This is a genomic window from Amycolatopsis sp. NPDC059027 (assembly GCF_042739735.1).
GTDB lineage: Bacteria > Actinomycetota > Actinomycetes > Mycobacteriales > Pseudonocardiaceae > Amycolatopsis.
The window spans coordinates 24300-80647 of record NZ_JBHYIK010000017.1 but is presented as its reverse complement, the minus strand read 5'-3'; the positions used below and the strand labels follow the sequence as shown (position 1 = coordinate 80647).

General features: G+C 70.4%; 52 protein-coding genes (1 of these 52 only partly in view). 25 read left to right on the top strand and 27 right to left on the bottom strand.

Annotation, left to right across the window (positions count from 1 at the left end; genetic code table 11):
- Nucleotides 1–1115: the 3' portion of a rifampin monooxygenase gene (gene rox, locus ACFWY9_RS14335; protein WP_378323240.1), read on the top strand. It extends 376 nt beyond the left edge of the window; only the last 1115 of its 1491 coding nucleotides appear in the window; its start codon lies off the left edge, out of view; its stop codon occupies nt 1113–1115.
- A gap of 88 nt (nt 1116–1203) precedes the next feature.
- Here rox and ACFWY9_RS14330 read toward each other — a convergent pair whose 3' ends face one another.
- On the bottom strand, nt 1204–1908 hold the full coding sequence (locus ACFWY9_RS14330; protein ID WP_378339049.1) for a GntR family transcriptional regulator: 705 nt from the start codon (nt 1906–1908) through the stop codon (nt 1204–1206).
- Between the two features lie 98 nt (nt 1909–2006).
- Between ACFWY9_RS14330 and ACFWY9_RS14325 the strand changes: the two genes are divergently transcribed.
- Both ACFWY9_RS14325 and ACFWY9_RS14320 read left to right on the top strand, forming a co-directional pair.
- Complete coding sequence (locus ACFWY9_RS14325; RefSeq protein WP_378339048.1) at nt 2007–2546, top strand: YbhB/YbcL family Raf kinase inhibitor-like protein; 540 nt, start codon at nt 2007–2009, stop codon at nt 2544–2546.
- Between the two features lie 29 nt (nt 2547–2575).
- Nucleotides 2576–3481, top strand: coding sequence for an MBL fold metallo-hydrolase (locus tag ACFWY9_RS14320; protein ID WP_378339047.1), 906 nt, complete (start codon nt 2576–2578; stop codon nt 3479–3481).
- Between the two features lie 21 nt (nt 3482–3502).
- Here the strand turns inward: ACFWY9_RS14320 and ACFWY9_RS14315 are convergent, their stop codons facing one another.
- Together ACFWY9_RS14315 and ACFWY9_RS14310 are read right to left on the bottom strand one after the other, a co-directional pair.
- Nucleotides 3503–4162 (bottom strand): class I SAM-dependent methyltransferase, encoded by a 660-nt coding sequence (locus tag ACFWY9_RS14315; RefSeq protein WP_378323245.1) that lies wholly within the window; start codon nt 4160–4162, stop codon nt 3503–3505.
- Between the two features lie 11 nt (nt 4163–4173).
- Nucleotides 4174–4998, bottom strand: coding sequence for a putative protein N(5)-glutamine methyltransferase (locus tag ACFWY9_RS14310; protein ID WP_378323434.1), 825 nt, complete (start codon nt 4996–4998; stop codon nt 4174–4176).
- Nucleotides 4999–5081: 83 nt separating this feature from the next.
- Between ACFWY9_RS14310 and ACFWY9_RS14305 the strand changes: the two genes are divergently transcribed.
- Both ACFWY9_RS14305 and ACFWY9_RS14300 read left to right on the top strand, forming a co-directional pair.
- A complete protein-coding gene (locus tag ACFWY9_RS14305; RefSeq protein WP_378323246.1) occupies nt 5082–5684 on the top strand; it encodes a TetR/AcrR family transcriptional regulator in 603 nt (200 codons plus the stop codon).
- Nucleotides 5668–7287, top strand: a complete 1620-nt coding sequence (locus tag ACFWY9_RS14300; RefSeq protein WP_378323247.1) for an acyl-CoA dehydrogenase family protein — start codon at nt 5668–5670, stop codon at nt 7285–7287. The genes ACFWY9_RS14305 and ACFWY9_RS14300 overlap by 17 nt, the downstream gene beginning before the upstream one ends.
- On the opposite strand, the gene ACFWY9_RS14295 is transcribed toward ACFWY9_RS14300, so the two are convergent.
- Together ACFWY9_RS14295 and ACFWY9_RS14290 are read right to left on the bottom strand one after the other, a co-directional pair.
- On the bottom strand, nt 7284–7901 hold the full coding sequence (locus tag ACFWY9_RS14295; protein ID WP_378323248.1) for an AAA family ATPase: 618 nt from the start codon (nt 7899–7901) through the stop codon (nt 7284–7286). The two genes, ACFWY9_RS14300 and ACFWY9_RS14295, sit on opposite strands and share 4 nt — an antisense overlap.
- A 40-nt stretch (nt 7902–7941) precedes the next feature.
- Nucleotides 7942–8589 carry a DUF6461 domain-containing protein gene (locus ACFWY9_RS14290; protein ID WP_378323249.1) on the bottom strand — a complete coding sequence of 216 codons (648 nt, stop codon included), beginning with the start codon at nt 8587–8589 and terminating at the stop codon, nt 7942–7944.
- A gap of 173 nt (nt 8590–8762) precedes the next feature.
- Between ACFWY9_RS14290 and ACFWY9_RS14285 the strand changes: the two genes are divergently transcribed.
- Nucleotides 8763–9347, top strand: a complete 585-nt coding sequence (locus ACFWY9_RS14285) for a DUF4865 family protein (protein ID WP_378323250.1) — start codon at nt 8763–8765, stop codon at nt 9345–9347.
- A 4-nt stretch (nt 9348–9351) separates the two neighbouring features.
- On the opposite strand, the gene ACFWY9_RS14280 is transcribed toward ACFWY9_RS14285, so the two are convergent.
- The 3 genes from ACFWY9_RS14280 to ACFWY9_RS14270 form a co-directional block, all read right to left on the bottom strand.
- Nucleotides 9352–12468, bottom strand: a complete 3117-nt coding sequence (locus ACFWY9_RS14280; protein WP_378323251.1) for an amidohydrolase family protein — start codon at nt 12466–12468, stop codon at nt 9352–9354.
- A gap of 91 nt (nt 12469–12559) precedes the next feature.
- Complete coding sequence (locus ACFWY9_RS14275; protein ID WP_378323253.1) at nt 12560–13735, bottom strand: SWIM zinc finger family protein; 1176 nt, start codon at nt 13733–13735, stop codon at nt 12560–12562.
- A complete protein-coding gene (locus ACFWY9_RS14270) occupies nt 13732–16461 on the bottom strand; it encodes a DEAD/DEAH box helicase (RefSeq protein WP_378323255.1) in 2730 nt (909 codons plus the stop codon). The genes ACFWY9_RS14275 and ACFWY9_RS14270 overlap by 4 nt, the downstream gene beginning before the upstream one ends.
- A 78-nt stretch (nt 16462–16539) precedes the next feature.
- Here ACFWY9_RS14270 and ACFWY9_RS14265 point away from each other — a divergent pair, with 78 nt between their 5' ends.
- The 5 genes from ACFWY9_RS14265 (at nt 16540) to ACFWY9_RS14245 (ending at nt 20772) form a co-directional block, all read left to right on the top strand.
- Nucleotides 16540–17319, top strand: a complete 780-nt coding sequence (locus ACFWY9_RS14265; RefSeq protein ID WP_378323435.1) for a TetR/AcrR family transcriptional regulator — start codon at nt 16540–16542, stop codon at nt 17317–17319.
- Between the two features lie 9 nt (nt 17320–17328).
- Nucleotides 17329–18468: a glycosyltransferase gene (locus ACFWY9_RS14260; protein ID WP_378323257.1), complete on the top strand. Its 1140-nt coding sequence runs from the start codon at nt 17329–17331 to the stop codon at nt 18466–18468.
- Nucleotides 18469–18546: 78 nt separating this feature from the next.
- The gene (locus tag ACFWY9_RS14255; RefSeq protein WP_378323258.1) at nt 18547–19866 is read left to right on the top strand and encodes an RNA polymerase sigma factor; all 1320 of its coding nucleotides are present in this window, start codon (nt 18547–18549) and stop codon (nt 19864–19866) included.
- Between the two features lie 71 nt (nt 19867–19937).
- Nucleotides 19938–20270, top strand: a complete 333-nt coding sequence (locus tag ACFWY9_RS14250) for a YciI family protein (RefSeq protein WP_378323259.1) — start codon at nt 19938–19940, stop codon at nt 20268–20270.
- 16 nt (nt 20271–20286) lie between these two features.
- A complete protein-coding gene (locus ACFWY9_RS14245; RefSeq protein WP_378323261.1) occupies nt 20287–20772 on the top strand; it encodes an AraC family transcriptional regulator in 486 nt (161 codons plus the stop codon).
- Nucleotides 20773–20834: 62 nt separating this feature from the next.
- Here ACFWY9_RS14245 and ACFWY9_RS14240 read toward each other — a convergent pair whose 3' ends face one another.
- Nucleotides 20835–21320, bottom strand: coding sequence for a DUF1772 domain-containing protein (locus tag ACFWY9_RS14240; RefSeq protein WP_378339046.1), 486 nt, complete (start codon nt 21318–21320; stop codon nt 20835–20837).
- Between the two features lie 105 nt (nt 21321–21425).
- Between ACFWY9_RS14240 and ACFWY9_RS14235 the strand changes: the two genes are divergently transcribed.
- The 3 genes from ACFWY9_RS14235 (at nt 21426) to ACFWY9_RS14225 (ending at nt 24344) form a co-directional block, all read left to right on the top strand.
- The gene (locus tag ACFWY9_RS14235) at nt 21426–22358 is read left to right on the top strand and encodes an AraC family transcriptional regulator (protein ID WP_378339045.1); all 933 of its coding nucleotides are present in this window, start codon (nt 21426–21428) and stop codon (nt 22356–22358) included.
- Nucleotides 22359–22489: 131 nt separating this feature from the next.
- Nucleotides 22490–23365, top strand: coding sequence for a helix-turn-helix transcriptional regulator (locus ACFWY9_RS14230; protein ID WP_378339044.1), 876 nt, complete (start codon nt 22490–22492; stop codon nt 23363–23365).
- Between the two features lie 127 nt (nt 23366–23492).
- Entirely contained in the window at nt 23493–24344 is an 852-nt protein-coding gene (locus ACFWY9_RS14225; RefSeq protein ID WP_378339043.1) for an oxidoreductase, read from the top strand.
- 11 nt (nt 24345–24355) lie between these two features.
- On the opposite strand, the gene ACFWY9_RS14220 is transcribed toward ACFWY9_RS14225, so the two are convergent.
- Genes ACFWY9_RS14220 through ACFWY9_RS14210 form a run of 3 tightly spaced genes read right to left on the bottom strand, consistent with a single transcriptional unit; the run spans nt 24356 to nt 25743 of the window.
- Nucleotides 24356–24814 carry an SRPBCC family protein gene (locus tag ACFWY9_RS14220; RefSeq protein WP_378323267.1) on the bottom strand — a complete coding sequence of 153 codons (459 nt, stop codon included), beginning with the start codon at nt 24812–24814 and terminating at the stop codon, nt 24356–24358.
- Nucleotides 24811–25155: an ArsR/SmtB family transcription factor gene (locus ACFWY9_RS14215; RefSeq protein WP_378323268.1), complete on the bottom strand. Its 345-nt coding sequence runs from the start codon at nt 25153–25155 to the stop codon at nt 24811–24813. The genes ACFWY9_RS14220 and ACFWY9_RS14215 overlap by 4 nt, the downstream gene beginning before the upstream one ends.
- Before the next feature lie 54 nt (nt 25156–25209).
- On the bottom strand, nt 25210–25743 hold the full coding sequence (locus ACFWY9_RS14210; RefSeq protein WP_378339042.1) for a GNAT family N-acetyltransferase: 534 nt from the start codon (nt 25741–25743) through the stop codon (nt 25210–25212).
- 41 nt (nt 25744–25784) lie between these two features.
- Between ACFWY9_RS14210 and ACFWY9_RS14205 the strand changes: the two genes are divergently transcribed.
- Complete coding sequence (locus ACFWY9_RS14205) at nt 25785–26345, top strand: helix-turn-helix domain-containing protein (RefSeq protein ID WP_378339041.1); 561 nt, start codon at nt 25785–25787, stop codon at nt 26343–26345.
- Here ACFWY9_RS14205 and ACFWY9_RS14200 read toward each other — a convergent pair.
- The 3 genes from ACFWY9_RS14200 to ACFWY9_RS14190 all read right to left on the bottom strand — a co-directional run bounded on the left by ACFWY9_RS14200 (nt 26342) and on the right by ACFWY9_RS14190 (nt 30646).
- A complete protein-coding gene (locus tag ACFWY9_RS14200) occupies nt 26342–26695 on the bottom strand; it encodes a hypothetical protein (RefSeq protein WP_378323272.1) in 354 nt (117 codons plus the stop codon). The two genes, ACFWY9_RS14205 and ACFWY9_RS14200, sit on opposite strands and share 4 nt — an antisense overlap.
- Before the next feature lie 51 nt (nt 26696–26746).
- Nucleotides 26747–27910: a hypothetical protein gene (locus tag ACFWY9_RS14195; protein ID WP_378339040.1), complete on the bottom strand. Its 1164-nt coding sequence runs from the start codon at nt 27908–27910 to the stop codon at nt 26747–26749.
- A 192-nt stretch (nt 27911–28102) separates the two neighbouring features.
- Nucleotides 28103–30646, bottom strand: coding sequence for an ATP-binding protein (locus tag ACFWY9_RS14190; RefSeq protein WP_378339039.1), 2544 nt, complete (start codon nt 30644–30646; stop codon nt 28103–28105).
- Between the two features lie 648 nt (nt 30647–31294).
- On the opposite strand from ACFWY9_RS14190, the gene ACFWY9_RS14185 reads away from it, so the two are divergent.
- Nucleotides 31295–31483, top strand: a complete 189-nt coding sequence (locus tag ACFWY9_RS14185; RefSeq protein ID WP_378323276.1) for a hypothetical protein — start codon at nt 31295–31297, stop codon at nt 31481–31483.
- Between the two features lie 113 nt (nt 31484–31596).
- Here the strand turns inward: ACFWY9_RS14185 and ACFWY9_RS14180 are convergent, their stop codons facing one another.
- The 7 genes from ACFWY9_RS14180 to ACFWY9_RS14150 all read right to left on the bottom strand — a co-directional run bounded on the left by ACFWY9_RS14180 (nt 31597) and on the right by ACFWY9_RS14150 (nt 42196).
- A complete protein-coding gene (locus ACFWY9_RS14180) occupies nt 31597–32799 on the bottom strand; it encodes a cytochrome P450 (RefSeq protein WP_378339038.1) in 1203 nt (400 codons plus the stop codon).
- Entirely contained in the window at nt 32796–33989 is a 1194-nt protein-coding gene (locus ACFWY9_RS14175) for a cytochrome P450 (protein ID WP_378323278.1), read from the bottom strand. The genes ACFWY9_RS14180 and ACFWY9_RS14175 overlap by 4 nt, the downstream gene beginning before the upstream one ends.
- Nucleotides 33983–35551, bottom strand: coding sequence for an FAD-dependent monooxygenase (locus ACFWY9_RS14170; protein ID WP_378339037.1), 1569 nt, complete (start codon nt 35549–35551; stop codon nt 33983–33985). The genes ACFWY9_RS14175 and ACFWY9_RS14170 overlap by 7 nt, the downstream gene beginning before the upstream one ends.
- A 9-nt stretch (nt 35552–35560) precedes the next feature.
- Nucleotides 35561–38635: a ferritin-like domain-containing protein gene (locus tag ACFWY9_RS14165; RefSeq protein ID WP_378339036.1), complete on the bottom strand. Its 3075-nt coding sequence runs from the start codon at nt 38633–38635 to the stop codon at nt 35561–35563.
- Nucleotides 38632–40209 carry a flavin monoamine oxidase family protein gene (locus ACFWY9_RS14160; protein ID WP_378339035.1) on the bottom strand — a complete coding sequence of 526 codons (1578 nt, stop codon included), beginning with the start codon at nt 40207–40209 and terminating at the stop codon, nt 38632–38634. Before ACFWY9_RS14160 ends, ACFWY9_RS14165 begins: the two co-directional genes overlap by 4 nt.
- 64 nt (nt 40210–40273) lie before the next feature.
- On the bottom strand, nt 40274–40537 hold the full coding sequence (locus tag ACFWY9_RS14155) for a hypothetical protein (RefSeq protein ID WP_378323283.1): 264 nt from the start codon (nt 40535–40537) through the stop codon (nt 40274–40276).
- 120 nt (nt 40538–40657) lie between these two features.
- Entirely contained in the window at nt 40658–42196 is a 1539-nt protein-coding gene (locus ACFWY9_RS14150; RefSeq protein ID WP_378339034.1) for an MFS transporter, read from the bottom strand.
- Between the two features lie 181 nt (nt 42197–42377).
- Here ACFWY9_RS14150 and ACFWY9_RS14145 point away from each other — a divergent pair, with 181 nt between their 5' ends.
- Together ACFWY9_RS14145 and ACFWY9_RS14140 are read left to right on the top strand one after the other, a co-directional pair.
- On the top strand, nt 42378–42749 hold the full coding sequence (locus tag ACFWY9_RS14145; protein WP_378323285.1) for a YciI family protein: 372 nt from the start codon (nt 42378–42380) through the stop codon (nt 42747–42749).
- Nucleotides 42750–42994: 245 nt separating this feature from the next.
- Nucleotides 42995–44206: an MFS transporter gene (locus tag ACFWY9_RS14140; protein WP_378323286.1), complete on the top strand. Its 1212-nt coding sequence runs from the start codon at nt 42995–42997 to the stop codon at nt 44204–44206.
- 16 nt (nt 44207–44222) lie between these two features.
- Here ACFWY9_RS14140 and ACFWY9_RS14135 read toward each other — a convergent pair whose 3' ends face one another.
- Nucleotides 44223–44603, bottom strand: a complete 381-nt coding sequence (locus ACFWY9_RS14135) for a VOC family protein (protein ID WP_378323287.1) — start codon at nt 44601–44603, stop codon at nt 44223–44225.
- Nucleotides 44604–44782: 179 nt separating this feature from the next.
- Between ACFWY9_RS14135 and ACFWY9_RS14130 the strand changes: the two genes are divergently transcribed.
- From ACFWY9_RS14130 to ACFWY9_RS14100, 7 genes are all read left to right on the top strand, one after another.
- Nucleotides 44783–45955 (top strand): sensor histidine kinase, encoded by a 1173-nt coding sequence (locus ACFWY9_RS14130; RefSeq protein WP_378339033.1) that lies wholly within the window; start codon nt 44783–44785, stop codon nt 45953–45955.
- A gap of 32 nt (nt 45956–45987) precedes the next feature.
- A complete protein-coding gene (locus ACFWY9_RS14125; protein ID WP_378323290.1) occupies nt 45988–46659 on the top strand; it encodes a response regulator in 672 nt (223 codons plus the stop codon).
- 80 nt (nt 46660–46739) lie between these two features.
- Nucleotides 46740–47873: a phosphatidylserine/phosphatidylglycerophosphate/cardiolipin synthase family protein gene (locus tag ACFWY9_RS14120; RefSeq protein ID WP_378339032.1), complete on the top strand. Its 1134-nt coding sequence runs from the start codon at nt 46740–46742 to the stop codon at nt 47871–47873.
- A 78-nt stretch (nt 47874–47951) separates the two neighbouring features.
- Complete coding sequence (locus ACFWY9_RS14115) at nt 47952–49208, top strand: oxygenase MpaB family protein (RefSeq protein WP_378339031.1); 1257 nt, start codon at nt 47952–47954, stop codon at nt 49206–49208.
- An 89-nt stretch (nt 49209–49297) separates the two neighbouring features.
- On the top strand, nt 49298–50245 hold the full coding sequence (locus ACFWY9_RS14110) for an SAM-dependent methyltransferase (protein WP_378339030.1): 948 nt from the start codon (nt 49298–49300) through the stop codon (nt 50243–50245).
- Nucleotides 50246–50268: 23 nt separating this feature from the next.
- Nucleotides 50269–50592, top strand: a complete 324-nt coding sequence (locus ACFWY9_RS14105; RefSeq protein WP_378339029.1) for a YciI family protein — start codon at nt 50269–50271, stop codon at nt 50590–50592.
- Nucleotides 50589–51851 (top strand): RNA polymerase sigma factor, encoded by a 1263-nt coding sequence (locus tag ACFWY9_RS14100; RefSeq protein ID WP_378339028.1) that lies wholly within the window; start codon nt 50589–50591, stop codon nt 51849–51851. The genes ACFWY9_RS14105 and ACFWY9_RS14100 overlap by 4 nt, the downstream gene beginning before the upstream one ends.
- Before the next feature lie 60 nt (nt 51852–51911).
- On the opposite strand, the gene ACFWY9_RS14095 is transcribed toward ACFWY9_RS14100, so the two are convergent.
- The 4 genes from ACFWY9_RS14095 to ACFWY9_RS14080 form a co-directional block, all read right to left on the bottom strand.
- A complete protein-coding gene (locus ACFWY9_RS14095; protein WP_378339027.1) occupies nt 51912–53330 on the bottom strand; it encodes a S8 family serine peptidase in 1419 nt (472 codons plus the stop codon).
- A 125-nt stretch (nt 53331–53455) separates the two neighbouring features.
- Nucleotides 53456–54052 carry a hypothetical protein gene (locus ACFWY9_RS14090; protein WP_378323297.1) on the bottom strand — a complete coding sequence of 199 codons (597 nt, stop codon included), beginning with the start codon at nt 54050–54052 and terminating at the stop codon, nt 53456–53458.
- Complete coding sequence (locus tag ACFWY9_RS14085; RefSeq protein ID WP_378339026.1) at nt 54049–55392, bottom strand: hypothetical protein; 1344 nt, start codon at nt 55390–55392, stop codon at nt 54049–54051. The genes ACFWY9_RS14090 and ACFWY9_RS14085 overlap by 4 nt, the downstream gene beginning before the upstream one ends.
- The gene (locus ACFWY9_RS14080) at nt 55389–56189 is read right to left on the bottom strand and encodes an ABC transporter ATP-binding protein (protein WP_378323300.1); all 801 of its coding nucleotides are present in this window, start codon (nt 56187–56189) and stop codon (nt 55389–55391) included. The genes ACFWY9_RS14085 and ACFWY9_RS14080 overlap by 4 nt, the downstream gene beginning before the upstream one ends.
- Nucleotides 56190–56348 lie beyond the last annotated feature (159 nt).

Genomic DNA, 56348 nt, shown 5'->3' with positions numbered 1-56348 from the left:
TCGAAGAGCATGCGATCGGTCTGGGCACGCACGTCCGGCACGGTTGCGCGGTGGCCGATTTCGAGCAGGACGACGAGGGTGTGACCGTCGAGCTGGCCGATGGCGAACGGCTGCGTTCGCGCTATCTCGTCGGCTGTGACGGCGGGCGCAGCACGGTGCGCAAACTGCTCGGTGTCGGCTTCCCCGGCGAGCCCTCCCGGACCGAGACGCTGATGGGCGAAATGGAAATGGGCGCGTCACAGGAAGAAATCGTTGCCAAGGTGGCCGAAATCCGCGGGACCGATGACAGGGCTCTCGATCTCAGGCCGTTCGGCGAGGGCGTTTATCGCGTCGTGGTTCCCGCCGAGGGAGTCAGCGATCGTGCGGAACCACCCACTCTGGAGGATTTCAAACACCAGCTGCGCGCGATCGCCGGAACGGATTTCGGTGTGCACTCCCCTCGTTGGCTGTCCCGTTTCGGGGACGCCACCCGGCTGGCCGAACGGTATCGGGTCGGGCGGGTGCTGCTGGCCGGCGATGCGGCACATATTCATCCACCTTTGGGAGGGCAGGGCCTCAACCTGGGCGTTCAGGACGCGGTCAATCTCGGCTGGAAGCTGGCGGCGCAGCTCCGCGGGTGGGCGCCGGAACCGCTGCTGGACACCTACCAGGCCGAGCGTTATCCGGTCGCCGAGGACGTGCTGGACAACACCCGTGCCCAACAGGAGCTGCTGTCCACGGAACCGGGCGGGCGGGCCTTGCGGAGGCTGCTCACCGAACTGATGGATTTCGACGAGGTGAACCGCTATCTGATCGAGAAGATCACCGCGATCGGTGTCCGCTACGACCTCGGTGCCGGCCCCGACCTGCTCGGCCGCCGCCTGCGGGACATCGACGTGAAAGCCGGCCGCCTCTACGATCTGCTGCGTCGCGGCCGCGGCCTGGTGCTGGACCGCACCGAACGGCTGACCGTCGGCGGCTGGCCGGACCGGGTCGACTACCTCGCGGATCCCACTGCGGCACTGGATGTTCCGTGCGTCCTGCTACGGCCGGACGGACACGTCGCCTGGGTCGGCGACGATCAGCGGGACCTGGACGACCACCTTTTCCGCTGGTTCGGCAAACCCGCCACCTGATTTCGCCCGAAGTGGGTCAGGCCGCCTCCAGGGCGAAGAAGAGGAAGCACTGGAGGCGGCCCACTCCCCCTCGATGAGGTGGGCGCGGTCAGCGAGGTTGGCGAGACGCGTGGGGGTCGTCGTCGGGTGAGAGTGCCGCCGCGGTGAGGGTCAGGTGCTGATCGAGGATTTCGGCGGCGGAGTCGGCGTCTCGGGCCAACGCGGCTCGTTCGAGCTTTCCGTGCTCGCCGAGGTGGTCGCGAGCGGGTGTGCGTTGTCCGGACCACCTGCGTGCCAGTTCGCTCGCCGTCCACAGGCGGTCGAATGTTTCGAGCAGTACGGGGTTGCCGCAGCCGTCGAGCAGGGCGCGGTGGAATTCGTAGTGCGCGGCGGACCAGGCGGCGCTGACGTACGGTCCTTCGTCCTCCTGTCGCAGGGGTGTGCGGTGGAGGCGGTGGTGTGCGGCTCGGACCCGGGTCTCCCATTCGAGGTCGCCGCGTTCGATGGAGATCCGGAGCATGTTCGGCTCGATGGTGCGTCGTGCTTCGGCGATCTGTTGCCAGCGCTGGTCCGAGAAGGCGGGCACGGAGAAGCCCCGGTTCGGGTGGCGGTCGGCGAGGCCTTCGCCGATCAGTTGCTGGAGTGCCTCGCGGACGACCGACAGGCTCACCCCCATCGAGGTGGCCAGTTCCTGGGGTTTGAGCGGTTCGCTCGGGCCGAAGTCGCCACGGAGGATCTGGGCCTTCAGCTCGTCGTGGACCTGGGCGGAGCGGACCCGGGTGGGCGAGGTCACCGCGCGGGCTGTCTGTGCCATGTCTCGATGGTAGATCAAAACTCGAAAATCGACTAACATGAAAATGATCGATTATCATCCCGACCGACTGGGGTCGACTCAAGTAAGGAACCTGTCCCATGCACGAGAACAACCCGTTCGCGCGCCTGCCCGAAGCCGCGACGTTCACTTTGACCAGCGCGACCATCTCCGCGGGCGAGCCGTGGCCGGTCGCGCAGATGTCCGGCGCCGCCGTGCCCGGGGGCGCGGACGTCTCGCCGCACCTCGCGTGGGGCGGTGCGCCCGGGGGCACGAAGAGCTACGCCGTGACGGTCTACGACCCGGACGCGCCCACCGGGTCCGGGTTCTGGCACTGGGCCGTGGCGAACATCCCGGCGGACGTGACCGAGCTGGCCGAGGGGGCCGGAAGCGAGGACGGTGCTCTCCTGCCCGACGGTGCCGTTCAGCTGCCCAACGACGCTCGGGTGTCCCGTTTCTTCGGGGCGGCCCCGCCCGCCGGGCACGGAGCACACCGCTACTTCGTGGTCGTGCACGCCCTCGACGTCCCCCACCTCGACATCCCGGCCGAGGGCACGCCCGCTTATCTGGGCTTCCTGATGTTCGGGCACGTCCTGGGGCGGGCGGTACTGACGGTCACCGCGGAGACACCGGCCGGCTGAGGGGCGGCACCACAATCGCAAGGAGTGTCATGGAACAGTGGAACGTAGGCGACATCTCGATCACGAAGGTCGAGGAAACCGAAAGCTGGGCGCCGCTCGAATTCCTCCTCCGGGTCCTGCCGGCGTCGACCGTGGAGGAGATCGAGCGCATCGAGTGGCTGAAGCCGACCTACCTGAACGACGGCAAGGTGAACGTCCTTGTCCACTCGTTGCTGGTGGAGACGCCTACGCACAGGGTCGTGGTGGACACCGGCCTCGGCAACGGCAAGAAGCGCCTGGCGCCGGTCTTCGACGATCTCGACACGGATTTCCTGGAGAGGTTCGAGAAGGTGTGGCGCCGGGAGGAGGTCGACGGCGTGCTCTCGACCCACCTGCACATCGACCACGTCGGCTGGAACACGATGTTCGAGGACGGCCGGTGGCGGCCCACGTTCCCCAACGCTCGCTACCATTTCGTGCGTGAGGAGTACGCGCACTGGAAGGCGTTCGCGGAGGATCCGCGTGCTCGTGAGGCGTACACCGAATACGGCTACACCATGGTCGACGCGGTAGCGGTGTTCGAGGACTCGCTCAAACCGATCGAGGACGCCGGGCTGATCACCTGGGTCGAGCCGGGACAGGTCGTAGTCCCGGGAATCTCGCTCATCGCCACCGCGGGCCACACGCCTGGCCATGTTTCGGTTCTTGTCGAGGACGGCGGCGAAAGCGCCGTGATCACCGGCGATCTGTTCCACTGCCAGGCTCAGATCGCGCGGCCGGACTGGTCGGCGGAAATGGACAGTGACACCGAGGCGGCGACGCGGGCCAGGAGGGATTTCCTCGCGCGGTTCGCCGACTCGCCGACTCTGGTGCTCGGAACGCATTTCGGTACGCCAACGGCCGGTCGTGTCGTGCGCGACGGGGAAACGTACAAGCTGGTTCCCGAGCGCGGCTGAGCGTTCGGGAACCAGGCCGGGTCAGGCCGCGGCCGGTTTGCGGAGGATCAGGTGGGCCTGCGGGCTGTTCTCGTACTCCCCCTCCGGTTCGCGGACCAGCCGCGAAATCGGCTGGAACCCGACATCGGTGGCCAGCGTGGCGATGTGGTCCGGTTGCAGGCGGTAGGCGTTGTAGTCGAGGCCGTCGTGGCCGTAGGCGCTCGTGATGTGGCGAGGTTCGTCGCCGACCTGGAACGCGAGCAGGAGGTGGCCTCCCGGCGCCAGGACCCTGGCGAACTCTGCGAAGATCGGCGGGAGCAGTTCCGGCGGTGTGTGGATGATCGAGTAGTAGGCGACGACGCCGCCGAGTTCGCCGTCCTCGAGGTCCAGCGCGGACATCGAGCCGACCTCGAAGCGCAGCGCGGGGTAGGTCCGGCGGGCGACGGCGATCATCTCCGGGGAGAGGTCGATGCCGGAGACCGGTACCCCGAGCGAGTCCAGGTAGGCCGTGATGCGCCCGGGTCCGCAGCCGATGTCCGCGACGGGTCCGGCGTCGGCCGCGCGCACGTACTCCGCGAACACGCCGAGCATGGCGCGGTCGTAGGGCATCCGCGCGAGCGACTTGCGGAGCAGTTCGTGGTAGTCGGCGGCGACCTTGTCGTAGGCGGCGCGGGTGGCGCTCAGGTAGGCGGGTTCGGTCATGGTCGGTGACCTTAGCCGTCTGGCTGAGCGCTGTCCGGGGCTTCGGCGAATGTCGGGTCCGCTCCCCTGGTGCCGATGACGACGGTGGCGCCGAATTCGCCGGAGCTTGCCACGCGGGGGCGGAATCCGTTGTGTGTCAAGGCTTTCGCGAGTTCCGGGGCTTGCCGTTCGCTGCTTTCGACGAGGACTGCGCCCTCGCCGGTCAGCCAGGTCGACGCGCCCGCGATGACGCGTCGCAGGATGTCGAGGCCGTCGGCGCCGCCGTCGAGCGCGGTCTGCGGTTCGTGGACGCGGGCTTCCGGAGGCATCAGTTCGATCGCGTCGGTGGGCACGTACGGGGCGTTGGCGGTGAGGACGTCGACGCGTCCGCGCAGGGTGGCGGGCAAGGGCGTGTAGAGGTCGCCTTGGAAGACCTGGCCGCCGACGGGGATGACGTTGCGGCGGGCGCATTCGACGGCGGCCGGGTCGAGGTCCGCGGCGTACAGGTCGACGTCGTCGAGCGCGGTGGCCACGGTGGTGCCGACCGCGCCGGAGCCGCAACAGAGGTCGACGACGACGGCGCCTGGGTGCGCGTACCGGATTGCTTGGCGGGCAAGGAATTCGGTACGGCGGCGGGGAACGAACACGCCTGGGCCTACGGCGACGCGCCGCCCGGCGAACTCGGCCCAGCCGAGGATGTGTTCCAGCGGGAGGCCGTCGACGCGGCGGCGCACCATGGTGTCGAGTTCGGCCGGCGTGCGGGCCTCGGCGATGAGCAGCCGCGCCTCGTCCTCGGCGAAGACGCAGCCGACGGCGCGGAGCCGGGCGATGACGGCCGAAGAGTCGGCGGCAGACATGGTCATGGGCCCGCGACATTACCCCGTGGTGCGGGGCGGCGGGACGTTGACTGAAGTAATGAATCGGTGGTTCACTTCTTGCTGTGCCGTACCGCCGTACCCCGAAGGTGCAGGAAAGACTGGACGCGCAGCACGAGAAGATCGTCGCCGCCGCTGTCGAGCAGCTCGCCGCGCACGGGTACGCCGGATGCTCGATGGCCGCGGTCGCCGAGCGTGCCGGGGTCGCGACCGGCACGGTGTACCGCCACTTCCCCACCAAGGCCGAGCTCGATCTGCGGGTCTTCCGGCAGGTCGTGACCCGCGAGGTGGAGGCGGTCCGGGAGGCTTCCGCCGACGGTGACCCGATCGAGCGGGTGCTCGTGGTGTTCGAGACGTTCGCTGCGCGCGCGTTGAAGGCTCCGCGTCAGGCGTACGCGCTGCTGGCCGAGCCGGTCGGGGCGGAGATCGACGCTGAGCGGCTGGAGTTCCGCCGCGCGTTCCGCGACGTCGTCGCCGGGCACGTCGCGGCCGGTGTGCGGTCCGGGGTACTGCCCGCGCAGGACGCCCGGCTCACCGCGGCGGCGCTGGTCGGCGCGGCCGCCGAGGTGTTGATCGGGCCGCTCAGCGGTGGCAGTGCCAGTGATGTCGTCGAGTTGCGCACGTTCGTGCTGCGTAGTTTGGGAGGTTCGGATGCCCGCCACACATGAGGTCACCAACCAGGTTCCGCCCCTGGCCGACCACGACGTCGCCGCGGATCCGGCGCTGCTGGACGGACTCACGCGCGCGGGTGCGGGGTGGGCGGCCGAGGAGGTCCACGAGCTGGGCAGGCTCGCGGGGAGCGAGCGGGTCCAGGAGTGGGGGCGGCTGGTCAACGAGAACGAGCCGGTGCTGCGGACCCACGATCGCTACGGTCATCGGATCGACGAGGTGGAGTTCCATCCGTACTGGCACGAGCTGATGGACGTCGCGGTGTCGCACGGGCTGCACGCGGCGCCGTGGCGGGACTCGCGGCCCGGGGCGCACGCGGCGCGCGCGGCGAAGTTCTACGTGTGGAGCCAGGCCGAGGGCGGGCACGGCTGCCCGATTTCCATGACCTACGCGGCGATCCCGGCGTTGCGGTTCAACCCCGAGCTGGCGACGAAGTACGAGCCGTTGCTGGCGGCGAAGGAATACGACTTCGGGCTGCGCGAGCCGAGTTCGAAGCGTGGACTGATCGCGGGCATGTCGATGACGGAGAAGCAGGGCGGCTCGGACGTCCGCGCCAACACCACCGTCGCGACGCCCGCCGGCGACGGCAGCTACACGCTGGTCGGGCACAAGTGGTTCACCTCGGCGCCGATGTCGGACATGTTCCTGACGCTGGCGCAGGCCCCGGGCGGGCTTTCGTGCTTCCTGCTCCCCCGCGTCCTGCCGGACGGCTCGCGCAACCGGATTCTGTTGCAGCGGTTGAAGGACAAGCTGGGCAACCGGTCCAACGCCTCCTCGGAGATCGAGTACGACAACGCCCTCGGATGGCTGATCGGCGAGGAGGGGCGCGGCGTGCGCACCATCATCGAGATGGTGAACAACACCCGGCTGGACTGCGTGCTCGGCAGCGCGTCGGGGATGCGGCTGGGCGCGGTGCGGGCCGTGCACCACGCGCGGCACCGGCGGGCGTTCGGGAAGACGCTGGCCGAGCAGCCGCTGATGGCGAACGTGCTGGCGGATCTGCTGCTGGAGTCGGACGCGGCGACCACCGTCGCGATGCGGCTGGCGGCGGCGACCGACCGGCCAGGGGACGCGCAGGAGCAGGCGTTCCGGCGGCTGGGGCTCGCGGTGACGAAGTACTGGGTGTGCAAGCGGGCGCCGTCGCACGCGGCGGAAGCGCTGGAATGCTTGGGCGGCAACGGGTACGTCGAGGAGTCCGGGATGCCGCGGCTGTACCGCGAGGCTCCGCTGATGTCCATCTGGGAGGGTTCCGGGAACGTCGCGGCGCTGGACGCGCTGCGGGCGATGGCGAAGCAGCCGGAGTCGGTCGCGGCCTACTTCGCCGAGGTCGAGCTGGCCGCCGGTGGTGACGCGCGGCTGGACGACGCGGTGGCGCGGCTCAAGAAGGAACTGGCCGATCTGTCCGATGTGGAGTATCGGGCACGGCGGCTGGTGGAGTCGATGGCGCTGGCGCTGCAGGGCTCGCTTCTGGTGCGGCACGGCGACCCGGCGGTGGCGGACGCGTTCTGCGCGTCGCGGTTCGGCGGGGACTGGGGTGTCGCGTTCGGGACGCTGCCCGCAGGGACGGACACCGCGGCGATCATCGCGCGGGCCGGGGGCTAACCGACCCGGATGTGCTTGACGCTCACCCAGGTCTGGCGCAGGTTCGCGCGCAGGCTGCCGGTGGTGTCCGGCCGGAGGTCGAGCCCGGTGTGGCGGGCCACCTCGTCGGCGACCTGCGCGACGGTGCGGTCGTCGGTGTGGACGTGGTGGGCGAACTCGGGGCGGCGTAACGCGGTGAGGCAGCGTTCGACCTGCTTCAGCGCCCAGGAGTCGCCGTGGATGAGCGGCGTGACGCGCCTGCGGAGACGTCGCCGGACGGTGTCTTCGCGGGCGAGCAGGGCGAAGTGGTGCACGGTGTGGCCGTCGGCGCGGAGCTTGCCGATGATCTCGTCGAAGTAGGCGGGGACGACGACGGTCATCGGCGCGATGATCGTCTTGTCCGTGCCTTCGTAGGTGCGCAGCAGATGGTCGAGGACCTCGCGGACGCCGTGGCGCCAGGCCGGGAAGTCCTGGAAGTCGCCGCGTACCGCGCGCGGCAGCATGCGACGCAGGCCGAAGCCGAGGTGCTCGGGGTCGGCCACCTCGCTGCCCGGCAGGCGCCGGTGCAGTTCGAAGGCCGTCTGGGTCTTGCCGCCGCCGAACGGGCCGTTGATCCAGAGCAACGTCGGAGCCATGGGCCCGACCCTAGCCGAACGCCGGGGGCGGCCGGTCGGGTCAGCCGAAGGGCGTGCCCAGCAAGGGGATCCGGCGCAGGTCGTCGAGGGTGCAGGTGAGTCCCGCCAGGGCACAGACGACGCGCATGCCGATGGCGTAGTCGGCCTCGCCGGGTTCGAGGTAGTCGGTCTCGAAGACACCGGCGGCGGCGAAGGCCGCGCGCAGTTCGGCGGGCATGTCGGGGACATCTGCTTCGAGATCGAGGTCGTCGACGTCGACGAAGGCGAGCTGTTCCCCGTTCACGGCGTAGCTCATGCTGGCGTCCGCGTTGATGGTGTACAGACTCGAAGCGGCCGTTCGCCCGTCGGCCGACAGCGGGATGGTGTCGTCCTCGGGAACGGTCGCCCCGCCGTCGTCGTAGACGAAGGTCCACTCACCGATACGTCCTGCCAGCAGCGCGGCGGAATCTCCCGGTTCGATCTTCAGGGCCGCGCCGGGCAGCGAAGTCACCGCGTCCGGCCTGGCAGCGGGCAGCTCGCAGGGCTGGAACCACCGTGGCTTGGCACCGAGCGCTTCGAGCGCTTCCGCCGGTTCGAGGCCCTTCACGACGTGGAGCGTGTGGTTCGGATCCTCGGCGGCCAACTCGACGAGCCAGACCGGATCCCCTTCGGCGGTGAGGGTGTTGGGTGGAAAACCAGGCGTTGACATCAGGATCTCGCTATCGGAAGTGGTGGGCCATCGAGGAGAACAGCGGCCACCGTAGCCAGCTCTCGCCGCTTCCGGTGCCCCGCTGCCCGGCAGGTCCGCAGCCGTGCCCTAGAGGGCACAACTCCGGTTCTGTACCTATTAGTATGTACGGGACGACCGCGAACGGAGACCCGATGCACGCGATGCAGTACGAGATCACCCTGCCCGCCGACTACGACATGGACATCATCCGCGACCGCGTCGCCACCCGCGGACATCTGCTCGACGCCTTCCCCGGGCTCGGGCTCAAGGCCTACGCCATCCGCGAGCGCGGCGTCGATGGCTCGACGCTCAACCAGTACGCGCCGTTCTACCTGTGGCACGAGGCCGCCGGGATGAACGCCTTCCTCTGGGACGGCGGCTTCGGCGGCATCATCGAGTCGTTCGGCCGCCCGGTCGTGCAGCACTGGACCGGGCTGGCGTTCGCGGAAGGTCCCGCGTTCGGCGACACCCCGCGAGCGGCGAGCAAGCACACCGAACCAGTGCCCGCCGAGGTCATGCCCGCCGACGTCATCGCCCGTGCGCTCGGCGAACTGGAGACGCACGCGCGCCGCCGGGACGTCCATTCCGCCGCACTGGCGATCGACCCGCGCACGTGGGAGCTGGTGCGCTACACCCTCTGGTGGGACGCCGCGCCGGAGGAGGACGAGGTGCGGTACCGGGTCCTGCACGTTTCGGCACCGCACCTGGCCACGCTCCCCCGCGGCCGCCAGTGGTGACGACTCAGTCGCCCGCGCAACAGGAATGCCTGCTCGCCGCCACGTAATGCGGGTCGTGCCACCAGAACTCCCGGTTCGCCGGATGCTCCGGGGTGGCCGCGACCGGCGTCGGGGCGAGCGACGCGCGGGCCGTGGTGAACGGCGCGAGCAGATCGTCCACTGTGTACACCAGCCCGTTGCTCACGACCGTGCGGACGTCGGCGGCGTGCCGGATGTCGCGCAGCGGATCGCCGCCGACCACGATCAGGTCGGCAAACATCCCGGGGGCGATCCGGCCGAGTGGCTCGCCGAGGAACCGGCCGGGCGCGCTCGTCGCGGTCACCAGCGCCTCGTGGGGCGTCAGCCCGTGCCGGACCATCGCGCGCAGGTTCATGTGCGTGCTCACCGCCGTGTGGTCGATCGGCGAGTCGGTGCCGGTGACCACCAGGCCGCCCGCCCTGATCAGCGCCGCGACCTGCTGCACCTGGTGGGCGAGGTTGCGCCGGTCCGCGGTGAGATCGGTGTTCCGCACCCTCGTGACCGTGTCCCGCAGCTTGGCGTACTCCCAGGCCGGGTAGAGCGTCCGCACCCGGCGGTCCTCGACCAGGCTCGTGTCCTCGGCGTAGAGCACGATGTTGCGGAACAACGTCGGCGTCCGCGCCGCGCCCGAGGCCGCGAACAGCGCGACGTCGTCCCGATATCCCTTGCCCAGCGCCGAAATCGTGCGCGAGTAGCCGAACCTGCTCGTCGCGCCCATGTGCTCCATCCCGTCGCCGCCGAAGCCGAGCGCCGGATAGCTGTAGTGCGACGTCGCCGGAACGCCGTGTTCGTGTGCCCAGCGCACCACCCGGCGCTGCCATTCCGGCGGGAGGCGGACGTAGGCCTTCATCAGGTCGTAGTCCAGTGCCTCGGCGCGTTCGAGCTCGCGTTCGAGCTGCCGCTCGTCGAAGGTCGGGCGCATGAAGTTGTAGAACACCCGCGCCCCGTCGATCGCCTCGCCGGTGCCGAAGTACCGGGGCGCCACGCGCGCACCCGACTGGACCGACTCGCGAGCCTCGACCATGTGATAGGCCGGGCTGCCCGGCGATCGGGTGGTGGTGAAGCCCAGCGAGAGCCACAGCCTGCCCTGCCGGTCACCGTATTCGTAGCCCTGCATCTCGCGGTGGTGGTGCATGTCGATCAGGCCCGGCAGCACGACGGCGTCGCGTGCGTCCACCAGCTCGGCGTCCCAGCTGTCGCGCCGCGGCTCGACCGCGGCGATCCGGTGCCCCTCGACCAGGACGTCCACATTCCGGCGCAGCGTATGGCTTTCGCCGTCCCACATCGCGCCCGCGCGGATCAGCGTGCGACCCCGGGGACGCACGTTCGTCCAGCTCAGCCGCACCGGCACGGTACGCGGGGTGCCGCCCTCGGCGGGCACGATCCGCAGCCTGCCACCGGAAAGGTAGAGCAGTTCCCGGGAATCGCCGCTCCAGCTGGGCGCGTCGGTGAGTTCGTCGGTGATCCGGCGAGGGACGCCGGCCGGGGTGCCGTCGGCGTGGACGTCGAGTACCCACAGCACGCTGGCCATCGCGAACGCCATCCGGCGGCCGTCCGGCGAGAACACCGGGCCGTCGTCGCCGCGGGTCTGGATCGACCGGTCCGGGATCGGGTCGGCGTACCGGCCCTCCCCGGTCGCCACGTCGACGAGCAGGATCTTGCTGAGCCCTTCCCGGAACCGCGCCGAGTACGGCTTGATCGCCGCCATCGCGATCACCCGCCCGTCGGCCGACCAGCTCGGCCTGCCCGGCTCGAACGTCGCGGGGTAGACCTTCCGCACCGCGCCGGTGGCGACCTCGACGACGTGCAGCGCGCCGTCCTGGTTCAGGAACGCCAGCCGCGCGCTGTCCGGCGACCACGAACCCGACACCGCCGCCGCGCCGGGCAGGTGTGTCAGCTGCCGGTCCTCGCCGGTGGCGAGGTCGCGCAGCCAGAGGTCGAGCTTCCCGCCACGATCGGTCGAGTAGGACAGGTATTTCCCGTCCGGCGACCACGCGGGATCGCATTTCCACCAGTGATCGCCGGTCAGCGGTCGCGGCGCCGAGCCGATCCGCATCGTGTAGACGTCGTTGAGTGCGCGGAAGGCGATCCGCGTGCCGTCCGGTGACAGGACAGGGCTGCCGATCCCGATCACCGGGTGCGGCCGGACGGAGTCGAAGTCCCGTCGCCGCTTGCGGTAGCGGGGGCGGGTCACCGTCACGGTCGCGGTGAAGGCGATGTCCCGCACAGTCGTACGGTCCAGTGAGCGACGCCGGATCACCCCGTCGGCGGTGTAGACGTACTCGCGGGGCCCGGCCCAGGACACCGGGAACGGGAAGACCTCCTCGCCGGCGAACAACGGTTTCCCCGCGCGCACCAGCTGCGTGTCCCCGTTCGGCAGCTGCCGCTGGAAGACCAGGTCCGCACCGTCCGGGGTCCATGACGGCGCGTGCAGGGTGTGCCCGGCGGGCGCCCGCACCACCGTGGTGCGCGAGCCGTCGGCGATGGTGACGACGTCGACGCGGCTGTACCCGACGACGATCGCGACCTTGGTGCCGTCCGGCGACCAGGCCGGTTCGCACTCCTGCTCGCCGGTGCGGGTCAACACCGAAGACGTGCCGCTCGCGACTTCGAGCAGGTGGATCCCGTAGGAGCCGTTCTCCGCGTCCGAGGAGCAGGCGATTTTCTTGCCGTCCGGGGAGAATCGTGGCTCACGATGGTCGTAGGGGCCGTGAGTGAGCTGCCGCAGGCCGGTGCCGTCGGCCCGGATCGTCCACAGGTTGAAGACACCGTCCCGATAGGACTGGAACACCAGCGTCGCGCTGTCCGGCGCCCAGTCCGGCAACGCGACGTCGCCCAGATCGTCGGTCAACCGGTGCGCGGCGCCGCCCTCGGCGGGCATCACCCACAGCACCCCGACCGCGTCGAAGGCGACGAGACGGCCGTCCGGGGAGATCCGCGCGGCCATGCCCGTGCCCTGGGTCAGCGTCACCGGGGTCCCGGCGGACGCTTCCTCTCCGGACGGGGCGGCCGCCGCGCCGGAAGCGGCGACCACCCCGATTCCGGGTACCGCGGCCGTCCCGGCCACACCCGCGATGAAACCCCGTCGATTCAGCGCAGCCATTCCGGACCCCCATGTCCGCCGCTCGTCGTGCCTGCTCCCTTCTCTACACGCTGAGCGATCGGACGACTACCCCTGTTGCACGGGGTGCCGGTCAGGCGAGCAGGGCAGCGAAGGCGACACCGGGGTCGGTTTCCGGCGAACCGGACGGCCACCACACGCCGGCCTCGGCGCGGTAGGGGTACCAGCGGCCGTCGCGGCCCGCCCGCAGCTGGACGTCCGTCCCTGCCACGGTGCCGCGGTTGCGGTCGAACTCCAGCACGACGCCGCGGTCCTCGACCGCTTCGGCCAGTGCCGCCCGCGCCCGCGCGAGCACCGGCTTCGGCGGCGACCAGGTCGACTCCAAGACGTCGAGCCCGCCGCGCCCGCCATACGTCCAGGCGGCAACGGCGCGAGCGAAGTCCTCGCCCGCGTCCTCCCGCAGCCGCGCCGCGGCCTCGGTGCCGGGGAACGTCGCGGCCAGCCGCACCGCGTCCTGGCGCCGGTTCAGCTTCGGCGCGCCGGACAGCATCGCCTCGGCGACCGCGGCGGCGTTGTCCGCCAGGACGGCGAAGGTCTCCGCCGGAATACCCGGCGCCGCGGGCACTTCGGGCCGTCCTCGCGGCGTGAACGCGTCGAGGTCCGGCATCACCGGGGCCGTCCTGGCGAAGGCGTCCGAGACGGGGACGTCCTCGTCTGCACCGGTGGCGCGGACGAACCGGGGCGCGTTGCGGCGCTGCAACTCCTCGAGCACCTCCCGCTCCCCCTTGCCCCGGATGAGCAGCAGGACGAACGGATCGGCGTCGAGCAGCCACGACACCTGGAACGACAACGCCGCCGCGTGCCGGCACGGCAGTTCCCAGCCGGGGCAGTCGCATTCCGGATCGAGATCGCCGATCCCGGGCAGCAGGTGCACCCCGGCGTCGTCGGCGGCCTCGACCAGGTCGTGCGGCATGTCGCGGTCCAGCAGCGCGGCCAGATGCCCGGCGCGGGAGGCCACCCGGTCCAGGAACCGTTCCCAGTCCACATCGGACAGTTCGGCCAGCCGCAGCCGGGTCTGGTACGGACCGCCGTCCACGTCGTCGACCTGCGCGGCGATCCGGCCGGGGCCGACGGCGATCGGCCCGACCAGCCCCGCCGTGGCGTACTTCCGGCCCTGTTTGAGCTGACGCAGGTCGAGCGCGGTGTCCTCCATCGCCGAGATCCACGCCCGGCCCCACCACGAGCGCGCGAACGGACCACGGCCCGGCTGCGCGCCGAACGCCGGGAATCCGCGTACGTCGTCGGTCATCGAGGCCTCCTCAGCTCGACCAGTTCGGTCAGTTCCCCGTCGCTCAGCTCGGTCAGCGCGGCCTCGCCACCGGTCAGCACCGCCTCGGCCAGCGCGCGTTTCTCCCGCAGCATCCCGGCGATCCGGTCCTCCACCGTCCCCTCCGCGACCAGCCGGTGGACCTGCACCGGCCGCGTCTGCCCGATCCGGTACGCGCGGTCGGTCGCCTGGTCCTCGACCGCCGGATTCCACCACCGGTCGTAGTGCACGACGTGATCGGCGCGGGTCAGGTTCAACCCGGTGCCCGCCGCCTTGAGCGACAGCAGGAACACCGGGACCTCGCCCGCCTGGAACCGGCGGACCAGCTCCTCGCGGCGCGCGACCGGCGTGCCGCCGTGCAGCAGCTGCGTCCCGATGCCGCGCTCGGCGAGATGCCGTTCCAGCAGCCGCGCCATCGCGACGTACTGGGTGAACACCAGCACCGCGCCGTCCTCGGCGAGGATGGTGCCCAGCAGCTCGTCGAGCAGTTCGAGCTTGCCCGACCGTCCCTCCACAATGGACTCCCCAGAAGTCTCCTTGAGGAACTGCGCCGGATGGTTGCAGATCTGCTTGAGCCCGGTGAGCAGCTTGACGATCCGCCCGCGCCGCGCCATACCCTCGCTGCCCGAGATCTCCGCCAGCATCTCGCGCACCGTCGCCTCGTACAGCGCCGCCTGCTCGGTGGTGAGCGTGACCGGGCGGTCGGTCTCGGTCTTCGCGGGCAGCTCCGGCGCGATACCCGGGTCGGACTTCCGCCGCCGCAACAGGAACGGGCGCAGCAGTCGCGCGAACCGCTCCGCCGCGACGGGATCGCCGGACTCGATGGGCTTGGCCCACTGACGCCGGAACTCGGGCAGCGCGCCGAGCAGCCCCGGCGTCGTCCAGTCCAGGATCGCCCACAGCTCCGACAGCGTGTTCTCCACCGGGGTACCGGTGAGCGCGATACGCGCCGACGCGGGCAGCGTCCGCAAGGCCTTCGCCGTGCCCGAGCGATGGTTCTTGACGTGCTGCGCCTCGTCGGCGACCAGCAGCCCCCACTCGACCCCGGCCAGCGGCGCCGGGTCGGCGCGCAGCGTGCCGTACGTGGTGAGCACGAACCCGCCGTCGAGCCCGGCCAGCGACCGCGCGCCGCCGTGGAAGCGACGTACCGGCGTGCCGGGCGCGAACCGCTCGATCTCCCGCTCCCAGTTGCCCAGCAACGACGCCGGGCAGACCACCAGCGTCGGTCCGGCTTCTGGCACCTCCGCCGCGCGGTGCAGATGCAGCGCGATGAGCGTGATCGTCTTGCCCAGCCCCATGTCGTCGGCGAGACACCCGCCGAGCCCGAGCTCGGTCTGCGTTGCCAGCCAGCGCAGCCCCCGCAGCTGGTAGTCCCGCAGCGACGCGGCGAGACCCGCCGGTTGCGGAAGTGGTTCGGGTGCCGCGGAAAGCCGTTCCCGCAACCGATCCAGCCAGCCTTCGGTGACGACCTCGACGTGTTCGCCGTCGATCTCCGCGGTCCCGCTCAGCGCCACACCGAGCGCGTCGACCGGGGTCAGCGGCTTGAGCATCCGGTCGCGTGCCTTCGCCGCGAGCGCCGGATCGACCAGCACCCACCGGTCTCGCAGCCGGACCACCGGCCGCCGCGCCTCGGCGAGCACATCCAGCTCCGCCGCGGTCAGCACATCGCCGCCGAGCGCGAGCTGCCAGTCGAAGGCCAGCGCCCGGCCACCGCCGAAGAACGACGGCAGATCGTCCGGCGGCGCGCCCTCGGAAGTAAGGACAGCGCGAGCCGTGAGATCACCGGCCAGCTCGGCGGGCCAGTGGACGTCGATCCCGGCGGCGCCGAGCCGCGGCGCGGCCGCCGCGATCAGTTCGCCGATCTCCTCGTCGCCCAGGTCGAGCTCGTCCGGGACGGCGGCGGCGAGCAGCGGGCCCAGCGCCGGCCACACCCGCACACCCCGGCGCAGTGCGAGCATGACGTCGATCCGCGCCCGCGGCCCCAGATCCCCGGCGCCCGACCACAACTGTCCCGCGTCGACGATCTGCGACGGATCGGCGAGGTTGTGCGCCTGCACCACCAGGCGATACCGTCCGGCCGCCGGATCGCCGCCAGGGACCTCGACCCGCAGCGACACCCGGACGCCGGAGTCCAGCCCGGCCGAGACCTCGTCCGCCCAGTCCCGCAGCCCGGTCGCGTCCTGCGCGGAGGCCGCGGCGTACAGCCGCTGACCGGTCGCCGCGGCCGCCGCCGGCGTGCGGGGCAGCGCGTCGACGACGGCGTCGAGAAACGCCCGCAACAGCGGATACCGTGCGGGCAGCCGGGTCTCGTCCGCCGAAATCGGCGCGGCGTGTGCCTCCGGGGGCATCGCGTCGGCCAGCTCGCGCAACCACGCCACTTCGGCCGGTTCCAGCGGACCGGCCCGCCATGCGTCGTGCCCCGCCTCGGACACCCCGGGCAGCATCCGCCCTGCCGAGACGAGCCGGAGCGCCGCCCGTGCGGCGGTCGCCCAGAACGTCACCGCGGGGGACGCGTCCATCGCGGCCAGCAGTGCCGGCAATGCCTCGACGACCGGCACCCGGCGGGCGGCCACCGCGCGGATTTCCGGCGCTGCCACGCGCAGCAGCTCGGCGTCTTCGGACGGATTCGTGTCGAGATCCCAGAACACGATCTTCCCCAGTCGAGGAGGATCGGCGGGTTCGAACAGCGCGGATTCCCGCAGAATCATCCCACCCCATTCTCTGTACGTCGTACGCGAGACAGTATACCGTAACTCTGTACGGCGTACAAAAAAGTGATGGGCAGAATGACGGACGTGAGCACGGAGTACAGCGGCAGTGGCGATCCGCGACGCACCATCGAGCTGCTCTGGGGTGTCGACGGGCCGCCGCGGCGCGGCCCGAAACCCAAGCTGTCGGTGACCGACGTCGTCCGCGCGGCCATCAAGCTCGCCGACACCGACGGCATCGCGGGTGTGTCCATGCGCCGCGTCGCCGACGAACTCGGCGTCTCCCCCATGTCGCTCTACACCTACGTTCCCAGCCGCGCCGAACTGGTCGACCTCATGCTCGACCACGTCCACGCCGAACTGGCGGCCGTCGAACCCGGCACCGGATGGCGCGCCGCGCTCACCGCGATCGCCGAGGACAGCTGGCGGATGTACCACCGCCATCCGTGGATGCTGCAGGTCGTCACCGGCCGCCCGACCCTGGGCCCGCACACTTTCGCCAAATACGAACGCGAACTCGCCGCCCTCGACGGCATCGGCCTCGACGACCTCGAAATGGACGCCCTGACCACCCTGCTCAACGGCGTCGTCCAGGGGTTCGCGCGCGGCTCGGTCGAGGCCGCCCGGCTGGTCAGCCACAGCGGGATGACCGACCAGCAGTGGTGGGACGCCAGCGCGCCCGTGCTCGCGGAGATCCCGGCCGCCGACCCCGCGAACTACCCCCTCGCCTCCCGCGTCGGCACCACCGCCGGGCAGGCCCACGGTGCGGCGGCCAGCCCCGGCCACGCCTTCCACTTCAGCCTCGCCCGCATCCTCGACAGCATCGAAACGCTCATCGCGAGCCGCACCGCTCGCTAGATTGAGCCCATGCGCCTGCTGTGCACGTTCGTCGGGGGAAACGGCCACTTCCAACCACTGGTACCGGTCGCACGCGCCGCGGCCGACGCCGGGCACACCGTCGCCTTCTCCGGCGAATCACTCATGGTCCCGACGATCGAAGCGGCGGGATTCCCGGCGTTCGCCTCCGGACCCGACTACGGGAGCACGGGTGAGCGCAAGCCGCTGCTCCCGGTCGACCGCGAACGCGAAGCGAACGACCTCCGCGAGGGCTTCGCGCGCCGCGCGGCCACCCAGCGCGCCGACGACCTCCTGCGGCTGTGCGCCGACTGGACTCCGGACCTGATCCTGTGCGACGAGGCCGATTTCGGGGCCATGATCGCCGCCGAACACCTCGGCCTGCCCTGCGCGACCGTGCTCGTCATGGCGTCCGGCTCGTTCGTCCGTCCCGAGATCGTCGGCCCGGCACTCGACGAGGTCCGCGCCGCGCACACCCTGCCCGCCGACGCCCCGCCCGGGATGAGCGCACGACACCTCGTGCTCAACCCCTTCCCGCCTGCCTTCCGCGACCCGGACTTCCCGCTTCCGCCGACCGCACGGACTTTCCGTGCGGAAACCACCCCGGTCACCGAGGCACCGCACTGGCGGATCGAGGGCCGCCCGACGGTCTACTTCACCCTCGGCACCATCTTCAACACCGAATCCGGCGATCTGTTCACCCGCGTCCTCGACGGCCTCGCCGAACTGCCGGTCACCGCAGTGGTCACCGTCGGCCCGGTCATCGACCCCGCCGAGTTCGGCCCCCAGCCCGGCCACATCCACCTCGCCCGTTACCTGCCCCAGCACGACGTCCTCCCGCACTGCGACGCCGTCCTCACCCACGGCGGCTCCGGCAGCGTCCTCGGCGCGCTCGCCCACGGCCTGCCTCAGGTCCTCGTGCCGATGGGCGCCGACCAGCCGAACAACGGCGACCGCGTCACCGCGCTCCGCCTCGGCAAGGTCCTCGACCCGATCACCGTCACCCCCGCCGAAATCCGCGACGCCGTCACCGCCGTCCTCGACGACGACCGCTACCGCCGCAATGCCGCGCGTTTCGCCGCCGAACTCGCGGCACAGCCACCGGCCGAGGAAACCGTGTCCTGGCTGGAAGGACTCCTCGCCGCGAGATAGTTTCGGCTCCGCTGTCGGTCCGCCGGGGCGCCGTTCGTCGGTCCATCGACCGAACCGCACCGGCACGGAGGGGAGCAGATGGCACCGGACGTCGAAACCGCGGTCGCGGAGGCCTTTCGCGAGGAATGGGGCCAGGTCGTCGCCACCCTGATCCGGGTGACCGGCGACTGGGACCTCGCCGAGGAGTGCGCGCAGGACGCCTTCGCGCTCGCCCTGCGCACCTGGCGCCGCGACGGCGTCCCGGACCGTCCCGGCGCCTGGCTCACCACTGCCGCCCGCAACCGCGCCATCGACCGGCTCCGGCGCGAAACGCTCGGCGCCGGGAAGCTCCGGGAGGCCGCCCAGATGCTCGACTCCTACCCCGACGACGGCGACGACAGCGGCGTCCACGACGATCTGCTGCGGCTGATCTTCACCTGCTGCCATCCCGCCCTCGCCGTCGAAGCCCAGGTCGCGCTCGCACTGCGCACGCTGGCCGGGCTGACCACCGCCGAGATCGCCCGCGCCTTCCTCGTCCCCGAACCCACCATGTCCCAGCGCCTGGTCCGGGTGAAACGCAAGATCCGCAACGCCGGCATCCCCTACCGCGTCCCGCCCGCACACCTGCTGCCCGAACGCACCACCGCCGTCCTCCGCGTGCTGTACCTGCTGTTCAACGAGGGCTACTCGGCCAGCGCCGGACCGGACCTGCTCCGCCCGGACCTCGCAGGCGAAGCCCTCCGCCTCGCCCACGTCCTGGCCCGGCTCATGCCCGACGAACCCGAGGCACTCGGCCTGCTCGCGCTGATGCTCCTGCAGCACGCCCGGCGCGACACCCGCGTCGGCCCCGGCGGCGAACTCGTCCCGCTCGAAGAACAGGACCGCGAACGGTGGGACACCGCCGAGATCGCCGAGGGCACCACCGTCCTGGAAACCGCGTTGCGACGCCACCGACCCGGCCCGTACCAGATCCAAGCGGCCATCGCGGCCTGCCACGCGACCGCGGCACGCCCCGCCGACACCGACTGGGCGCAGATCGCCGGCCTCTACGGCGAACTCCGCAAGCACACCCCGACCCCGGTCGTCGCCCTCAACCACGCCGTCGCCGTCGGCATGTCCGCCGGTCCGGCCACCGGCCTCGTCCTCGTCGACCGGCTCGCCGAGAGCGGGGCACTGGCGGGGTACCACCTGCTCCCGGCCACCCGCGCGGACTTCCTCCGCAGGCTCGGCCGCGACACCGAAGCCGCCGAGGCCTACCGCGACGCGCTCGCGCTGGCCCCGACCGCTGCCGAACGCAGCTACCTCACCCGCCGCCGCACCGAACTGCGGCTCACGGAAAATTCCTCCGCCGAGGTGTCGGTCCCGGCCGATCCCGCACGTCGGGTGGATGACCGCGCGAAAACGGACGGACCGAGATGACCGCCAAGACCTTGAGCATGCCGGGCGCGCGCCTGCGTGACCTCCTCGACCAGCACTGAAAGGATCGGACCATGCGGTACCTGCTCATGATCTGCGGCGACGAAACCGCCGCCGAGCACCGGAACGACGGCTGTGGCGACTGGGGCGAGGAAATGCAGCGCCGTGGCGTCATCCTCGACGGCGCCGGGCTCCACCCGCCGGGCGACGCCACCACCATCCGGGTCCGCGACGGCGAAGTCCTGCTCAGCGACGGCCCGTTCGCGGAGACCAAGGAACAGATCGGCGGCTACTGCCTCATCGAGTGCGGCGACCTCGACGAAGCGATCGACATCGCCTCCCGCCATCCCGCCGCCGCGTACGGAACCATCGAGGTCCGCCCCGTCCTCACCCCCGAACACCCCTGACCGAGGAGCCGATCCCATGCCGTCCTTTGCGGACCGTCCAGCCCAGCGCTACGTCGGCGCCCGCGCCACCATCGGCGTCACTGAGTTCGACACCATCGCCGACCAGATCCCGCGGATCATCGGCCTGCTCGCACAGCACGGCCTCGCCCCGGCGGGCGCGCCGTTCTTCCGGTACCTCGTCATCCATCCCGGCATGCGCTTCACCGCCGAGGCCTGCGTACCGGTCGACGGCGACTTCATCCCCGAGGCTCCGCTGATCACCGGTGTCGTCCCCGCGGGCAAGTACGTCTTCAGCAACTACGTCGGTGCCCCGGACGGGCTTTTCGGCGCCACCAAAGCGGTTCTGGACTGGGGCGCCGCCGAGGGCGTGCGCTGGGACAGCACCGAAACCGAGGACGGCGAGCAGTGGGGCGGACGTCTCGAAGTCCTCAACACCAACCCGCTCGAACAGCCCGACCCCACGAAATGGTCGACCGACCTGCTCTTCCGCGTCGCCGGCTGACCCCATGCCGTTAAGGCCACCTTACGGGCGTCTGACGCCCGTAAGGTGGCCTTAAGGGAACGTCAGCGACGGGTCAGCAGAGCGCCGACCAGACAACCGAAACCCGCCGTCGAGGAGACCGCGCGCACGACATTCCACCGCACCCAAACCGTCTCGAACCGCGCCCGCACTTCCTCCAGCGTCGCCGAACCATCGGCCGCCTGTGCCTCGAGCGCGTTGTTCAACGGCACGTTGACCACCCCGGTCACGATCAGCGTCACCATCAGCAGCACGAAACCCGCCACCACCCACGGCAACGCTCCCCGCAGGTCCGAGCGCAGGTGCAACGCCCCGGCCACCGCCGCCAGCAGCGGCGCGCCCAGGAACGTCGCCATGAACCAGCCGTTGAGGATCGCGACGTTGATCCCGCGCATCCCGTCGACGAACGTCTTCGCGTCGCCACGGGCCAGCCCCGGCATCACCGAACACGCGTAGGCGTAGAACAGCCCCGCGGACAGACCCGCCGTGATCGTCGCCGCGACCAGCGCGATGACCGCCACCGTATCCATGGCACCCTTCCTTTCCCCAGGCATGACCACTAGTCAAGCGGCAGCGAGTGAGACGCTCCATCGTTCAGCTGCTCACATCCATGCTCCAGCGTCTACCATTCCGGCATGGACCCGCTCGCCGCCCTCCTCGACGGCCCCCGCGCCCACGGCGCGTTCCTGCTCCGGTCCCTCCTGACCCCGCCCTGGTGCCTGCGGATCGAAGACCGCGCACCGCTGACCGTCATCGCCGTCGTCCGCGGCGAAGCGTGGGTCGTGCCCGACGAGGACGACGGCGTCCGGCTCGGCCCCGGTGATCTCGCGATCGCGCGGGGACCCGACCCGTATCTCGTCGCCGACCACCCGGCCACCCCGCCGCAGGCCGTCATCCACCCCGGCCAGGAATGCCGGACACCCGAGGGCGAACACCTCACCGACCTCGGCGACGTCGGCGTGCGCACCTGGGGCTCGGGCACCGACGGCCCGCTGGACATGCTCACCGGCACCTACCCGGTCGCGGGCGAGGTCAGCCGCCGCCTGCTCGCCGCGCTCCCGCCCCTGCTCGTGCTGCGGGCCCCGGACTGGCAGAGCCCGCTGATCCCGCTGCTCGCCGAGGAAATCGGCAAGGACGTCCCCGGCCAGGAAGCCGTTCTCGACCGGCTCCTCGACCTGCTGCTGATCGCCGCGCTCCGCACCTGGTTCGCCCAGTCCCGCGATCGCGCCCCCGCCTGGTACCGCGCCCACGACGACCCGGTCGTCGGCCAGGCACTGCGCTTGCTGCAAGACCACCCGGACCGCCCCTGGACGATCGCCGAGCTGGCCGCGAACACCGGCGTCTCACGCGCGGCGCTCGCCCGCCGTTTCGCCACCGCCGTCGGCGAACCGCCGATGTCCTACCTCGCGGGCTGGCGACTCGCCCTCGCCGCCGACCTGTTGCGCCAGCAGCCCGACTCCACACTCGGCGCGGTGGCGCGCAAAGTCGGCTACGGAAGTTCGTTCGCGCTCAGCTCCGCCTTCAAACGCGAGTACGGCCAGAGCCCCCAGCACTACCGCGCGAGCTGAACCCGCCACGGCGGGCTCCCTCCCGGCCTTCGTACTCGAACCCGGGCACGTCGTACCGGGTCGCGCAACGTAGTACTGGCAGGGCCAGCCATGTCCTTGGTGATCGACTGGGCGAAGAGCAGACTCAGGGCATGGGCAACAACGACCTTGGCGACTTCCTGCGGGCCCGCCGTGCCGGACTCACGCCGGAGAAGATCGGTCTGCCGGTCGAGTTCGGCGCCGGTCGCCGGGTCGCCGGTCTGCGGCGCGGTGAGGTCGCGCAGCTGGCCGGGGTGAGTATCGAGTACTACACCCGGCTGGAACAAGGCCGCGCCCGGCAGCCGTCCGAACAGGTACTGCATGCCCTCTGCGACGCGCTGCGGTTCGATGACATCGAGCGGCGGCACCTGTTCGCCCTCGCGGGCACCCCAGCCGGGCACGAGGGCCGGGCCGAGCACTCGTCACGGCTACGACCGGCGCTGCGCCAGGTGCTGGAGTCGATGGACCTCGCTTCGGCTTTCGTCAGCGACCGGAACCTCACCGTCGTCGGCGGGAACACGTTGTGGGCGTTGCTGTTTCCCGATGTGGCCGCGCTGCCGCGCCGGGAACGCAGCATGGCGCGCTGGACACTGCTGGATCCGCGTGCTCGCCTCGTGTGGCGCGACTGGGAACGCGTCGCCCGCGACTACGTGCACGGATTGCGCCGGGCCGCCGCCACCCAGCCGCGAAACCAGCACATCGCCAACCTGATCGGTGAGCTGATGATGCGCTCACCCGAGTTCCCGGCGTGGTGGTCGGAACACCGCGTCCAGGAACGCAGCACCGGCCTCAAACGCCTCCACCACCCTGTCGCCGGTGAGCTGGAACTGCAGTACGAGATCTTCACCTCGGTCGCCGACCCCGGCCAATCGCTCGTCGTCTACTGCGCGCCATCCGGCTCGCCGTCCGAGGAGCGCCTGCGACTGCTGGCCAGCTGGGGCAGCGAACCCGCCGCCACGACCGCCCAGGACACCGCCGCCGAGTCCTGACCACCGCCCGAACCGGGCGATCCAGCACCGGTACCACCCAGACACGACCCCGTCATCCCCGCGGGGTCCATGCCGCCGTGCCCACGCACGCCGCGGCCGGACACTCATCCATGAAAGGACATCCGTAGTGAGCAACACATTCCTGATCACCGGCGTCAGCACCGGCCTCGGGCTGGCCATCGCCCGGCGAGCCCTGGCGGCCGGGCACCGTGTCGCGGGCACCGTGCGCACCGAGCGGCACGCGGCGGCCTTCCGGGCACTGGACCCCGACCGGGCCCGTGCCTTCATCCTCGACCTGTCCGACGAGGACCGGATCGACCCCACGGTGCGGGCCGCCGAAGCGGAGCTGGGCCCGATCGAAGTGCTCGTGGCCAACGCCGGCTACGGGCTCGAAGGTACCTTCGAAGAGTCGTCGATGGCCGATCTGCGCCGCCAGTTCGAAGTCAACGTGTTCGGCACGGTGGCGACCGTGAAAGCGGTCCTGCCCGGCATGCGGGAACGGCGTGGTGGCCACATCTTCGTCATCACCTCGATGGGCGGGCACACCACCTTCCCCGGACTGGCGTTCTACGAAGGCAGCAAACACGCACTGGAAGGCATCACCGACACCCTCGCCCAGGAGGTCACCCAGTTCGGCGTGCGGGTCACCGCCGTGGCTCCCGGCGCGTTCAAAACCGACTGGGCAGGCCGGTCACTGGTGCGCGCACCACGCAGCATCGCCGACTACGACGCCCTGTTCGACCCGATCCGGACCCGCCGCCTGGCCCTCGCGGGCCAGGGCATCGGTGACCCCGATCGCGCGGGCGACGCCATCCTCACCCTCCTGGCCGCGGAGAAGCCTCCTGCGCATGTCCTGCTCGGGTCGGACGCGCTACGCCTGGTCACCGCCGGGCGCCAACGGGTCCAGGACGACTTCGACGCCTGGGAGGAACTCAGCCGCTCCACCGACTCCGCCGAAGGCGGAGTAACCGTCGGCTGACACCGGGCCCGTCACCGAGACGGCTGGGCGCGCCGGAGTTCCGCGTCGAGCTTGTCCAGCCACTCGCCGGTGCCCTGTTCGCGCCAGGCCGGTTCCTCCGCGCCGTCGAGGAACGTCCCCTGTTCGGTCAGGACCAGCCGGGTGCCCTCCCCGTCCGGGACGAACTCGACGGTGGTGATCGAAATCGTCGCGAGGGTGCCATCGAAGCTCAACGTTCCGGCGTAGGCGATGCGCTCTCCGTCGACGATGTCGTGATAGGTCGCCTCGAACGTCAGCAGCGGGCCGTCTCCGGTGTGCCGGCCGCGGTTGATTTCCCGGCCACCGATCCGGAAATCCAGCTCGTGGCCGACGTCCGCGCCGAACCAGCGAGCCTTGGCCGACGGATCGGACCACGCCGCGAAGACCCGGGCGGGTGCGACGGGGTACCGGCGTTCGAGACTGAACGTGGCGTGCTTGACCGAACGGGTCATGACGAACTCCTGTCCTCCGGGATTTCCGGCTCGGCGACGACCTCGCCGAGCCGGTCGAGACGGTGCTCCCAAGGCGTGCGCTGCCGTCCGAGCCAGCCTTCGGCGACGCGCAGCGCGGCCGGTTCGACCTGACAGGTGCGCACCCGGCCGGCCTTCTCGGACCGGATGACCCCCGACGCCTCGAGAACCTGCAGATGCTGGACGACCGCCGCGAGCGACATCGTCAGCGGCGCGGCCAGCTCGCTCACCGAAGCAGGCCCGCGCACCAGTCGCTCCACCAGTGCTCGCCGCGTCGGATCCGCCAGCGCCTTGAACACCTGGTCGAGGTCATACTTAAGCATATACTTAAGTTAATGTATCCGAGGACAGAAAGTCAAGTAGTTACTTAAGTTTTGTCAGCGGGGCTCGGTGGGCGGATCCTCGTCGATCAAGAGCGTCCGCTGCATCCAGGCGACGTCCCGCCAAGCGCCGTGCTTCCAGCCGATGCGCCGGTACGTCCCCACCGGTTCGAAACCCATTGCCCGGTGGAGCCCCGCACTCGCGTCGTTCGGCAGCGTCATACCCGCGACAGCGGTACGGAAGCCGCGCTCGGCGAGCCTGTCGAACAAGGCGGTGTACAGCGCGCGCCCACCGCCCGTCCGGCGTCGCCCGCGTTCGAGGTAGACACTGACCTCACAGGACCATCGATACGCGGCGCGTTCCTTGAACGGCCCGCCGTAGGCGTACCCGATGACGTCGCCGTCGTCCTCCAGGACCAGCCAGGCGTGCCGTTCGTTCGCCGCGGCGATGCGCCGGGCCATCTCCGGCGGCGACGGCGGGTCGGACTCGAAGGTGATCGCGGTATCGGTGACGTACGGCGCGTAGATCGCGGCGCACGCCTCGGCATCCGGCTCGGCGGCGTCACGGATCTTCAGGTTCCCAGCAGGCATGACTACTATCGTAGCCATCAGTGGTCCTATAGTGAACAACTATGTCGGACCCGCTCTCCGCGTCACTCGCTGCGACCCTCCATGCCGCTCGCCTCGAACGCGCTCTCTCGGCCAGCGCACTCGCCGAGCGCTCCGGCGTCTCGCGCGCCATGATCGGCAAGATCGAACGCGGCGAAGCCCAGCCGACCGCGGTGCTGCTCGGGCGTCTTTCGGGCGCCCTCGGCATGACACTGTCCGAACTCGTGGCCCGCGCCGAGGGCGGTGATCGGCGGCTCGTGCGCGCCGCGGATCAGCCGAGGTGGACCGATCCCGCCAGCGGCTACCGGCGCCGCGCGATCTCGCCGACGACCGGCGGCCCGCTCGAACTGGTCGAGGTCGAACTGCCGCCGGGCGCCGAGATTCCCTTCCCCGCCGAGACCTACACCTTCCGCCACCAGCAGATCTGGGTGCTCGACGGCCACTTGCGGTTCCGCGAGGGCGAGACCGAGCACGAACTCGACGCCGGCGACTGCCTCCAGCTCGGCCCGCCCGCGCCCTGCGCGTTCATCAACCCCACCACGGAAACCTGCCGATACCTCGTCGCACACACCCGGCGCACCTAGCGGGTCGGGTCGTATCGCGCGTTCTGCGCGTCCCAGGGAAGTTCGTGATCGTCGACCTTGACGGTCCACTCCGCGTCGGGCAGCAGCAGGCGAAGCTTGCTCAGTACCTCCGACCAGTACTGGATCGCGACCCACAGGTCGTTCGGTCGTCGGCGGGGAAGCTTGGTCGCGCCCTCGAGCACAGTGGTGCCGGTCAGCCGGTCGCTGTCGTAGAAGGTGAGGCCGCCCTCACCGCCTGCGTTGTCGATCACGTCGGATCGGGACCTGCGGACCAGCATCGCGACAAGACCCTGCTCCGTCTCGTCAAGCGGACGGTCCCGTCGGGCGGTGTAGTAGATCGACCAGCTCACCGGGACAGTATCCGTTGCCGGGGACGGGCACACTCCGGGGCAGGGGACGCATCACCGCACATGCTCGGCGAGCAGCTTGCGGACGTCGTCCGGCAGCGCCTCGTCGTCCGGGCGCGCCGCGAGGACATCGAGCAGCCGTCCGAGATCCCGCTCGGCCGCGGTGTTCCGCTCGGTCAGCGTCCGCAACTCCGCGCCCAGCGCGAGCGTGGTGTCGTGCATCGTCCGCACCGACCGGTCGTGCTCCGCGCGGATCGTGGTGACCCGCTCGTCGAACTCCGTACGAAGACGGTCGGCGTCGGCCCGCGCGGAGGCCAAAGCGGTTTCGTGGGCCGCGGTGGCTGCGGAAAGCTGTTCGTGTAGCGCGTCGATCCGATCCCGCGCGGAAGCGGCCTGAAGTTCGGCCACCTCGGCGCGCGCCGCGGCGGCCTGACTCCGGGCACGCTCGTCGACGAGGGCCGACTGGGACGCGGCGAGTTCGGCGGTCGCCGAAGCCAACGCCATCGCCCGATCCCCCGCGAGCGCGGCGGCCGCTTCGGCGCGCTGGTTAGCCCGGACGAGTTCGTCCCGCACGGCGGCGAGTTGCCCGGACGTGCGCTGCTGCTCCTGCGCCGCCGCCTTGCGCGCGGCACGCTGGTCATCGCGTTCCTTGACGGCCTTGGCCTGCTCCCGCTCCGCCTCCGCCGCACGCGCGCGGTCCTTCTCCGCCTGCTGACGCGCCAGCGTGGCGTCGGCCTCGGCGAGACCGCGCTGCCGCCGGTGCTCGTCCGCCTCCTCGTGGGCACTGTCCCGTTCGGCGAGTGCCGCCGCGACGGTCGCGTCGAGCTGCTGCCTGATCGTCGCGAGCACCTCGACCAGCCCACGCGCCGGGTCGAGCACACGATCGATCTCACCGGCGAGCGCGGCGACGGCGGTGTCGTCCAGCTCGGTGTCCGCCTCACGCAAGGAATCGGCGTCGACCAGCGCGGCCTCGGCGTCGCGACAGTTCAGGCCACGGCTCCCCCAGGTCTTGCCGTCCTGACAGAACCGTGGCCGGTTCCCTCGGCCGCTGACCTGCGGGAGCGCGGCACCACATCGCCGGTAGCCGCACACCCGCACCGATTCGTCACGCTTTTCGTCAGGCCCTGTTTTTCCCGAGGGTGATGGGCCCGGCTGATCCGTGCCGCCCTCTCGTGATCCCTGCTCGCCGAGCACCGTCTCTGACCTGCGCTTTTCCATGTCACCACTCTATCATCACGATTATTTTAGAAATATCTGGGTATCTTCTGCTGGAATTCATACCTCATACAGACATCTAATTTGGGATAAGGTCTCATATCGCAAGTCAGAAGACGTGAAGCGAGTGGCCCCGCCGGACTCCCCTTTGAGGGAGGTCGCGATGCGGCCAGGAGACGCCAGTGGTGCGCGGTGTCACCCCGAGTGGTCACCGTCCACTCGGGACGAAACTGGCGGGATTCCCGACTGGTTTCTGAGCAGCGCTCGCATCATCGCCGCTTCGGGGACGTCGAGTTCGACGTAGATCGTCAGCGCCGCGCACCAGGACTCGCGGGCCTGCTCGGGTTGGCCAAGGGCGTGGTGGACCAAGCCCAGCTGGTGGTGGGCGTGGGCCTGCTCAGCGGGTTCACCGGACTGGCGGCTCAGCGTGAGCGCGTCGCGGTGACAACCCAGAGCGTCCCGGAGATTCCCGGTCAAGCGGGCGATCTGTCCCAGGTTGTTGAGGGATTCGGCCTGCAGGCTGCAGCTGCCGATGTCCTGGGCGATCCTGAGGGCCTGCCGGAAGTACTCCGCGGCGCGTTGTTCATCTGCCCGCTGCAGATGAGCCAACCCCACGCCGTTGAGGCAGTTGCACTCGACCCACCGGTCTCCGCTCGCGCGTGCCTGCTCGACCCCCTGGTGGAAGCAGTCGAGCATCAGCTGGGGCTGCCCCAGCCGCCAGTGGGCCAGTCCCAGCGGGATCAGGGCGTGACGTTCGACGTACCGGTTCCCGCTGCGCCGCCCCAACTCGTGTGCGGTGGTGGCGAGGTTGAGCGTGGTGCTGTGCCGGCCCAGCAACCAGTGGACCATCGCCAGCCCGCACAGATGTTGGCCTTGCAAGGCCTGGTCGTCGCACAGGCGGGCCAGGACCAGACCGTCGTGGAAGTGCGCGAGCGCGTCGCGATAACGGCCGACCCTGCCGCGGGCCGACGCGAGATTGTGCAGGGCGTAGCTGGTGGTGGCGCGGTTGCCGGACATCTTCGCCGCCGAGCACGCCTGCTCGAAATGCCGCGCGGCCTGGGGATAGTCGCCCCGGCGCCAGCGGCTCAGGCCGAGGCCGATCAGGGCGCGCGCCTCGCCGTCGTGATCGCTGGTGTCGCGGGCGGCCGACAGGGCGAGGGTGTGCAGGTCCCACGCGTCGTCGTAGTAGGCGCGGATGTCCAGGAAATGCCAGAGCGCGGTGGCCAGGGCGCCTACCCACACGTTCGACCGCGGTCCGGTCGTGGCTCGGGCGAGCGCGAGCAGGTTGAGCCGTTCGGTTTCCAGCCAGGACTGGGCCTGCGCGTAGCCGGTCACCGCCGCGAGCGAGGTATCCGCCACCGGGTCGGCGCGGTGCTGGTCACAGGCCAGCATGGCGGCGGCATGGTGCGCGGTGCGCAGGTAGAACTCGCCGATCCGGTGCAGCGCGGTTTCGCGTCTTCGGTGGTCCATGCTGGTACGAGCGGTGTCGGCGGCGTAGAGACGGACCAGGTCGTGCATCCGGTAGCGGCCGGGTGTGTCCTGCCGCAGCAGGCACACCTGCTCCAGCGCGTCGAGGATCTCCCGGGCCCGCGCCGGGGACAGCCCGGCGAGCGCGGCCGCGGCGGGCAGGCCGATGTCGGGGCCGGGCGCGAGACCGAGCAAACCGAACACCTCGGCCTGAACGGACGTCAGTCTCGCGTAGGACCAGGACAGGACCGAGGCGATGCCGACCGATCCCGCGCCGCAGTCCAGCGCGGACAACCGGGTGGTCGCATCGGCCAGCTCGGCGGCCAGTGCGGTCAGCGTGAGGCCGCGGGTCCGCGCCCGTGCGGCCACCACGCCCAGTGCCAGAGGGAGTCCGCCGCAGCAGGCCAGCACGCGCCGGCTCGCGTCGGGTTCGGCCGCCAGCCGCTCGGTGCCCAGGCGAGAGACGAGCAAGGCGTGCGCGTCGGTGTCGGGCAGGACATCGAGCGCGAGAAGGTTCAGGCCATGGGAGGCGTCCAGCCCCGTCAGCGGGACACGGCTGGTGATCACCACCGTGCAGGTGGCACCTCCGGGCAGCAGTGGGGCCACCTGCACGGCGTCGGCGGCGTTGTCCAGCATTACGAGCATCCGCTGGGCGGCGGTCAGGCTCCGGTACAGGCTCACCTGAGCGTCGATACCGGCGGGCACCGCCGCCGGAGCGACCCCCAGGGCGTCGAGGAAACCGCGTACGGCCGCCGCCGGTGGCAGCGGCGTGGCCTCGGGCGAGAACCCCCGCAGGTCGACGTACAGCTGCCCGTCGGGAAAGCGGTCCACGTGCTGATGCGCCCAGTGCAGGGCCAGCCAGGTCTTGCCGATCCCGCCCGCACCACCGATCGCGGTGATCACCACCGTCGGCGCCGATCCGGAGGCGTCCCGTGCCCACCGCGTCAGTGCCGCGAGCTCCCGCGCACGACCGGTGAAGCCCCGCGGCGCCGCGGGCAGTTGCCGGGGTACCACCACTGACGCGGCCCGGTGGTACTGGTGCTGGGCACCGGTGCCCAGTGCGAGCGCCATCAGTCCGTCGAACTCGTGGGGCTCCAGGTCGAGTGCGCCGGCCACCCGACGCAGCGACACCAGGCGAGGCCGCTCACAGCTGTCGGTCTCCAGACGGCACAGCGTGCGCACCGAGACCCCGGACCGCTCAGCCAGCTCCTCCTGAGTCAGCCCCGCCTGTTCCCGCAACCGCCGCACCGCGGCCGACAACCGATCGCCCATGCCGACCTCCCCGCCGGCCACGTTCACCCCGTGAACCAACGGTAACGCACCGGCCGGACACGGATGGCGGGTTTCTGACCTGGTCACCCTGGCGGCCCAGCGGCAAACTGAACCACGACCCCAGCACGTCGGGGCAGCCAGGGACCCGCAGGTCTCGCGGCCTGGGAGTTAGCCGATCACGAGGTACGAGTCGAGAGTGCCCGACGACGAGGGGTATCGCCGGGCGGTCTCGTACTGAACGACGGCTGCCAAGGGGAGATCGCAGTGACTGCGGGACATCACTGGAACGGTGATTTCACCTGCCCGGCGACGGGTGCTGGTTCCGGCCGAAGAGCCGGCGTACAACGATTCAGCTGACTGACGTTGTGCGGTGGTGCTCACGCACCACGAATAACAATTCATCAACGGAGGATGGCAAAGATGCGAATCAAATATCGCGCGGTGGGCGCATGCACAGGAGCCTTGTTGATGGTCGGTCTTCCTCTCGCTTCGGCCGGCGCTGCGGAGCCGTCATCGGCGATCTCGACGAATTCCGCGGCGTCTGCGCCCTCGAAGGCAACTCCGACCGTTGTCCCGCATGCGGATGCCCTGTCGCCTCGGGTTGACTGCTGGACCACATTCGTACCACCGTCACCGCAGGGTGGTGCCATGGATCATTTCTACAAGAACTGCAACGGATACGCCATTACGGTGACGACCGGATACCAGAACAGTGCTGGTCAGATCACGGTCTTCGGGGGAGGAAATGTCGTCACGGTTCCCGCACAGGGAACAGCGACATGGCAGTACAAGGCCACCGAAAGAAACGTTCGGTACTCCACGATCATCGTTCGGTGAATTTCGCGGGTCAGAGCGGTCGGCGGTAGGGGGCGGCCTGCTCTCGGGTGGAGGGTGAACCTCGGTGTCGCCCTCCACCCGTCGACCGCGCCGAAATCCCGGAACCGATGGCTTCAGCGGCTGAGCCGCACCGGCAGGGTGGCGAGTCTCCGGCTGAGGAGATCGCTCTGCCAGTCCGGTGGCGCGTCCGGATCGGCGAGCCGCGCGTCCGGGAAACGGTCGAGGAACGCCGCGATCGCCGTCCGGGCCTCCAGCCTGGCCAGCCCGGCGCCGACGCAGTAGTGCGCCCCGAGCCCGAACGTGACGTGGTCGATCGGGTCCCGGTCCGGCCGGAACTCGCCGGGATCGGGATGGACACGCGGGTCGTGGCCGACAGTGGCGAGGTTGACCAGCACCGGCGCACCGGCCGGAATGTCCACATCGGACAGGGTGCCCGCGCGGGTGGCGAACCGCCAGGTGGCCAGCGGGAACGGCGGATGCAGCCGGAGCGTTTCCTCCACGATCGCGTCCACGTCGGCCGTCCGCCGCGGTACCCGAAGCAGTTCGTAGAGCGCAGAGGAGAGCAGGCTCGCGGTCGATTCATGCCCCGGCAGCACCAGGCTCGGGATCCACGCCTTGACCTCGGTCAGGCTGGCTCGCGGCGGATCCGTCCTGGTCAGGGCGAGCAGATCGGTGATCAGCCCGGCGCCGATCCGGTCCGGCCACCGGTCGATCAGCTCGCCGATGGTGCCGTACAGCCGGCCGCGGCCCCGATCCCGCACGGCCGCGCTGCCGCCGTAGAAGATGTCCTCACTCGCCGCGCGGATCGTCGCGTGCAGCTCCCGGGGTAGGCCGAGCAGGACACAGATGATGTCGAGCGGCAAGGGGTACGCCAACCCGGCGACCAGATCGACCGGTTTGCCGCCCTGCTCCGCCAGAACATCGAGCAGCTGGGCGGTCACCGAGGCCACGGTCGGTTCCCACGACCGCACCCGTGCCGGGCTCAGCGCGAGCAGATGCAGTTTGCGCAGCCGCAGGTGTTCCGCGCCCTCGCTGGTCACGATGTCGGACGCCACCGAGGTCTCCGCCGAGCCGATGAGCCCGCTCTCGTCGACGAAATAGGGCGGCGCGTGGCGTCCCTCCTTGCTGAACGATTCGGTGTCGCGCAGCACCTCGCACACCAGCTCGGGCTCGGACACGATCCAGGCATGGCCGTCGCCGTGCGGAATCCGCACCACCGGGCCGTGCCTGGACAGCTCGAGCAGCGCACGCACCAGATCGTGTGCGCCTCTGGCGAGCGAAAGCCGGACGATCGGCGCGGACTTCGGGTTCGTCATCGGATCTCCAGCGTCAGCCGCCGCGGCCCGTGGAAGACCAGGTCGTCGGCGTACGGGACGGGCTCGCCGGTCAGCTCGAACCCGGGCAGGCCGGCGAGCAGGGCGGCCAGCCCGATCTCGGCCTCGGTCCGCGCCAGCGCGGCGCCGAGGCAGTAGTGGATACCGAAGCCGAAACCGGTGTGCCTGCCGCCGGTTCGGTTCAGCCGCAGCAGATCCGGGTCCGGGAACCGCAGCGGATCACGGTTCGCCGAGCCGAGCGCGAGCAGCACCTTGTCGCCGCGCCGGATGTCGCGCCCGCGGAGCACCACGTCCCGGTACGCCCAGCGCGTCACGAACTGCACCGGGCAGTCGTACCGGATCAGCTCGTCGACCATGTCCGGCAGGAACTCGGGATGCGCGCGCAGCCATCGCAGCAGGTCCGGATGGGCCAGCAGCGCCAGCACCGATTTGCCGATCAGGTTCGTGGTGGTCTCGTGTCCCGCGGTCAGCAGGTGGACGCAGGTGGCCACGACCTCCGTCTCGGTCAGTTCCGGGTTCGTGGCCAGCAGCGTGATCAGATCCCGCTGTTCCCCGCCACGCCGGGACCGCGCCGCCCGCGCGAAGTACTCGGCGAGCCGCTGTGCGGCGTCGTCCGCCCTCACATAGCCGTCCGGCAGCCTGCGGGCTCGTGCCGACGTGGCCTCCTCCAGCTCCAGCGCGCATGCGCGGAACCAGGTGCGATGGTCCTCCGGAACGCCGAGCAGTTCGGAGACGACCAGGATCGGCAGGGGCGCGGCGAAGTCGCCGATCAGCTCCACCACCGGCTTGTCCCGAATGGACAGCAGAAGATCCCAGGTGAGTTCCCGGATACGGCCGCGGAGATCCTGCACGACGTCGAGCGAGAACTCCCTGGCGAGCAGCGTGCGGAGCCTGCCGTGCCGCGGCGGGTCGAGGAACACCAGCCAGTTCTCCACGATGGCCCGCAGGGTTTCGTGACGTTCCGGCACGATCGGCGCGCCGTCCACCGAACGCCTGCCGAAGTCCCGGCTGGACAGCACGGACACCACGTCGTCGTACCGGAACACGTACCAGGCATCGCTGTGGTGCACCGGATCGTGGTCCCGGTATCGCCGGTAGGCGGGGTAGGGATTCGCCAGCCGCTCCCCCGTCCAGCCGGTGAAGCCGAAGGGAGGCAAGGGATCCGTCACCATCTCGCGCCCCGGACCCGATCGGCGAGCGCGGCGGGATCGGCAGGCAGCGCGGTACCGCGCCACGCGACGTGCCCGTCCGGGCGGACGAGGACGAACGGACGCTCGTACAGCGCGGCGACCGCCGGGTCGGCGCAGCCGGACACGGCCAGCGGGACGCGGCGCTCGGCGAACGCGCGCTCGAACCCGGACAGCCGGTCCGATCCGGCGAAGTGCAGCAACGTGAAACCCGCCCCGAAGAGGTCCAAAGTGGACACCCCGGGAGCGAGCCAGGCGTGCGGAGCGCGCGAGCCCGGCAGTGTGGTCTGCCGCCATTGCCCGTCCGCCGGCGGTTCCCCGTCGGGCACCACGAGCGGCGAGGTGTACCGGTATCCGAAGTGGACCTTCGGCGCGTCGAACTCGTGGCGGACACCGCTGTGCTCCAGGCGTCGCGCCATCTCCGCCCTGGCTCGCTCGCCCTCGGGCGTGTCCTGGTCCAGCTCGGCAGGCAGCTCCCTGGCCATGGTGCGGCGCAGGTTGACCCGGGCCTCCTCCAGACTGTCGACCGCGACGGGACGCCGTTCGTCGTGGTAGCTGTCCAGCAGCCGCGGACCCGCCCAGCCGCCGAGCTCGGCCGCGAGCTTCCAGCCCAGATCCGCGGCCCCGCAGATCCCGGTGCTCATCCCGAATCCGCCGGAGGGCGACAGCGTGTGCGCCGCGTCGCCGACCAGGAAGACCCTGCCCGCGCGGAAGCGATCGGCGACGCGGTGGGTCAGGTGCCATTCGCCGTCGGACAGCGTCTCCACCGGGGTGTCGACCGCGATCGCGCTGGTGACCAGCGAAGACGCGTCGAGATCGGTCCCCCCGGAGACGACCAGGTTGTACAGGTCCCGGCCGTCGAGACAGCGCAACGGGAAACGCAGCGCCGAGGACCGCAGCAGGAAGTACACCATGGCGTTGCGCGGCCCGAGCTGCTCACGCAGCCGGGGTGCGCGGAACAGGATGTTGCGGAACACCTGGGTCTCGTACCGCGACGGCGCGTCGATCCCGCAGGCCGTGCGTACCCGCGAAGACGCGCCGTCGCAGGCGACCATGAACCGCGTCTCGATCCGCAGCGGTGTCTCGGTCGCGAGATCGGTGACGGCGGCAAGCACGCGGTCGTCGTCCTGCGAGAACCCGTCGAGACGGCACCGCGTCCGCACCGGGCCCGCTTCCCGCATGAGCAGCGGGGTCAGCCAGTGCGCCGGGCAGATCTGGTCCGGTTCCGGGGTGTGCGCGGGCAACGGACGGCCGTCCGCGGTGCCCCGGTCCAGCCGGTAGATCTCGTGCCCGCCGACCCTGGTCACCCAGGCGATGTCCAGCGGGTAGTCGCCCGGCCAGCCCGCGGCCCGGATCTTCTTCGCCACACCCCAGCGGCGGAACAGTTCCATCGACCGCGGGCCGACGGTGCTCACCTTCGGATGGGACACCTTGCCGTCGCTCGCCTCGACGAGGACGACCGACACGCCCCGGTACCTCAGGTCAAGGGCCAGTGCGAGGCCGACCGGACCGCCGCCCACGATCAGCACATCGGTCTGCAGCGCCACATCTCCTCCTCAGACCACGAATCGCTTCGAGGTCCGGAACCGCTCGGCGAGGAATTCCAGGGTCTCCGCCGTGCTTTCCGGTACCAGTTCGCAGGCGCGGGCGGCCGACGCGAGATGCCGGAACCGCAGCGTGATGGCGCGCATCGCGACGTCCGGACGGGCCGTGTAGCCCGGGGGCTCCTCGAGTTCGAACGACGGCCCGGCGGTCCGCCCCCGCCTGCCCGAGGGCAGCGTGACCAGCAGTTCGCCCAGCGGCCGCAGCACCCCGGTCATCACCTCGATCGCCATGTTCATCACCTCGGACCGGCGCAGGCTGGAGTCCGGCCGCTGGCCGAAGTGCTGGACCATGAGCTGCAGCATCATGAAGTAGGCCCGGTTGAACAGCACCAGGACCTCCCTGGCCCGCGGATCGGTGATCTGCTCCTTCGCCGGGTCGTCGTCGTGCAGGCTCGGGTTGCGCACCACTGGATACGCCGGGCTCCACGGGGCGCGGCGGCCGCGCGAGTTCGTCACCTGCTCGGTCATCAGCAGCTCGGACATCTTCAGGAACGTGTCGAAATGGGCCGGTTCCCCGGTTTCCGTCCCGCGGAGCACGCCGCCTTCGCCCTGCTCGGTGAGCACGTCGATCGCGAACAACGCGCTGGACAGGTCGTCCACCTCCAGCTGGTAGTCGGGATACACCTCGTTGATCGACTCCCGCAGGAACAGGTGGTGCTCGCCGCCGCCACGCCCCTTGTCCACCAGGAAGAGACCGGGAACCCGAGACAGGCCTTCCCGGATGCTCGCGTACAGCTCGCTGAGTGAGGCGTAGGGGTGCCGGGGGCCTCGTGCGTCGTCGCCGCGGATGTCACCGCGCCGGATCTCCCCGGCCAGGCCCGCGGGCTGCTCGATCGCGATGAACCGCTGGACGCTGCCGATCCCGAACGGCTCGAGGGAGAAATCCAGTGGCACCGGCAGTTCGTTGTTGATCGTCCCGAAATCGATGGACGGAACGTAGAACGTCTCGCCGGTGGCCATGATGATGTTGTTGACCAGCAGGAAGTGGATCATCTCTTCGCGCGCCACGGTGAGCAGGGCGCCGCGCATCCCGTCGTCACGGTCCTCGCCGCCGCGGCCACACGCGAGCCGCAGCTGTTCGGGCGTCCATTCACCACGGCGCACGTACTCGGTGCCCGCGCCGTAGGCCGGGATGGAAAACGCGGCGTACAGGTATTGCAGCATCACCGCCAGTTCGATCGACGCGCCGTGCCGCAACGCGGTGAGCAGCGCGCGGCGCGTGGTGATCTTCGGCCCGGACCGCTCGGCCGCCGGAACGATCAGGGGCACCTCGCCCGCCTTCTGCCCGGCACGGAGGAACTTCAGCAGCAGCCGCGCCTTCGGCTCGGTCAGATCCCTGGTCGGCGGCATGTAGTAGGTCTTCGCCTTGTTCGCCGGATCGGACATCTGCCAGATGAGATCGGCGTAGGTCCGCACCCGGCACCGGTCAGCGAGACTGAACACCTCGTCCGCCATGAAGGAGGAGAGCAGTTCGTACGGCGCGAAGATCTCCCGGTACACCAGGTCGTAGTCGACCTCGTCCTCGGACAGGTCGTCGAGCCGCCAGTCGTCGGGCAGCACGCGCACGGACAGCCCGCCCGCGCCCGCCCAGTAGCCGAGGACATCGTCGTTGTCGTAGCAGACCGCGGCAGAACCCGGCTGCTCCGGATCCGACGGTACGTCGTCGGCGTGCGCCGACAGTCCGAGCCGGGCAGAGCCGGCCCGCGCGCCCCGGACGGTGAACCAGCCGAGTCCCTGCGGATCGGTACGCAGCGAACAACTCGACGACCAGTGCCCCGGTTCGTCCAGCCGCCCGGGCCGCAACCGCAGGATGTCGACGGCGGCGGAAGCCGTGTCCGGGGCGCACGCCACCGGGTCGCGTGGCAGCGCGCGGGGATTGAAGAACTGCCGGACCTGGACCGTGTCCACCGCGCCGGGTCGGCCGCGGACGAACGACCGCACCGGCACCTCGACGTCCTGGCCTGCGTCCGCGTCGTTCCTCGGATGTTCCACGAACAGGCAGGCGTCGTCGACCTGGAGGGTGATCTCGCGCTCGGTGCAGAGCACCTCACCGTCCTCATCGGACAGACACAGCGCGGCCGTGCCGGGCTGGGCGACCACTTCGGCCGAGACCAGGCAGCCGGACTTCCCCGGCGCGGGCAACCGGGCGACGAGCCGGTCGTCCGTAGTACGCAGCTGGAGCGCCCCCGCCTCGGGCAGGCCGACCAGATTGACCGTGGCGTGGTCTTCGGTGACCGCGACGGTGAGCGGAGACCACCCCGGCTGGCGCGGGACGAGCAACCGCCCGGCCGGGCAGGTCCGTGGCTCCCAGTCCCGCCAAGGGGCGATCGTCCCGGCCAGCGCCCACCGGGTCGGCGAATCCGGGGCAGGCACCACCGGGTCACTCAGCCCGAACTGGACCACCAGGCCGTCGAACCCCGAACCCTCCACAGTGGACCGGAGCGCGGTGACGGCGGGCGATTTCGCCGCGTCGTCGAGCCAGCTCAGACCGTCCGCCCGCCGGACCACGAACTGGTACACCGTCGACCTGCCCCGCCGATGCCAGCGCGGCGGGCAGAACCCGCTCACCTCGCCGGTGCACAGGTACCCCACGTCGTGGGACCGGCCCTCCCTGCCGAAACAGAACTGGCCGACCATCAGCGTGGTGGTCCACGCCGACGACGGGTCGAGGTCGAACACCCTGGCCCGGTTGAACGTGGTCGCGAGGTACGGGTTGTAGTGCCCCCACAGGTCGACCGCACGCCCGGCGACCGGATCCGTGCGAGCGATCACCCCGGCTTCCGGTTCGGCACCGGTGATCCGCGCGTCGATGAAGAAATGGCCGTTGCCGCCGAAGTTGGTGCCCTTGACGCCGCGTCGCTCGAGGTAGTCGTGGTACTCGCCGACCGGCTGGTCCGCCGGATACGGTCCCTCCTCGGTGAGCGCGGTGTTCGTGGCCAGGTCGAGCAGTCCGCCGCGCGGTCCGGTCGGCAGCCTCGTCGTCGCCACGCCCGCGAAATGCAGACGCGGCAGGTCGAACACGCTCATCGGTAGTCCCCTTTCCCCGCCGCACCACCGACCGGCATCAGCCGTGCTCGTGGCCGGTGGAAATGGATCTCGCCGACCGCGTTGATCGCCGACTCGATCGCGCCCTCGATCCACGCCGTGGTCGACGAGCAGTGCTCACCGGCGAAGAACAGCCGGTGCTCCGGCCGGGCCGCGCGGACGCGTTCCCGCTCGCATTCGTCCGCGTCCTTACCCCAGCGCACCGCGGCGGCACCCTCGCTCCACCTGTGCTGTCCCCAGGCGAGGCTCGCCGCGTCCACCACCATGTCCGGGCGCAGCAGTTCGGGATGCATGCGGCCGAGTTCGGTGAGCACGGCGGCATGCCGCACCGCGGCGGGCATCCGGCCGAGCACGTCCGCGTCGTCGCCGATCGTGTAACTGGCGAGCAGCGCGGCCCCGTTCGCCGGATCGCCCTCGACCGGCGGGTAGTAGGTCTGCCGGATCCGGCCGCCGCCGAACGACGCGCCGCCGGTGATCCCGTGCCGTTCCCAGAACGCTTCCCGGCAGCGAAAGGCGACCTTCGTCGCCGACCAGTACTTCATCTCGTGGATCGCGGCGAGCTTGCTCGCGCTGAAGCCGCTCAACGCGAACCGGCGCAGGACCGGGAACGGGATGGTGCACAGCACGTAGTCGCACCGCCGGGTGTCAAGGCGGTCGCCCTCCCGGATGTCGATCAGGACGTCGTCGTCCCTGACGTGCAGCCCGACGACCTCCTGGCCGAGGCTGACCGGCCCCTGGATCCGCTCGGCCAGCCGCCGGGTGAACTGGTCCATCCCGCCTTCCAGACGGACCAGCTCCGGGCTGATCTCGCACAGGATGTCGTCGACGAACCGGTTGAGCTCCCCGTTCCGGCCGGGCCGGACCTCGGGATGCGCGGCGAAGAACGCGGAGAGATCGACCTGGTTCTTGGCTCTGCCGCGCAGGAACGGGCTCAGATCGATCCGATCGACCTGGTCGAGCAGTTCCAGGCTGAACTCCTCCCGCAGCCCGCCCCGGAAGTCGCGCGGGGCGATCGCGGTGCCGACCGCCATCAGCCAGGCACCGAACAGGATGGTGTGGTCGCGGTAGCGATGCTCGGCCAGGCTGTGGCGGAACTCGTCCACCAGCGTGGTGGCCGCGTCCCCGACCCGGACGTAGCCGTCGCCGGTGGTGTAGTAGGTCTCGTCCTCCGAGAACAGCGTGCTGAAGTCGCGGACCTTGTCGGTCAGGCCGAGCTTGGTGATGTAGGCCATCGCGAGCCGGTGCTTGGCCGGAACGCGCATGGCCCCCAGCTCGACCAGCGGAGCGGCGGGGCCCGCCCGAAACCGGTGGGTGCGCACCCGCCCGCCGACGCGGCCGCTGCCTTCCAGGATCTCGACGTGATGTCCCAGGTCTTCCAGCTCGCACGCCGCGACCAGCCCGGCGACCCCGGCGCCGATAATGGTGACCTTCTTGGTGGTGGATGTCGAAAAACGATCTCGCTCGGAAATGATGTTCGACATTTCGGTGACCCCCTGAGCCGAATCCAGTCGACACGTTACCGCGCTACTTCGCTCGCGTCTCCCCCTTATTTCCAACCTCGGATGCGGGCATTCGCACAAAGATCCTCCGGGCCGGAACCCTGCACGCCCGCAAGGAGATTCAGGCGGTCAATCCAGGGATTCCGGGTCGATTTTTCCGCCGATATTTCGGCTTCGCACGGGTAGCGACTTCCGGTTTTCCGGGCTGCGCGCCACGGTAGCCGGTCGTCGTCGGTGGGGTGTGCGCCAACGGATCCCGGGGGCATTGCGCCATCTGGCCGAGGTCTCCGTTCGCGCCCGCGGATACGCGCTCCGTGACCTCGAGTGCGATCTTCGCCGTGTCCGGCGGTGATTTCTTTTCGTCACGAGCGACGAGAATGAACATAACGGCCTCGTTCTTCCTTTCACCTGCGGCTCCGCATCCGCCTCGGCTTCCGGAAGGGCGCACCGGGCTTTTCGTGCCATATCGACCTGTTTGTCGATTCGGGCGGCGATTTCGCCGGGCTCATGCGGCCGCGGGCTGGATCTCGGCCCGGGAATCCGTGGCGGTCCCCGTCGAACGGGCTTTCACGACAAGTACGGCAAGCGCGCTGAACAGCACCGCGGCGACGACACCGACGACGTTCAAGCCGCTGGTGAAGGCGTCCTTCGCGGTGCGCAGGAGCTCGGCGGCTTCCGCGGGCGGGAGTTGCTCAGCCACGGCGGTGGCCCCGGCGAGGGTCTCCCCCGCGACCGTCGGCACACCCGCCGCGACGACGTCGGTCATCCGGCCGCTGTAGACGCTCGCCCCGAGGACCCCGAGCAGCGCCAAGCCCAGTGACCCGCCGAAATAGTTGCCTGTCTCGGACATGGACGCCGCCGAACCCGCCCGCTCGACCGGCACGGAGCCCACGACCAGCCCGGTACCGAGGGCGAACAGCGGGCCGGTGCCCAGCGCGAGGACGGCGATGCCGACCATGACCAGCGGCAGCCCGTGCACACTGTCGGCCAGGATCAGCAGGACCGAACCCAGCACGGACACCGCGAGCCCCGCGGCGATCGCGGTCGACGGCTGCAGCCACCGTGTCAGGCCGGGCGCGGCCATCGTGCCCACGGCGACCGCCAGCCCCATCGGCGCGAACAGCACGGCCGAGGCGAGCGGCGAGAAGCCCAGCACACTCTGCAGGTACTGGGTCACCATCAGGCCCGTCCCCGCCATCGCGACACCCGCGAGCACCAACGCGACCAGGACGGCCGCGAACGGCCGGTTGCGGAAGAGCCGCAGGTCCAGCAGCGGCGTCTCGAGCTTGAGCTGACGCCGGACGAACACGGCGCCCACCGCCAGGCCGACCACGATCGTCCCGAGCGGCACGGCAAGGTCGTGCGGGCCCTCGACGGTCAGCCGCTTGAGACCGTAGACCGTCAGCAGCACCGCCACCAGCGACAGCCCCACGCTCGCGAGGTCCAGCCGCCCTGGCGCCGGAGCGCGGTACTCGGGCAGCACCATCGGGCCGACGATCAGCAGCAGCACCATCACCGGGACCGCGATCAGGAACACCGAGCCCCACCAGAAGTACTGCAGCAGGAACCCGGCGAGGACCGGGCCGAGCGCGCCACCGGCGAACTGGCTGGTCGCCCACACCGCGATCGCCTTGCCGCGCTGCCGTTCGTCGCGGAACATGCTGCTGATCAGCGCGAGCGTCGACGGCGTCAGGGTGGCGCCCGCGATCCCCAGCAGCCCCCGCATGATGATCAGCATCTGCGGATTCGGCGACCACGCCGCCGCGATCGACACGGCCGCGAAGGCCGCCGCGCCGATCAGCAGCAGGCGACGGCGGCCGATCCGGTCGCCGAGGGTGCCCATGGTGATCACGAAGCCGGCGACCAGAAAGCCGTAGCTGTCGGTGATCCAGAGTTGCTGGGTGCTGTCGGCGCCCAGGTCCGCGCTCACGCGCGGGAGCGCAAGGAACAGCGCGGTCATGTCCATCGCCACCACCAGCGTCGGCAGGACCAGCACCAGCAGTCCCAGCCATTCGCGCCGGCCGGCCGCTCGCGTGTTGCTCATCTCGGCTTCCTCACTCCGTCGGGTACCTTCACCGCCTGGTCGTGGCCGCCGCCGCGTTCTTGACATCGGGCCGTGCGAAAGTCGGGCGGAAATTTCCCGCAGGGGATGTCAAGGCCGTGCCCGCGGCTTCGACCACTGAGCGAAAGGCCAGACGGCCACCGAGAACTACCAAGGAGTAGTCATGCAGTTCCTGCTGATCATGCACATGAACCCCGCCGTGTGGAACGCGCTGACCGAGGAGGAGCGCACCGAGGTCATGGAGGGGCACGGCGCGTTCATGGACACGATCAAGAACTCCGGCGAGATGATCACGACCCAGGCGCTGGCCGATCCCTCGCAGAGCGCGGTCGTCCGTGTCCGCGGCGGGCAGCCGGTCGTCACCGACGGCCCCTACCTGGAGGCGAAGGAGTACCTCGGCGGCTTCTACCTGATCGAGTGCGCGAACAAGGAGCGCGCACTCGAACTCGCGGCGATGATTCCCGACGCGAAGGTCGAGGGCCTGGGCATCGAGGTCCGCGAGGTCGTCTTCTCCGATGGAGCCGCGACGAGCTGAGCCTGGGCGCCGCCGGATGCGCTGAAGGCCTCCTTCACAGCGTTGACCTCAGACGAACGGCCGCGGGCACACGTGTCCACAGAGGACTCAGTGCCGGTAAGGCCACCTTACGGGCGTCAGACGCCTGCAAGGTGGCCTTACCGGCACTTCGCCATGCCGCGAATCCCCGAAAACTCTTCGCGAGAAAGGGAAGGATCCGGTTAATGTGAGGCCGACCCGGCTTTCGGATCTGGACTGGAGGGGCATTGCGGGCGCAGATCGCCGACGGCCCGTTGCTTCGGACCCCGGCCTTCCGCTGGTTCTTCACCGGACGGCTCGTCTCGCTGCTGGGCAGTTCGATGGCGCCGGTCGCGTTGTCCTTCGCGGTGCTGGAGGCGTCGAACAGTGCGGGCGACATGGGCGCGGTGCTCGCGGCCAACACCATTCCGCTCATCGTGTTCACGCTGGCGGGCGGCGTGGTCGGCGACCGGTTCTCGCGACGGCTCGTGCTCCTGGTCTCGAATCTCGGCGCCGGGCTTTCGCAGGCTGTCGTGGCGTTCCTGCTCGTGGCGGGCCCGTATCACCTCTGGACGCTGATCCTGCTGGAGGCGGTCAACGGCACGCTCACCGCGTTCACCACGCCCGCGCTGCGCGGGATCGTGCCCGATCTGGTCGGCCCTTCCCGGCTCCAGAAGGCCAACTCCCTGCTCGGATCGGTGCGCAACGCGACCAAGATCCTCGGGCCCGCGGCCGCCGGGACGATGGTCGCCACGGCGGGCGGCGGATGGGCGATCGCCATCGACGCGGCGACCTACTTCTTCGCGGCGGCCTGTCTCGCCCGGCTGTCGCTGGACACCCCGCCACCGTCCGGCAGACGCAGCCCGCTCGCCGATCTCCGGGATGGCTGGGCCGAATTCCGGTCCCGGACCTGGGTGTGGCTGACCGTCGCCTGCTTCGGCTTCGTCAACTTCCTGCAGGTGGGGATCTGGCGGGTCCTCGGGCCGCTGATCGCCAGGGACACCATCGGCGAAACGGCCTGGGGCGCGGTGCTGGGTGCCAACGCGGCCGGTGTGCTCGTCATGTCGGTCGCGATGTACCGGATCGTGCTGCGAAGCCTGCTGCCCATCGGACAGCTGTGCGTCGTCGCGCTCGCGTTCCCGCTGATCGCGCTCGGCCTGCACGCGAACTTTCCGTGGCTCGCGGGCGTCGCGTTCGTCGCGGGACTGGGCAGCGGGGTGTACGGCATCGCGTGGGAAACCTCGCTGCAGGAACATGTTCCCCGCGAAATGCTGTCGCGGATCTCCTCCTACGACAACCTGGGCTCGTTCGTCGCGATCCCGGCGGGCCAGCTGGCGGCGGCGCCGTTCGCCGCGGCGTTCGGTGCCCCGCACGTCGCGCTGGCCGGGGGCATCGTGTGCGTGGTTCTGCTCCTCGTCCCGCTCACCACGAAGTCGGTCCGCGGTCTTCGGCACGGCTGAGCGGCGCCGCCGGGGATCAGCGGTAGTTGCTGATCTCGATGAGGTTGCCGTCGGGATCGCGGACGTAGACGCTGAGGATGGGCCCGGTCGCGCCGGTCCGTTCGACCGGGCCCTCCTCGATGGCGATCCCGTGTTCCTCGAACGCGGTGACGACCTGATCGAGCGGGTCGGCCGCGACGAAACACAGGTCGGCGCTACCCGGGGTGGGTCGGGCGGCCTTCGGCTCGAACTCGTGACCGGCCTCGTGCAGGTTGATCTTGCTGGTGCCGAACGTCAGTGCCTTGCGGCCGCCGCGGAAGGTGACGACCTCCATGCCGAGCGCCCGGGTGTAGAAGTCGATCGTGGCCTGGAGGTCGGCCACCGTGAGGACCAGGTGGTCCAGCCGGTCGATGCGCATGCCGCCGGAGTTCCTTTCGCTTTCAAGGGAAGGATGTCGACATCCTCCACCAGCGTCCGTCTGCGCGCGGTCCGAGGCGGGCACACGGTGATCACGAACACCGGGTCAACCTCGGTGATAGGCGAACTACCCCGCCGGTACGACGCCGATCGAGGGTACGGCTGGCTAGGCTCCGACGGGTGCGCGGCGACGACGGGAACCTGATGCGCCGGGTCGGCCGCACGCCGCGCTGGGCGGTCGACGTCGTGGTCGCCGTCCTGGTGTTCCTGATGATGAGCCTGGTGGGCGGCGGCTTCCGCGAACAACCCTGGCGCTGGTTCGACCTCTGGGCCTATCTGCTGACCGCGGGCGTCTGCCTTCCGCTGGCGGCACGTCGCTGGGCACCGGTGCCGGTCCTGCTGGTGTCCTCGGCCGCCTACCTGCTGTACCTGTCGCGCGGCTACCTGCCGGGATTGCATCTGTGGGGGCCGGTTCTCGCCGTGTACAGCCTGGCGGCCGTGACGTCGCTCCGCATGAGCCTCGCCGGAATGCTGGTGACCGCGCCGGTGCTCTACGCCGGGGCGGTCGCGCTGAAGATTCCCCCGGTGGCCGGAATCGCGCAGTCGCTGGTGGTCTGCGGTGTCGCGGTGCTGCTGGGCGGGCTCTCGCGCCAGCTGACGGAACGCAACCGGCAGCTGGCCGAGGCGACCGACGCGCTACGCCAGGAACACGACCGGCGGATCGAACGGATGATGACCGAGGAACGCCTCCGCATCGCGCGGGAACTGCACGACGTCATCGCCCACCATCTGTCGGTGATCTCGATGCAGGCGGGCCTCGCCGGGTACGTGTTCGACGCCGATCCGCCGACCGCCCGTGCCGCCGTCCGAACGGTCGGCGAGGTGAGCAGGGAGACGCTGGACGATCTGCGCCGGGTGCTCGACCTGCTGCGGGTTTCCCCGGTGGGAACGGCCGACTTCACCTCCGCGCCCGGCCTGGCCCAGCTGCCCGAACTGGTCAGCCGGGTCGAGACAACGGGACCGGCGGTCGAGCTCCGGGTCAGCGGGGCGCTGGACGAGCTGCCGTCGGGCCTGCAGCTCACGGTCTACCGCGTGGTCCAGGAGGCACTGACCAACGTCGTGAACCATGCCGGCCCGGTCCGCACGGTCGTCGATGTCCACCGGGAGCCGCACCGGATCGTCGCGACGGTGTCCAATGACGCGCCGTCGGCCGAACCGGCCACGCCCGGCGGTGTCAGCGGCTACGGTTTACCGGGGATGCGCGAGCGTGCCAAGATTTTCGGCGGGCGGGTGACGGCCGGTCCCCGCCCTGATGGGGGTTTCGCAGTCGAGCTGGTGCTTCCGGTGTCCTGAGGAAGCGCCGGTTCGCTCGGGGGAAAGAATCCATGACCACAGTCCTTGTCGTCGACGATCAGCCGCTGGTCCGTGCCGGGCTCACCGCGTTGCTGACCGCGGCACCCGGGTTCGAGGTCGTCGGCGAGGCCGGGGACGGTGTGCGGGCGGTGGAGTGCGCGCGAGAGAAGCGCCCCGACGTCGTCCTGATGGACATCCGGATGCCGGTGGCCGACGGCGTGACCGCGACCCGGCTCATCGTGGGCAGTGACCTCGAACCGATGCCCCGCATCCTCATCCTGACCACGTTCGACCTCGACGAGTACGTGTACGAAGCACTCCAAGCCGGCGCGTCCGGATTCCTGCTCAAGGAAGCCGAACCGGCGAGCCTGCTCGCCGCCATCGGCGCGGTGGCCGCCGGGGACATGCTCTTCGCGCCGACCGTCACGCGACGGCTCATCGACGCCTTCGTCGACCGTTACCGGCCGCCCGCGCCGCCTGCCGAGCAGGCCGTCCGGCTCGCGCCGCTCACCACCCGGGAGCGCGAGGTCCTCAGCCTGGTCGCCACCGGTGGCACCAACGGCGACATCGCGCGGCGGCTCATGATCACCGAGGGCACGGTCAAGACGCACCTCAGCCGCGTCATGGCGAAACTCGATCTCACCAGCCGCGCGCAGGCCGTCGTCGTCGCCTACGAAACGGGACTGGTCAACGCGGCGAAGTAGCGTCGCCTACTCCTGAGGTTTACCCCGCCTCTGCCGACAGTGGGACGACGACGGCGGATTCCTTTCCTATCTTCGGAAAGATGTCCGAAAACAGAACACGAACGAGAGCGGCGGCTGCCCTGATCGGGCTGCTCGCCTTGGTGGGCACGCTACTGTCCGCACCGGCCGCTTCCGCCGCGGTGTCTTCCGGCGCGGTCTTCAACAACCCCACCGTTCCGGCCCAGCAGCGCACGATCGTCGACCACCTGCGGTCCCTGATCAAGGGCGCGGCGGCGGGATCCAGCATCCACATGGCCATCTACCACTTCGACGACGCCGCCGTGGCCGCCGATCTCGTCGCGGCCAAGAACCGCGGCGTCGACGTCCGCGTGGTGCTCGACTACTCCGACTCGACGACCGGCCCGTCCACCACCTTGAAGAACGCGCTGGGCGGCAAGCTCACGGTGTGCACGAAGGACGCCGCCTGCATCGGCAGCAAGGGCACGCCGATCATGCACAACAAGTTCTTCCTGTTCTCCGACACCTCCGGCAGCAAGAACGTCGTCGTGCAGGCCTCGGCCAACCTGAACGCGGGCAACACCACCAAGCTGTGGAACAACGCGGTGACGATCGTCGGGAACACCGGGCTGTACAACGGCTATGTCAGCTATTTCGACGACCTCGCCGCGAAGCACAAGACGAGCGACTACTACCGGACGGTGTCGGCCGGGAACACCAAGGCGTACTTCTTCCCGCGCGCGGGCACCGACGAGCAGACCGACACGATCTACAACATGCTCGACGACAACGTCGCCTGCGAGGGCAACACCTCGACCGGGACCGAGACCGGGCGGACCATCATCCGGATCGCCATGTGGTCGTTCAGCCGGGACGACATCGCCCGCAAGCTGCGTCAGCTCGCCGACCGGAAGTGCTGGGTCGAGGTCGTCTACACCACCCTCGACGCTGGCAGCAGGGGGCATCTCGCCGGGCACGACCGGATCAAGCTGTACCAGATCTCCGGGCAGCACGAGGTGCACTCGAAGTACATGCTGATCGAGGGCACCTACGCCGGGCAGAAGGACACCAAGTGGGTCATGACCGGCAGCCACAACTACACCAACGCGGCCCTGCGCGAGAATGACGAAGCGCTGTTGCGGGTCGAATCCAACCCGATCCACGACCAGTACCGGGCCAACTTCCGGACGCTGCGCGACGCGGCCACCCCGGCCTGATCCGCGACCCCACCAGTTGACAACGGCCGTTGTCAACTGGTGGAATCGGCGCCGGAGACGCCGATTCCGGAGGACGCCGTGCCGACCACCGAACCGCGGACGCCGACCGCCTTCCGTGCCGGGCAGGCACGCGAGCGCGGTCCGCACGCGCGGATCCGGCGGGTCGTCAAAGCCTTGACCGGCACGGATCTGTTTCCCTCCCCCGCGATCACGGACGCGTTCACCGCCGGACTGTCCACAGGGGACCCGATCGCCGAACGCTTCGTGCGGGAGACCTATCACGGCGGACTCGGCGCCCGGAAGTCCCGCGAACTGCTGGAGCGGGCACTGACGTCGTCGATCGACGACGTCCCCGAAGCACCGGAATCCATGCGGGCGTTGTTCGAGGATTTCGAGCGCCTGCCCGGCTGGGTCGACCCGGGCCTCGTCGAGGAGGGCGCCGCGGTGTGGCGGCGCTGGGGCTACGCACTGGGCGCGGTCGGCAACGCCGGAACCATGGACACCTACACCGAGGCGGCGCTCGCCCTGCCGCTGTCGCTGTCCGGCGGTTACGCGGGCAGCCGGGCGCTGCACCGGTATCTGGAGACCACGCACTGGTGGATCGAGGTGTGCCGGCCCGGCGCGATCCTGACCCCGGGGTCGCTCGCGCGCGAGATCTCGCTCAAGGTCAGGGTGATGCACGTCAGCGTACGGGCCCGCGTCGCCGACCATCCGGAATGGGAGCGCGAGCGCTGGGGGCTGCCGATCAGCCAGTCGCACATGCTGCTGACGCTGCTCGGCGGCAGTATCGCGCCCGCGTTCGCGCTGCATGTCGTCGGGCACGTCACCACGCCCCGCGAAATGCGCGCGGTCCTGCATTTCAACCGGTACTGCGGCCATCTCGCCGGCGTCCGCGCCGACGGATACTTCCCCGAAACCGCACTGGAAGCCTGGCGCATCCTGTTCCTCTGCGACGCCGCGCGTGCCCATGATTCCGGGGCGCTCGGCCGGGAACTCGTGGAATCCTTCGTGCCCTCGTTCGCGCCGCTCCCCCGGCATCGCGGGTTCCAGAAACTCCGCGCTGCCTACCATTTCCGCGTTCAGGCGGGCTACAGCGGACTGTTCATGCTGCCCTGGCACCGCCGCCGCTACCGGATGCCCTCGCCGTTGCCGGGGATCGTCTTCCTGCTGCTGCGCGCCCCGCTGATCCTCACGCTCGAACTGCTGCGCCGCCTCAGCCCGCGTGTCGATCGCTGGTGGCAGACGTGGTCACTGCGGGGCTGGGACCGGTGGTACCGCTGGCAATCCGCGGGACGCGCGGCGGAGTTCGACGCCGCCCGCGAGCTGCGCCGCTGACCATAGCCGCGAAGTGGCTTCGCGCGCAGGCCGATTCGTCTACTGTCGGGCGTGCGTCGGCAGAATCCCCCGGAAAGACAGGGCAGCACATGACTTCCACCCGGCACGACGGCGACACCTGGGACCTGGCGTCCAGCGTCGGGGCGACCGCCACCATGGCCGCGATGACCCGGGCGATCGCGACTCGCGCGGATCGCCGGCTCATCGAGGACCCGTTCGCCGAGCCACTCGTCCGGGCGGTCGGCGTCGACGTCCTCACCCGGCTGGCGACCGGCGAGCTGCCGCCCGACGACCTGGTCGGGCAGCTGGCGATCGACGGGGCCAAGGTCCGCACCAAGTTCTACGACGAGTTCTTCCTCGACGCGGCGAACGCGGGCATCACGCAGGCCGTGATCCTGGCCGCGGGACTGGACTCCCGCGCGTACCGGCTGCCCTGGCCTGCCGGGACCGTGGTGTACGAGGTCGACCAGCCACAGGTCGTCGAGTTCAAGACCCGCACACTGGCCGGGCTGGGCGCCGCGCCCACCGCCGACCGGCGCGTGGCCGCCGCCGATCTGCGCGACGACTGGCCCGCCGCACTGCGCACCGCCGGATTCGACCCGGCCCTGCCGACCGCGTGGAGCGCCGAAGGACTGCTGGGCTACCTGCCACCCGACGCACAGGACCACTTGCTGGACACCATCACCGAGCTCAGCGCGCCGGGCAGCCGGGTGGCCACCGAAAGCAGGCCCAACCCGAAACCGGGCGACGACGACAGGACGAAGGAAGGCCTGCGGCGCATCTCCGAACGCTGGCGCGCACACGGTTTCGATCTCGACCACGCGAGGCTGCGCTATTTCGGCGAACGCAACGAAGCGGCCCCCTACCTCGCCGACCGCGGCTGGGCGCTCACCGTGATCGGCAACCGGGACCTGTTCGCCGCCGGCGGCCTGCTGTCCCTCGAGGACGACGACCTGCGCATGGGCGACGTCGTCTACGTCAGCGGCACCCTGGGGGACCGCGACCATGAAGCCGGCCATCGAACCACGCTGTCTTGACACCCACAGGAGATGATCTTCGAATGCGGTACCTGGTTTCCGTGATCGACGACAAGAGCGATCCCGGCAGCACGGACAGGCAGCCCGCCATCAGCGCGTTCAACGAACGGCTGATCGCCGGGGGCTACTGGGTTTTCGCGGGCGGGCTCGCGGACACCGACGCGGCCACGGTCATCGACAACCGGGGTGAGCGGCCGGTGTTCAGCGACGGGCCTTTCGTGGAGTCGAAGGAATACCTCGCCGGTGTCTGGGTGTGGGAGGCCCCCGACCTGGACGTGGCGCTCAAGCTCGCCACCGAGGCGTCGAAGATCTGCGATCGGAAGATCGAGGTGCGGCCATTCCGGTGAGCGGCGTCGATGCGGCGATCACCCGGGCCCATCACGACGAGTGGGCACGGGTGGTGGCCGCCCTCACCAGGCGCTTCGGTGATCTCGACATCGCCGAGGATGCGGCCGCGGAGGCGTTCGCGACCGCCGTCGAGCGGTGGCCGTCCGACGGTGTGCCCCCGAACCCCGGCGCCTGGCTGACCACCACCGCCAACCGCAAGGCCATCGACCGGATCCGGCGCGAGAACAAGCGCGACGACAAGCAAAAGGCGGCTCAGGCAGCGTATGACGACACCCCGCCGGAGCCTCTCGGCGCCATCGACGACGACCGGCTCCGGCTGATCTTCACCTGCTGTCACCCGGCGCTGGCAATGGAAACTCGCGTGGCGTTGACACTGCGCATGGTCGGCGGTCTGACCGTCCCCGAGATCGCCCGCGCGTTCCTCGTGGCCGAAAGTGCCATGGGGCAACGGATCACCCGCGCGAAGGCCAAGATCAAGGCGGCTCGCATCCCGTATCGCGTGCCGTCCGCCGAGGATCTCCCGGCCCGCGTCTCCGGGGTGCTCACCGTCCTCTTCCTCGTCTTCAACGAGGGCTACCTGGCGACCGGTCCGGGGACCGATCCGGTCCGTCACGATCTGACCGCCGAGGCGATCCGGCTCACCCGGCTGATCCGTGCCCTCCTGCCGGACGACGGTGAGGTGGCCGGGCTGCTGGCGCTGATGCTCCTCATCGAAGCCCGCCGCCCTGCCCGGGTCTCGGCAGGCGGCGAACTGGTCGCCCTCGACGAACAGGACCGTGAAGCCTGGGACGCGGCGCTGATCGCCGAGGGGCACCGGCTGGTGCGCGAGCGTCTGGCCGCTGCCGCCGCCGGGGTGGCTCCGGGCCGCTACCAGATTCTCGCGGCCATCAACGCCGTGCACACCTCCGCCCGCGACATCCGCAACACCGACTGGTCGCAGGTCCTCGCCCTCTACGACCAGCTCGTCCGCGTCGATCCCTCGCCGACCGTCGCCCTCAACCGGGCCGTGGCGGTCGCCGAGCTCGACGGCCCGGAGGTGGCGCTGGCGGACGTCGACCGCGTCGAGCACGAGCTGGGCGGTTACCACGCCTACCACGCCACCCGCGCCGACCTGCTGCGCAGACTGGGGCGCGACGAGGAATCGCGCGCGGCCTACGACAAAGCCGTCGAGCTGGCGGGCAACACCGCCGAGATCGCCTCTCTGATCCGCCGCCGCGACCAACTGCGCTTGCGAGACGCGGCGGCGCGGGACCGATGAGGCCGAAGACGGCTTACGAGTCCTCGAGCGCGGCAAGGAAGGCTCATCGCAGCGCGTGGTTCAGAAGGCGCCGAGACCGTTCGGGACGCCGAGCCCAGTCGGCCCGTCCCAGCCCGTACCGCCCAGGCACAGTTCCTTCGCGACCTTGCACGCGGCGGCACCGTCCTGAGCGTTGCCGCCACCCGCGACGTCCTGGATTGTCCCCGCGGGCGCCCGGTAGAGCGTGTTGGGACCGTCGACGGCGGCCAGGTGACCGCCCCGCGCGTACAGCCCGGCGAGGTACGGCGCCGCGGCGCTCGTGCCGCCGGCGGTGAGCCAGCCACCGCCGGTACCGGAATGCGGCGTGTACGAGTCGTAGACCGCGACGCCGGTCAGCGGATCGGCGTCGGCCGAGATGTCGGCGACCGCGCGGTGGTTCCCGCAGTGCACCGAAACCGAGGCGGGCTGCCCGATCGCGGGCGGCAGGCCCGGCGCGCACCCGCTCCCGGCGCCGACCCACTTGGGTTCCTTGGCGCCCTTGGGCACGAACTTCCCGCCCCACGCGGACATCGTGACGGCCCCGTGGTCACCGGTCTTGAGACTGACCCCGCCCGCGGCCGTCACCCACGGCAGCTGGGCGGGCCACAACTGCTTGTCCCCGTTGTAGCCCTTGTCGCCCGAGGACGCGACGACAGCCATCCCGGGATGGTGCAGTGCCTTCGCCGGGGCGCCGGTGCCGACGTACTCGGCCTGCAACCCGGTCGGCAGACCGTAGCTCATGCTCACCGCACCGGCGCCGAGCTTCGCCGCGTGGGTGACCGCACTGCCGAAATCGTCGGCCAGCGCGGCGGGCAGGCCCAGCGCCGCCGCGCTGAGCAGGCGCCCGATGTCGAGCGGGATCTGCACCATCACCAGTTTGCAGGTAGGGCACGCGGCGCTGGCCATGTCGATGTCCAGCGCGGTCTCCGCGGCGTAACTCTCCTCGACCTGCGCGTAGCCGGGGGACGGCTGCAGCGGTGGGCCACCCTTGAAGTCGGTGACCGTGAGGCAGCCGTTCGCGGTGTCGCACTTCGGTAGTCCGTACTGGGCGCGGTATTTGCCGAGGTCGGCTTCCAGCGCCGGATACGCCCCGACGCCGACGATCGCGACGGTGGCGGCGGGGCCGGTGGTCAGCGGCGGGAGACGGTACGCCGTGTTCAGCTCGGCGGGCCCGTATCCGGCAGGCGCCGACGTGGTCAGCGGGCCCGCCTCGGCCCGGCCCGAGCCGACCAGCTGGGCGTGACAGCCGAGGTCGATCGTCCGACCGTCCACTTCGGCCTGACAGATGTCGTGGACACCGTGGGAGGAGCCCAAGGTTCCCGCACGCAGTGACGCGGCGATTTCCTGGCTTTTCGGTAGTGCGGCGGAGACCGGTCCGGCCGTGAGCGTCACGACCGGACCGACCACCATCGCGGCGGCGAGTGCGATGCTCCGGCGGGTCTTCCCTGCTGTGCCCGTCATGCGCTCCCTCGTGGTCCGCGGACTGTGATCACCCGATCAAGTGAGCGCGGTTCTGCTGCCGAGAACGTCCATTTCCGGAGCGTATAAGGACTTTCGCCAGGCGGCAAAAGCAACGCCGTCGCGTACTACTGACGAGTGCGTACTCGTTTGCTCCCGAACACGGCGTGCACGACGAGGCCGGCGACGGCGAGCACCACGGCGGTGACCGTGGCCGCGGTGGTGCCGTCGGGCTGGAACGGCCACGAGAACACCTGCTGCGAAACGGATTTCTCTTTGCTGGAGAAGAACACCGCCATCGCGACGATAGCCTGCGTCGTGGGCAGTACCCACCCCAGTTGCGCACCGAAGAGCGTCACGCCGAGCGCCGTGAGCCCGGTCAACCCGGCCGCCGCGCGCAGCACCGTTTCGGTCGAGCCGAGTGGATTGTCACTCGCCTGTGTAACCAGTACCAGAAGTGCCGACACGACGCCGATCGCGACGACGTGCGCCGCGCGCCGGGGTGGCCACGCGATCGCGGCGGTCCGGTCCAGGTCCGGGTCGGCACTTCCCAGACTCGCCGCGGCCGCCGACGTGCACAGCGCGACGGCCAGCACGCCGAAGAGCTGCGCCAGCGCGGAGTTCGTCACGACGTTGAGTCCCCAGAAGACGCATACCGCGACCAGGATCGCACCACCGGCGGCGGGGACACGGCGAGAGCGCAGGTAAAGCGTCAGCCATCTCATCGGGCACCGCCGTGGGTGAGGATGTCCACCAGATCACCTTCGCAGGACAGGCTCGCCACCCGGAACGCGCTGACCCGCCTCAGCTGTTCGTCGGCCGGAAGAGCGTGCAGCGTGGGCCATTCCTGCTTGGCGAGCGACCCGAAGGTGGTGAGCGGCTTCCCGACCAGCATCGCGGCCGCGAGATCCCGTGCGTCGCGCGCCCGGTGATATCGCTCCAGCTCCACCCCGTTCGCCATCGAGGGAAGGTAGTCACACTGCGTGGTCCCGGCACCCCGGAGAAGCTCGATCGTCAGTTCCTCCCCGGCCTTTTTCGGATGTGACTGGTCGTCCAGGTCGTAGGACCACAGCTGGATGAGGTCCACATCGGACGGCTGGGGTTTCACCGGCCGGTCCAGGAGCTTGTCCCGCGGGCTCTCCGCGACCGAGGCCGGCGCGGCGGCCAGCGGTGCCAGCAACCGCAGCGCGTCCCTGGCGGGGCCGGTGAGGTCGCCGAGCGCGTTGGCGTGGGCCTTGGTGACGCAGACGCGGGGCGCGTCGGAGGTGCAGACCGGTTCGGCCGCCGCCGCGTCGGCGACATACCGCGTGTCCTGCGTCGCCGGGATCAACGGCAGTGCCACCGCGAGGCCGGCCGCGATCGGCAGCACGGCCAGGAGCCGCCGACGTCCGGGAGCCGTGGCCAGCACGATGCCCGCGACCGCCACCGCCGCGAACCAGATCACCTGGGCGATGGTGACCCGCGGCGCCGGCACGGTGAACGTGTCGACGAGGCCGTTCAGCTCCGGTCCCAGCAGGACCTCCTTGCCGGTGCCGTTGACCCGCAAGGCGATCAGGCCCATGAGGGCGCCGACGGTGAGCACCGGCGCGGTGAGCGTCGAGGGCAGCAGCGTGCCGATCCCCAGCCCGAGCCAGCTCGCCGCGACCAGCGCCAGCGCACCCACCAACGGGATCGGCAGCCAGCCGAGATGGTGGTAGGTGGCGTTGCCGACGACCTGGACAGCGCCGACGGCGAGCACCACCAGATAGCCCGCCACGACCGCGATCGCCATCGCGCCGGAGACGGGCAGGAACCGCTGCCAGGCCGGGCGGGAGACGGTCGAGGTCAGCTCGCTCATCCCGGACCGGCGTTCCCGGCGTCCCTGCCAGGCACCCGCGCCGAGGGCCACCGGGACCAGGAATTCGAGGGCGTAGCGCTGCATACCGGAGAACGTGGTCCACTGGGCGAACGTCGGGCCCTCGCGGAACATCAGCTGCACCACCGCGACACCGAGGCCCAGCACCACGACCGCGGTCAGCGGCGCGATCGACCGGCGCAGTTCGATACCGAGTACTCGCGCGCTCACCAGCCCGTTCCCTTCGTGCTCGTGCGGCGGGCCAGCAACGCCGAATAGCCTCGCTCGGTCGGGCTGTCGCCGACGTCGTCCGCGCCACCGGCCGCGGCCAGGTCCGCGGCGCTGCCCTGCCACACCAGGCGTCCGGACTCGATGAGCACGACGTCGGTGCACGCGGCGGCGACATCCTCGACGAGATGCGTCGAGACGACGACGCAGGTGTCGTCGGCCAGTTCCCGCAGCAGGGCCCGGAATTCGACCCGCTGTGCCGGGTCGAGGCCGACAGTCGGTTCGTCGAGCAGCAACAGGTCCGGGCTGTTGACGATCGCCTGCGCGATCCCCGCGCGGCGCAGCATGCCTCCCGACAGCGTCTTCATCCGGTCCCCTGCGCGATCGGCGAGCCCGACCATCTCGATGGCCCGCTGCACCGCGGCCGGAATGTCCACCTTGGACATCTCCTTCAGCCAGGCCAGGTACGTGACGAACTCGCGTACGGTGAACTGCCGGTAGAAGCCGAAGTCCTGCGGGAGGTACCCGATCCTCCGGCGGGTCTCGCGCATGTCCCGGCCGGCGGGCCTGCCGAGCAGTTCCAGCGTTCCGGCGGCGGGCGGCAGCACGGTCGCGAGCGACCTGATCAGCGTCGTCTTGCCCGCGCCGTTCGGCCCCAGCAGGCCGTGGACGCCGTTGCCCAACGCGAGGTCCAGCCCGTCGACCGCCATCCGGCGGCCCGCCCTGACCTTCAGTCCGGTGGCGGTGACCGCCCTGGCATATTCCGTGGGCGCCGTTTCCGCCGTACTGACCATACGCATTGGTCACTCCTCGAGTTTCGCCTGCCGGATCCCCTCCGGCATCGAGCAAGACGTGGGCGATGGCCGCATCGGTTCTCCGGCCGGAGTGGCCTGCGTCACTCCGGGGTGGTGTCGCGAACGCTCCGTTCGAGACGTTCATCGTCGGCAACGGAGCGTTCG

Bases quoted from the DNA above. Each gene is read 5' to 3' on its own strand.
- ACFWY9_RS14230 (WP_378339044.1), top strand. From the start codon at position 22,490: ATGGGCAACAACGACCTTGGCGACTTCCTGCGGGCCCGCCGTGCCGGA.
- ACFWY9_RS14315 (WP_378323245.1), bottom strand. From the start codon at position 4,162: ATGACCGAACCCGCCTACCTGAGCGCCACCCGCGCCGCCTACGACAAG.
- ACFWY9_RS14145 (WP_378323285.1), top strand. From the start codon at position 42,378: ATGCAGTTCCTGCTGATCATGCACATGAACCCCGCCGTGTGGAACGCG.
- ACFWY9_RS14255 (WP_378323258.1), top strand. From the start codon at position 18,547: ATGGCACCGGACGTCGAAACCGCGGTCGCGGAGGCCTTTCGCGAGGAA.
- ACFWY9_RS14090 (WP_378323297.1), bottom strand. From the start codon at position 54,052: ATGAGATGGCTGACGCTTTACCTGCGCTCTCGCCGTGTCCCCGCCGCC.
- ACFWY9_RS14120 (WP_378339032.1), top strand. From the start codon at position 46,740: ATGTCCGAAAACAGAACACGAACGAGAGCGGCGGCTGCCCTGATCGGG.
- ACFWY9_RS14285 (WP_378323250.1), top strand. From the start codon at position 8,763: ATGCACGCGATGCAGTACGAGATCACCCTGCCCGCCGACTACGACATG.
- ACFWY9_RS14245 (WP_378323261.1), top strand. From the start codon at position 20,287: ATGCCGTCCTTTGCGGACCGTCCAGCCCAGCGCTACGTCGGCGCCCGC.
- ACFWY9_RS14165 (WP_378339036.1), bottom strand. From the start codon at position 38,635: ATGAGCGTGTTCGACCTGCCGCGTCTGCATTTCGCGGGCGTGGCGACG.
- ACFWY9_RS14325 (WP_378339048.1), top strand. From the start codon at position 2,007: ATGCACGAGAACAACCCGTTCGCGCGCCTGCCCGAAGCCGCGACGTTC.
- ACFWY9_RS14180 (WP_378339038.1), bottom strand. From the start codon at position 32,799: ATGACGAACCCGAAGTCCGCGCCGATCGTCCGGCTTTCGCTCGCCAGA.
- ACFWY9_RS14330 (WP_378339049.1), bottom strand. From the start codon at position 1,908: ATGGCACAGACAGCCCGCGCGGTGACCTCGCCCACCCGGGTCCGCTCC.
- ACFWY9_RS14235 (WP_378339045.1), top strand. From the start codon at position 21,426: ATGGACCCGCTCGCCGCCCTCCTCGACGGCCCCCGCGCCCACGGCGCG.
- ACFWY9_RS14310 (WP_378323434.1), bottom strand. From the start codon at position 4,998: ATGTCTGCCGCCGACTCTTCGGCCGTCATCGCCCGGCTCCGCGCCGTC.
- ACFWY9_RS14110 (WP_378339030.1), top strand. From the start codon at position 49,298: ATGACTTCCACCCGGCACGACGGCGACACCTGGGACCTGGCGTCCAGC.
- ACFWY9_RS14190 (WP_378339039.1), bottom strand. From the start codon at position 30,646: ATGGGCGATCGGTTGTCGGCCGCGGTGCGGCGGTTGCGGGAACAGGCG.
- ACFWY9_RS14135 (WP_378323287.1), bottom strand. From the start codon at position 44,603: ATGCGCATCGACCGGCTGGACCACCTGGTCCTCACGGTGGCCGACCTC.
- ACFWY9_RS14275 (WP_378323253.1), bottom strand. From the start codon at position 13,735: ATGACCGACGACGTACGCGGATTCCCGGCGTTCGGCGCGCAGCCGGGC.
- ACFWY9_RS14260 (WP_378323257.1), top strand. From the start codon at position 17,329: ATGCGCCTGCTGTGCACGTTCGTCGGGGGAAACGGCCACTTCCAACCA.
- ACFWY9_RS14240 (WP_378339046.1), bottom strand. From the start codon at position 21,320: ATGGATACGGTGGCGGTCATCGCGCTGGTCGCGGCGACGATCACGGCG.
- ACFWY9_RS14155 (WP_378323283.1), bottom strand. From the start codon at position 40,537: ATGTTCATTCTCGTCGCTCGTGACGAAAAGAAATCACCGCCGGACACG.
- ACFWY9_RS14265 (WP_378323435.1), top strand. From the start codon at position 16,540: ATGACGGACGTGAGCACGGAGTACAGCGGCAGTGGCGATCCGCGACGC.
- ACFWY9_RS14215 (WP_378323268.1), bottom strand. From the start codon at position 25,155: ATGCTTAAGTATGACCTCGACCAGGTGTTCAAGGCGCTGGCGGATCCG.
- ACFWY9_RS14095 (WP_378339027.1), bottom strand. From the start codon at position 53,330: ATGACGGGCACAGCAGGGAAGACCCGCCGGAGCATCGCACTCGCCGCC.
- ACFWY9_RS14125 (WP_378323290.1), top strand. From the start codon at position 45,988: ATGACCACAGTCCTTGTCGTCGACGATCAGCCGCTGGTCCGTGCCGGG.
- ACFWY9_RS14280 (WP_378323251.1), bottom strand. From the start codon at position 12,468: ATGGCTGCGCTGAATCGACGGGGTTTCATCGCGGGTGTGGCCGGGACG.
- ACFWY9_RS14270 (WP_378323255.1), bottom strand. From the start codon at position 16,461: ATGATTCTGCGGGAATCCGCGCTGTTCGAACCCGCCGATCCTCCTCGA.
- ACFWY9_RS14210 (WP_378339042.1), bottom strand. From the start codon at position 25,743: ATGCCTGCTGGGAACCTGAAGATCCGTGACGCCGCCGAGCCGGATGCC.
- ACFWY9_RS14250 (WP_378323259.1), top strand. From the start codon at position 19,938: ATGCGGTACCTGCTCATGATCTGCGGCGACGAAACCGCCGCCGAGCAC.
- ACFWY9_RS14185 (WP_378323276.1), top strand. From the start codon at position 31,295: ATGGATCATTTCTACAAGAACTGCAACGGATACGCCATTACGGTGACG.
- ACFWY9_RS14295 (WP_378323248.1), bottom strand. From the start codon at position 7,901: ATGGCTCCGACGTTGCTCTGGATCAACGGCCCGTTCGGCGGCGGCAAG.
- ACFWY9_RS14205 (WP_378339041.1), top strand. From the start codon at position 25,785: ATGTCGGACCCGCTCTCCGCGTCACTCGCTGCGACCCTCCATGCCGCT.
- ACFWY9_RS14320 (WP_378339047.1), top strand. From the start codon at position 2,576: ATGGAACAGTGGAACGTAGGCGACATCTCGATCACGAAGGTCGAGGAA.
- ACFWY9_RS14195 (WP_378339040.1), bottom strand. From the start codon at position 27,910: ATGGAAAAGCGCAGGTCAGAGACGGTGCTCGGCGAGCAGGGATCACGA.
- ACFWY9_RS14300 (WP_378323247.1), top strand. From the start codon at position 5,668: ATGCCCGCCACACATGAGGTCACCAACCAGGTTCCGCCCCTGGCCGAC.
- ACFWY9_RS14175 (WP_378323278.1), bottom strand. From the start codon at position 33,989: ATGGTGACGGATCCCTTGCCTCCCTTCGGCTTCACCGGCTGGACGGGG.
- ACFWY9_RS14290 (WP_378323249.1), bottom strand. From the start codon at position 8,589: ATGTCAACGCCTGGTTTTCCACCCAACACCCTCACCGCCGAAGGGGAT.
- ACFWY9_RS14080 (WP_378323300.1), bottom strand. From the start codon at position 56,189: ATGCGTATGGTCAGTACGGCGGAAACGGCGCCCACGGAATATGCCAGG.
- ACFWY9_RS14105 (WP_378339029.1), top strand. From the start codon at position 50,269: ATGCGGTACCTGGTTTCCGTGATCGACGACAAGAGCGATCCCGGCAGC.
- ACFWY9_RS14220 (WP_378323267.1), bottom strand. From the start codon at position 24,814: ATGACCCGTTCGGTCAAGCACGCCACGTTCAGTCTCGAACGCCGGTAC.
- ACFWY9_RS14150 (WP_378339034.1), bottom strand. From the start codon at position 42,196: ATGAGCAACACGCGAGCGGCCGGCCGGCGCGAATGGCTGGGACTGCTG.